General features: G+C 73.6%; 46 protein-coding genes (1 of these 46 running past the window's edge). 24 read left to right on the top strand and 22 right to left on the bottom strand.

Annotated elements, in window-relative coordinates; translation table 11 throughout:
• Positions 1–3,499 carry the 3' portion of an nSTAND1 domain-containing NTPase gene (locus LO763_RS29345; protein WP_304608772.1) on the top strand. The gene continues 317 nt to the left of window position 1, outside the view, so 3,499 of the gene's 3,816 nt are visible here — the last part of the coding sequence; its start codon lies off the left edge, out of view; the stop codon is at positions 3,497–3,499.
• A gap of 36 nt (positions 3,500–3,535) precedes the next feature.
• Here LO763_RS29345 and LO763_RS03735 read toward each other — a convergent pair whose 3' ends face one another.
• A complete protein-coding gene (locus tag LO763_RS03735) occupies positions 3,536–4,924 on the bottom strand; it encodes an NAD-dependent malic enzyme (protein WP_230600607.1) in 1,389 nt (462 codons plus the stop codon).
• Between the two features lie 254 nt (positions 4,925–5,178).
• Between LO763_RS03735 and hflX the strand changes: the two genes are divergently transcribed.
• Positions 5,179–6,576, top strand: coding sequence for a GTPase HflX (gene hflX, locus LO763_RS03740; protein WP_230600608.1), 1,398 nt, complete (start codon positions 5,179–5,181; stop codon positions 6,574–6,576).
• Positions 6,577–6,647: 71 nt separating this feature from the next.
• Positions 6,648–8,384 carry a hypothetical protein gene (locus tag LO763_RS03745; RefSeq protein WP_230600609.1) on the top strand — a complete coding sequence of 579 codons (1,737 nt, stop codon included), beginning with the start codon at positions 6,648–6,650 and terminating at the stop codon, positions 8,382–8,384.
• 39 nt (positions 8,385–8,423) lie between these two features.
• Here LO763_RS03745 and lexA read toward each other — a convergent pair whose 3' ends face one another.
• Positions 8,424–9,080: a transcriptional repressor LexA gene (gene lexA, locus LO763_RS03750; protein WP_230600610.1), complete on the bottom strand. Its 657-nt coding sequence runs from the start codon at positions 9,078–9,080 to the stop codon at positions 8,424–8,426.
• A gap of 391 nt (positions 9,081–9,471) precedes the next feature.
• On the opposite strand from lexA, the gene nrdR reads away from it, so the two are divergent.
• On the top strand, positions 9,472–9,936 hold the full coding sequence (gene nrdR, locus LO763_RS03755) for a transcriptional regulator NrdR (RefSeq protein ID WP_230600611.1): 465 nt from the start codon (positions 9,472–9,474) through the stop codon (positions 9,934–9,936).
• Between the two features lie 59 nt (positions 9,937–9,995).
• Positions 9,996–13,928: a vitamin B12-dependent ribonucleotide reductase gene (locus LO763_RS03760; RefSeq protein WP_230600612.1), complete on the top strand. Its 3,933-nt coding sequence runs from the start codon at positions 9,996–9,998 to the stop codon at positions 13,926–13,928.
• Between the two features lie 120 nt (positions 13,929–14,048).
• Here LO763_RS03760 and LO763_RS03765 read toward each other — a convergent pair whose 3' ends face one another.
• Entirely contained in the window at positions 14,049–15,605 is a 1,557-nt protein-coding gene (locus LO763_RS03765) for a CotH kinase family protein (RefSeq protein ID WP_230600613.1), read from the bottom strand.
• A gap of 159 nt (positions 15,606–15,764) precedes the next feature.
• Between LO763_RS03765 and LO763_RS03770 the strand changes: the two genes are divergently transcribed.
• Positions 15,765–16,355: a DUF4956 domain-containing protein gene (locus LO763_RS03770; protein WP_230600614.1), complete on the top strand. Its 591-nt coding sequence runs from the start codon at positions 15,765–15,767 to the stop codon at positions 16,353–16,355.
• Positions 16,356–16,364: 9 nt separating this feature from the next.
• Entirely contained in the window at positions 16,365–17,147 is a 783-nt protein-coding gene (locus tag LO763_RS03775) for a polyphosphate polymerase domain-containing protein (RefSeq protein WP_230600615.1), read from the top strand.
• Here LO763_RS03775 and LO763_RS03780 read toward each other — a convergent pair.
• From LO763_RS03780 to LO763_RS03790, 3 genes are all read right to left on the bottom strand, one after another.
• The gene (locus LO763_RS03780) at positions 17,126–17,851 is read right to left on the bottom strand and encodes a response regulator transcription factor (RefSeq protein WP_230600616.1); all 726 of its coding nucleotides are present in this window, start codon (positions 17,849–17,851) and stop codon (positions 17,126–17,128) included. The two genes, LO763_RS03775 and LO763_RS03780, sit on opposite strands and share 22 nt — an antisense overlap.
• An 89-nt stretch (positions 17,852–17,940) precedes the next feature.
• On the bottom strand, positions 17,941–18,525 hold the full coding sequence (locus tag LO763_RS03785; protein WP_230600617.1) for a DinB family protein: 585 nt from the start codon (positions 18,523–18,525) through the stop codon (positions 17,941–17,943).
• A gap of 29 nt (positions 18,526–18,554) precedes the next feature.
• The gene (locus LO763_RS03790; protein ID WP_230600618.1) at positions 18,555–18,863 is read right to left on the bottom strand and encodes a putative quinol monooxygenase; all 309 of its coding nucleotides are present in this window, start codon (positions 18,861–18,863) and stop codon (positions 18,555–18,557) included.
• A gap of 55 nt (positions 18,864–18,918) precedes the next feature.
• On the opposite strand from LO763_RS03790, the gene LO763_RS03795 reads away from it, so the two are divergent.
• On the top strand, positions 18,919–19,665 hold the full coding sequence (locus LO763_RS03795) for a class I SAM-dependent methyltransferase (RefSeq protein WP_230600619.1): 747 nt from the start codon (positions 18,919–18,921) through the stop codon (positions 19,663–19,665).
• A gap of 57 nt (positions 19,666–19,722) precedes the next feature.
• Here LO763_RS03795 and LO763_RS03800 read toward each other — a convergent pair whose 3' ends face one another.
• From LO763_RS03800 to trhA, 3 genes are all read right to left on the bottom strand, one after another.
• A complete protein-coding gene (locus tag LO763_RS03800; RefSeq protein ID WP_230600620.1) occupies positions 19,723–20,160 on the bottom strand; it encodes a DoxX family protein in 438 nt (145 codons plus the stop codon).
• Positions 20,161–20,269: 109 nt separating this feature from the next.
• The gene (locus tag LO763_RS03805) at positions 20,270–20,656 is read right to left on the bottom strand and encodes a DnaJ family domain-containing protein (protein WP_230600621.1); all 387 of its coding nucleotides are present in this window, start codon (positions 20,654–20,656) and stop codon (positions 20,270–20,272) included.
• A 46-nt stretch (positions 20,657–20,702) separates the two neighbouring features.
• Positions 20,703–21,362 (bottom strand): PAQR family membrane homeostasis protein TrhA, encoded by a 660-nt coding sequence (gene trhA, locus LO763_RS03810; protein WP_230600622.1) that lies wholly within the window; start codon positions 21,360–21,362, stop codon positions 20,703–20,705.
• Positions 21,363–21,478: 116 nt separating this feature from the next.
• Here trhA and LO763_RS03815 point away from each other — a divergent pair, with 116 nt between their 5' ends.
• Together LO763_RS03815 and LO763_RS03820 are read left to right on the top strand one after the other, a co-directional pair.
• Positions 21,479–22,684, top strand: a complete 1,206-nt coding sequence (locus LO763_RS03815) for a cation:proton antiporter (protein ID WP_230600623.1) — start codon at positions 21,479–21,481, stop codon at positions 22,682–22,684.
• Positions 22,685–22,762: 78 nt separating this feature from the next.
• Complete coding sequence (locus LO763_RS03820; protein WP_230600624.1) at positions 22,763–23,278, top strand: hypothetical protein; 516 nt, start codon at positions 22,763–22,765, stop codon at positions 23,276–23,278.
• Here the strand turns inward: LO763_RS03820 and LO763_RS03825 are convergent.
• Complete coding sequence (locus LO763_RS03825; RefSeq protein WP_230600625.1) at positions 23,208–24,347, bottom strand: glycosyltransferase; 1,140 nt, start codon at positions 24,345–24,347, stop codon at positions 23,208–23,210. The two genes, LO763_RS03820 and LO763_RS03825, sit on opposite strands and share 71 nt — an antisense overlap.
• A gap of 267 nt (positions 24,348–24,614) precedes the next feature.
• On the opposite strand from LO763_RS03825, the gene LO763_RS03830 reads away from it, so the two are divergent.
• On the top strand, positions 24,615–25,310 hold the full coding sequence (locus LO763_RS03830) for a DUF6319 family protein (protein WP_230600626.1): 696 nt from the start codon (positions 24,615–24,617) through the stop codon (positions 25,308–25,310).
• A 484-nt stretch (positions 25,311–25,794) separates the two neighbouring features.
• Here the strand turns inward: LO763_RS03830 and LO763_RS03835 are convergent, their stop codons facing one another.
• Positions 25,795–26,307: a LuxR family transcriptional regulator gene (locus LO763_RS03835; RefSeq protein WP_230600906.1), complete on the bottom strand. Its 513-nt coding sequence runs from the start codon at positions 26,305–26,307 to the stop codon at positions 25,795–25,797.
• On the bottom strand, positions 26,307–28,739 hold the full coding sequence (locus LO763_RS28685) for a LuxR C-terminal-related transcriptional regulator (RefSeq protein WP_255671656.1): 2,433 nt from the start codon (positions 28,737–28,739) through the stop codon (positions 26,307–26,309). Before LO763_RS28685 ends, LO763_RS03835 begins: the two co-directional genes overlap by 1 nt.
• A gap of 175 nt (positions 28,740–28,914) precedes the next feature.
• Between LO763_RS28685 and LO763_RS03845 the strand changes: the two genes are divergently transcribed.
• The 8 genes from LO763_RS03845 to LO763_RS03880 all read left to right on the top strand — a co-directional run bounded on the left by LO763_RS03845 (position 28,915) and on the right by LO763_RS03880 (position 39,235).
• Positions 28,915–30,405: a dynamin family protein gene (locus LO763_RS03845; RefSeq protein ID WP_230600627.1), complete on the top strand. Its 1,491-nt coding sequence runs from the start codon at positions 28,915–28,917 to the stop codon at positions 30,403–30,405.
• A gap of 35 nt (positions 30,406–30,440) precedes the next feature.
• Positions 30,441–31,019, top strand: coding sequence for a nucleotide exchange factor GrpE (locus LO763_RS29560; RefSeq protein WP_230600908.1), 579 nt, complete (start codon positions 30,441–30,443; stop codon positions 31,017–31,019).
• Positions 31,016–32,926 carry a dynamin family protein gene (locus LO763_RS03855; protein ID WP_230600628.1) on the top strand — a complete coding sequence of 637 codons (1,911 nt, stop codon included), beginning with the start codon at positions 31,016–31,018 and terminating at the stop codon, positions 32,924–32,926. The genes LO763_RS29560 and LO763_RS03855 overlap by 4 nt, the downstream gene beginning before the upstream one ends.
• Positions 32,919–33,407 carry a hypothetical protein gene (locus tag LO763_RS03860; RefSeq protein ID WP_230600629.1) on the top strand — a complete coding sequence of 163 codons (489 nt, stop codon included), beginning with the start codon at positions 32,919–32,921 and terminating at the stop codon, positions 33,405–33,407. The genes LO763_RS03855 and LO763_RS03860 overlap by 8 nt, the downstream gene beginning before the upstream one ends.
• 444 nt (positions 33,408–33,851) lie before the next feature.
• On the top strand, positions 33,852–35,117 hold the full coding sequence (locus LO763_RS03865) for a J domain-containing protein (RefSeq protein WP_230600630.1): 1,266 nt from the start codon (positions 33,852–33,854) through the stop codon (positions 35,115–35,117).
• An 85-nt stretch (positions 35,118–35,202) separates the two neighbouring features.
• Positions 35,203–36,588, top strand: coding sequence for an IucA/IucC family protein (locus LO763_RS03870; RefSeq protein ID WP_230600631.1), 1,386 nt, complete (start codon positions 35,203–35,205; stop codon positions 36,586–36,588).
• Entirely contained in the window at positions 36,585–38,111 is a 1,527-nt protein-coding gene (locus tag LO763_RS03875) for an IucA/IucC family protein (RefSeq protein ID WP_230600632.1), read from the top strand. The genes LO763_RS03870 and LO763_RS03875 overlap by 4 nt, the downstream gene beginning before the upstream one ends.
• Positions 38,108–39,235 (top strand): type III PLP-dependent enzyme domain-containing protein, encoded by a 1,128-nt coding sequence (locus tag LO763_RS03880; protein ID WP_230600633.1) that lies wholly within the window; start codon positions 38,108–38,110, stop codon positions 39,233–39,235. Before LO763_RS03875 ends, LO763_RS03880 begins: the two co-directional genes overlap by 4 nt.
• A gap of 1,296 nt (positions 39,236–40,531) precedes the next feature.
• Here the strand turns inward: LO763_RS03880 and LO763_RS03890 are convergent.
• Positions 40,532–41,005 carry a MarR family winged helix-turn-helix transcriptional regulator gene (locus LO763_RS03890; protein ID WP_230600909.1) on the bottom strand — a complete coding sequence of 158 codons (474 nt, stop codon included), beginning with the start codon at positions 41,003–41,005 and terminating at the stop codon, positions 40,532–40,534.
• Between the two features lie 59 nt (positions 41,006–41,064).
• Between LO763_RS03890 and LO763_RS28695 the strand changes: the two genes are divergently transcribed.
• Positions 41,065–41,442, top strand: a complete 378-nt coding sequence (locus LO763_RS28695) for a cupin domain-containing protein (RefSeq protein ID WP_255671657.1) — start codon at positions 41,065–41,067, stop codon at positions 41,440–41,442.
• 4 nt (positions 41,443–41,446) lie between these two features.
• On the opposite strand, the gene LO763_RS03905 is transcribed toward LO763_RS28695, so the two are convergent.
• Positions 41,447–42,874, bottom strand: coding sequence for a serine hydrolase domain-containing protein (locus LO763_RS03905; protein WP_230600634.1), 1,428 nt, complete (start codon positions 42,872–42,874; stop codon positions 41,447–41,449).
• A gap of 44 nt (positions 42,875–42,918) precedes the next feature.
• Between LO763_RS03905 and LO763_RS03910 the strand changes: the two genes are divergently transcribed.
• On the top strand, positions 42,919–43,719 hold the full coding sequence (locus tag LO763_RS03910) for an HAD family hydrolase (protein ID WP_230600635.1): 801 nt from the start codon (positions 42,919–42,921) through the stop codon (positions 43,717–43,719).
• 307 nt (positions 43,720–44,026) lie between these two features.
• Entirely contained in the window at positions 44,027–45,262 is a 1,236-nt protein-coding gene (locus tag LO763_RS03915; protein WP_230600636.1) for an epoxide hydrolase family protein, read from the top strand.
• A gap of 16 nt (positions 45,263–45,278) precedes the next feature.
• Here LO763_RS03915 and uppS read toward each other — a convergent pair whose 3' ends face one another.
• From uppS to LO763_RS03935, 4 genes are all read right to left on the bottom strand, one after another.
• Positions 45,279–46,043 (bottom strand): polyprenyl diphosphate synthase, encoded by a 765-nt coding sequence (gene uppS / locus LO763_RS03920; RefSeq protein ID WP_230600637.1) that lies wholly within the window; start codon positions 46,041–46,043, stop codon positions 45,279–45,281.
• A gap of 469 nt (positions 46,044–46,512) precedes the next feature.
• The gene (locus tag LO763_RS03925; RefSeq protein ID WP_230600638.1) at positions 46,513–47,259 is read right to left on the bottom strand and encodes a succinate dehydrogenase/fumarate reductase iron-sulfur subunit; all 747 of its coding nucleotides are present in this window, start codon (positions 47,257–47,259) and stop codon (positions 46,513–46,515) included.
• Positions 47,256–49,193 carry a fumarate reductase/succinate dehydrogenase flavoprotein subunit gene (locus LO763_RS03930; protein ID WP_230600639.1) on the bottom strand — a complete coding sequence of 646 codons (1,938 nt, stop codon included), beginning with the start codon at positions 49,191–49,193 and terminating at the stop codon, positions 47,256–47,258. The genes LO763_RS03925 and LO763_RS03930 overlap by 4 nt, the downstream gene beginning before the upstream one ends.
• Position 49,194: 1 nt before the next feature.
• The gene (locus LO763_RS03935) at positions 49,195–49,872 is read right to left on the bottom strand and encodes a succinate dehydrogenase cytochrome b subunit (protein WP_255671761.1); all 678 of its coding nucleotides are present in this window, start codon (positions 49,870–49,872) and stop codon (positions 49,195–49,197) included.
• Positions 49,873–50,009: 137 nt separating this feature from the next.
• On the opposite strand from LO763_RS03935, the gene LO763_RS03940 reads away from it, so the two are divergent.
• Entirely contained in the window at positions 50,010–50,936 is a 927-nt protein-coding gene (locus tag LO763_RS03940; protein WP_230600641.1) for a LysR family transcriptional regulator, read from the top strand.
• Between the two features lie 10 nt (positions 50,937–50,946).
• Here LO763_RS03940 and LO763_RS03945 read toward each other — a convergent pair whose 3' ends face one another.
• Complete coding sequence (locus tag LO763_RS03945; RefSeq protein WP_439650262.1) at positions 50,947–51,330, bottom strand: ankyrin repeat domain-containing protein; 384 nt, start codon at positions 51,328–51,330, stop codon at positions 50,947–50,949.
• A gap of 212 nt (positions 51,331–51,542) precedes the next feature.
• Here LO763_RS03945 and LO763_RS03950 point away from each other — a divergent pair, with 212 nt between their 5' ends.
• Positions 51,543–51,794, top strand: coding sequence for a hypothetical protein (locus tag LO763_RS03950; RefSeq protein ID WP_230600643.1), 252 nt, complete (start codon positions 51,543–51,545; stop codon positions 51,792–51,794).
• A gap of 60 nt (positions 51,795–51,854) precedes the next feature.
• Here the strand turns inward: LO763_RS03950 and LO763_RS03955 are convergent, their stop codons facing one another.
• The 3 genes from LO763_RS03955 to gcvP all read right to left on the bottom strand — a co-directional run bounded on the left by LO763_RS03955 (position 51,855) and on the right by gcvP (position 57,661).
• Complete coding sequence (locus LO763_RS03955; RefSeq protein WP_230600644.1) at positions 51,855–52,994, bottom strand: chorismate-binding protein; 1,140 nt, start codon at positions 52,992–52,994, stop codon at positions 51,855–51,857.
• A 61-nt stretch (positions 52,995–53,055) separates the two neighbouring features.
• Positions 53,056–54,720, bottom strand: coding sequence for a vWA domain-containing protein (locus tag LO763_RS03960; RefSeq protein ID WP_230600645.1), 1,665 nt, complete (start codon positions 54,718–54,720; stop codon positions 53,056–53,058).
• Positions 54,721–54,841: 121 nt separating this feature from the next.
• Positions 54,842–57,661, bottom strand: a complete 2,820-nt coding sequence (gene gcvP / locus LO763_RS03965) for an aminomethyl-transferring glycine dehydrogenase (RefSeq protein ID WP_230600646.1) — start codon at positions 57,659–57,661, stop codon at positions 54,842–54,844.
• Positions 57,662–57,671: the final 10 nt, after the last annotated feature.

Raw genomic sequence — 57,671 nt, forward strand, 5'->3', positions numbered from 1 at the left:
CGCCGCCGCCGAGCCCGCCGACCCCGCCGAGGGCCCCGACCCGCGCTGGCGGCGGGAGTCGCCCTACCGGGGCCTGTGGCCGTTCTCCGAGGACCAGTCCGCGGTCTTCTACGGCCGCTCCCGCCTCACCGCCGAGCTCACCGGCCACCTCGAGGCGTGCCTGAACGACACCGGCATGGCCGTCGTCACCGGGGCCTCCGGCGCCGGGAAGTCCTCCCTCGTCCGCGCTGGCCTCCTCCCCGCCGTCGCCAAGGGCCAGCTCCCCGTCGCCGGCTCCGAGGACTGGCCGGTCCTGACCACCACGCCCGGCTCGAACCCGCTCGAAGGCCTGGCCCGCCGCCTCGCCGACCTGACCGGCACCGACGCCGGGTCGATCCGGAACACCCTCGCCTCCCGCCCCGGCGAGGCCTACCTCTACGCCCGCCAGGCCGTCTTCGCCCACACCGACGGCATGGAACCCGACCGCCGCGACCGCGTCCGCGCCTCCGGCCGCCTCATCGTCGTCGTCGACCAGTTCGAAGAGCTCTTCACGCTCACCCGCGACGAGGCCGCCCGCGCCGCCTTCCTGGCCGCCCTCTTCGCGATCGCCTCCGGCGGCGACCGCCCGTCCGGCGTCGTCGTCATCGGCGTGCGCGGCGACTTCATCGACCGCTGCGCCGCCGTCCCCGCCCTGGTCCCGGTCCTGCGCCGCCACTCCTTCGTCGTCGGCCCGCCCGAACCCGAGGAGCTGCGCCAGGTCGTCACCGGCCCCGCCGCCGCCGCGGGGCTGCGCCTCGACGACGGCCTCGCCGACGACCTCCTCGCCGACCTCCGCAGCGCCTCCGGCGGCGGCGCCTACACCGCCGGGGCCCTCCCGCTGCTCTCGCAGACGATGCTGTCGCTGTGGCAGCGCCGCGACGGCGACCGGCTGCTCCGGTCCGCCTACAACGAGCTCGGCGGCGTCGGCCGCGCCATCGAGGCCGGAGCCGAACGGGTCTACCAGGGCCTGGACCCGAACCGGCGGGCGCTGGCCGCCGAGGTGTTCCGCCGGCTCACCGTCGTCGACCGCCACGGCGACGTCTCCCGCCGCCGCGCGAGCCGCTCCGCGCTCCTCGCCGCCCTGCCCGGCGCGGCCCCGGTCCTGGAGGCCTTCACCGCCGCGCGCCTGGTCGTCATGGTCGGCGACTCGGTCGAGATCGCCCACGACGTGCTGCTGCGCTCCTGGAAGCGCCTGGACGCCTGGCTCCAGGAGGACCGCGCGCACCGGGCCCTGCTCACCGAGGTCGCCGACGACGCCGCCCAATGGCTCGACCACGGCAAGGAGCCCTCCTTCCTCTACCAGGGGGCCAAACTCGAGGCCGCCGCCGCCACCCGCGCCTCCTGGCAGGCGAACCCGGACGCCTACCGGGAGTGGAACACCGGCGTCCAGGCGTTCCTCGACGCCGCCGAGCGGGCGGCGGCCCGCCGCGCCGCCGTCCGCCGCACGGCCGTCGCCGCCCTCGTCGCGCTGCTCGCGGTCGCCCTGACCGCCGCGGGCGTCGCGTTCGACCGGAACCGCGCCGCCGAGTCGGCCAACGCCGAGCTCACCGCCGAGCGCGACCGCCTCCTCGCCGAGGACCTCGCCCAGGCCAGCGCCGACAGCGCCGGACTCGACGGCGAACTCTCCCGGCTGCTCGCCGCGGCCGCCTGGCAGATCGACCCGAGCGGCGCCAACGCGACCGCGATGGTCCGCGCCCTCGACGACCCGGTCGCCTACACCGCCGAGCCGCACGTCGACGGCGCCGACCAGATCGCCTTCGACCCCGGCGGCGACCTGCTCGCCAGCACCGACGCCGCGGGCGAACTCGTCGTCTGGGACGTCGCCGGCCGCACCGAGGCGGCCCGCACCGACCAGTACCTGGTCGAGTCGCTCGCCTTCAGCCCCGACGGCGGCCGCCTCGCCGTCGACGTCGGCGACGACGTCCGGCTGCTCGACCCGGTCGACCTGACCGAGCGCGCGGCCCTCCCGGACCCCTCCACCGAGGCGACCGGCCTCGGCTACGGCCCCGAGGGCATCCTGGTCGCCGCCGGCGCCTCCCTCGTCGCCATCGACCCCGACACCGGGGACCAGGCCGAGGCCCCGGCCTGGGACCTCGGCGACGTCGACTCGGTCGCCTACAGCACCGAACTCGGCGCCTACCTCGTCCGCGACACGGAGGGCATCTGGGCCGGCGCCGGACTCGACGCGGCACCCGAGCTCATCTGGGCCGGTTCCGGGGACGGCCGGTTCAGCGCCGACGGCCGCTACCTCGTCGAATGGGAGGACGCCTCGGTCACGCTCGTCGACCTCGAGCTGGGGCTCCCGGTCCGCACCATGCAGGTGGGCGAGGCGATCGCCGACGCCGCCGTCGACACCGACGGCGGGACGATCGCGCTCGCGGCCGAGAGCGGCGTCCACTACGTCGACACCGCCGACATGGCCGAGGTCGCCGCCGTCGACACCGGCTACAGCGGCGCGCTCGACTTCGACTTCAGCGCCGACGGCACCCGGATCGCCCTCACCGGCCCCAGCGGCACCCAGGTGTGGAAGATCGACGGGAGCGGCCTCACCGAGCAGGTCTTCGACGCCCCCGACCGGCCCGGGCGCCTCGTGCGCCTCCACCCGGGCGGCGAGTCGGTCATGATCGTCGACGCGGGCGGCCACCGCCTGTTCGACCTCGCCACCGGCGAGGAGCTCCCCGTCCCGTGGGACCCCGAGGACTGGATCGCCCACGTCTCGTACAGCCCCGACGGCCGCTGGATCACCGTCATCGACGGCGAGAACCACTCCGACGAGGAGACCGCCGCCTTCGACCTCGACCCGCACGCCACCGTCTACGACGCCGAGACCGGCGAGGCGCACCTCGTGATCGAGCCCGTCAACGGCGAGACGGCCATGTTCGGCGAGGCCACCGTCGCCTACGCGCCCGACGGGTCGGCCGTCGCCGCCGTCGACGACCAGACCGTCCGCGTCTGGAGCCTCGCCGACGGCGCACTGGTCGACGAGGTCACCGGCGACTTCTCCCCGACCTCGACGCTCGCCTACAGCTTCGACGGCGAGCGCCTGGCCGTCCTCGGCGAGGCGGCGCCGATGGTGTGGGAGCCGGCCTCCGGCGAACTGCGCGCCATGGACGAGCCCGAGACCGAGGGCTTCGCGGACTTCGACTTCGCCAGCCCCGTCGCCTTCAGCTACAACGGCCGCTACGTGGTCGAGACCTCCCAGTCCGGCGGCTCGATCGACATCTGGGACGCGGGCACCGGTGCGCACCTGGTGTCCCACGACATGACCGCCGAAGACCTCGAGCAGCGCTACGTGGACGTGCGGGAGGCCGTGTACGGCCTCGACGCCGAGGGCACCCTCTACCGCCGGGACGTCGGGTACCTCGGCACCCCCTACGAGACCCTCTGCGCCCGCACCGACCGCGCCCTCACCGAGGAGGAGTGGGCCGCGTACCTGCCCGAGCTCGAGTACGGCTCGATCGAGGTGTGCCCCGAGGACTGAGTCCGGGGCGGGCCCCGCGGGGCCCGCCCCGGCCCTTCAGCGCATGACCTCCTTGACCGCCGCGGCCACCGCGGGGGCCACGTTCGGGTCGAAGACGCTTGGCACGATGTAGGTCGCGTTCACCTTCTCGGCGCCGACGCAGTCGGCGATGGCCGTCGCGGCCGCCACCGCGGCGTCGTCGTTCCAGTCCCGCGCCTGCGCGTCGAGCAGCCCCCGGAACACGCCCGGGAAGGCCAGCACGTTGTTGATCTGGTTCGGCTGGTCCGACCGGCCGGTCGCCACGATCGCCGCGTACCTGGCCGCCTCGGTCGGGCTGATCTCCGGGTCCGGGTTCGCCAGCGCGAACACGATCGGGTCCTTGGCCATCTTCGCCACGTCCGAGCCCTTGAGGATGTTCGGCGCGCTCACGCCGATGAACACGTCCGAGCCCTCGACCGCGCCCGACAGGTCGCCCGAGTAGTCCCGCTTGTTGAAGTGGCGCCCCAGCCACCGCCAGGTCTCGTTCTCGCACTCCATGGTCGAGTGCAGCGCCCCGTCCCGGTCCACCGGGATGATGTCGCCGATCCCGGCCTTCTCCAGCAGCCGCATGATCGCGGTCCCGGCCGCGCCGCAGCCGACCACCGTGGCCCGCACGTCCTGGAACTCCTTGCCCACCACGCGCAGCGCGTTCGTCAGCGCCGCGAGCACCACGATCGCGGTGCCGTGCTGGTCGTCGTGGAAGACCGGGATGTCGAGCCGCTCGCGCAGCCGCGCCTCGATCTCGAAGCACCGGGGCGCGGCGATGTCCTCGAGGTTGATGCCGCCGTAGGTCGGCGCGAGCGCCGCCACGATGTTCACGATCTCGTCGGTGTCCTGCGTGTCCAGGCACACCGGCCAGGCGTCGACGTCGGCGAACTTCTTGAACAGCGCCGCCTTGCCCTCCATGACCGGCATCGCGGCCGCGGGCCCGATGTTGCCCAGGCCGAGCACGGCCGAGCCGTCGGTGACCACGGCCACCGTGTTGCGCTTGATGGTCAGGCGCCGGGCGTCGTCGGGGTTCTCGGCGATCGCCATGCACACGCGGGCGACGCCGGGGGTGTAGGCCATCGAGAGGTCGTCGCGGTTGCGCAGCGGCACCTTCGGGCTGACCTCGATCTTGCCGCCCAGGTGCATGAGGAAGGTCCGGTCGGAGACCTTCTTCACATCGAAGTCCGGCATGGCGTCGAGGATCTGGGTGACCTGCTCGGCGTGCGAGGCGTCGGCGGTGTCGCAGGTGAGGTCGACGGTCATCCGCTTGCTGTCCGAGGAGACCACGTCGAGGGCGGTGACGATCGCACCGGCCTGCCCGACGACGGTGGCGAGGCGACCCGCCGCGCCCGGGTCGGCCGAGAGGGCCAGCCGGACCGTGATGGAGAACCCGGCGCTGGGAAGACGGGCTGCAGTCATGCCGCTCCTTTATGTGTGCACTTCGTCGTGGACGCGTTGTCGGATGTCTTGAATGATGCCACCGCCTCGCGACCTGCCGTCCCGGCCCTGTCCTGGGGATGTGCCCGCCACTGCCGCCTCCGCCGGGGGCGGCGAGGGCGGCAAGCGCTCGCACCGCGGCGGCCCCGCTTCGCGCAGGGCGAACGGGTCCGCGCGATATTCGTTCGCCGTCGCCTCCGGGGCGTGTCAAGCTTGAGGGGATGCACGAAGAGCACATGAACTTTCACGAGGACTATCCGTCCGACGCCCCTTCGACGGGCGAACTGGACCTGGAGGCGCGCCAGGCGCTGCGCCGCGTCTCCGGTCTGGCCTCCACCGAACTCGAGGACGTCACCGACGCCGAGTACCGGCGCCTGCGCCTGGAGCGCGTCGTCCTGGTCGGCGTCTGGACCGAGGGCTCGATCGAGGACGCCGAGAACTCCCTCGCCGAACTCGCCCAGCTGGCCGAGACGGCCGGCTCCGAGGTCGCCGACGGCCTGATCCAGCGCCGCTCCAAGCCCGACGCAGGGACCTTCATCGGCTCCGGCAAGGTCAAGGAGGTCAAGGAGACCGTCGAGGCCCTCGGGGCCGACACGGTCATCGCCGACGGCGAGCTGTCCCCGGGCCAGCTGATCGCCCTGGAGAAGGCCATCAACGTCAAGGTCATCGACCGCACCGCGCTGATCCTCGACATCTTCGCCCAGCACGCCAAGAGCGCCGAGGGCAAGGCCCAGGTCGAGCTCGCGCAGCTCCAGTACCTCCTGCCGCGCCTGCGCGGCTGGGGCGAGGCCATGAGCCGCCAGGGCGGCTCCAACGGCGGCGTGGGCCTGCGCGGCCCCGGTGAGACCAAGCTCGAGACCGACCGGCGCCGCATCCGCGCGAAGGTCGCCAAGCTCCGCCGCGAGCTCGCCAAGCTCACCGTCACCCGCGAGACCAAGCGCGACTCCCGCACCCGCAACCGGGTCCCCGGCGTGGCCATCGCCGGCTACACCAACGCGGGCAAGTCGAGCCTGCTCAACGCCCTCACCGGCGCGGGCATCCTCGTCCAGGACGCCCTGTTCGCGACCCTCGACACCTCCACGCGGCGCTCGCGCACCGCCGAGGGCCGGGAGTACACGGTCACCGACACGGTCGGGTTCGTGCGGCACCTGCCCCACCAGCTCGTCGAGGCCTTCCGCTCCACGCTCGAGGAGGTCGCCGAGGCCGACCTCATCGTCCACGTCCTCGACGGCTCCCACCCCGACCCGCTCGGCCAGGCCGAGGCGGTCCGCGAGGTGCTCGCCGAGGTCGGCGCCGACGAGGTCCCCGAGCTGATGGTGGTCAACAAGCTCGACGCGATCGAGCCCGACGACCTGCTCCAGCTGCGCTCGGACTGGCCCGACGCCGTGTTCGTCTCCGCCCGTTCGGGAGACGGCGTCGACAAGCTCCGCGCCGCCATCGAGCAGGCCCTCCCGCAGCCGGACACCACCCTCACCGTCTGCATCCCCTACGTGCGCGGCGACCTGGTCTCCCGCATGCGGTCCCGCGGCGAGGTCCTCGCCACCGAGCACCGCGGCGACGGCACCGTCATCACCGCGCGCGTCGACGAATCCCTCGCGGGGGAATTGCGAGCATTCGTCCTGGAAACTGATTGAATCGCCGTGGTCCTGAACATGTCTCACGGGGGTCCCTTCGCTGACCCGGCGTGTTCTGCGACACTGACGTGATGCGAGAGCGCCGTGTGGGTCGAGTGGCCCTGCCTGCGCGGCTCGTCGCCGGAGCGGCTGGTGCGGCCGTCCTGGTCACGGCCGCTCCCCCCGCCTACGCCCAGGACGAGGAGTCCGGCGGTGGGGAGGTGCTGTGCGAACTGCACGATCCTCGCCTCGCCGACCCCTCGGGCATCACGGCGGCCGACGGCGGCAATGGCTGGTGGATCGTCCCGAGCGGTGACAACCAGTCCGGGGGCATGGCGATCCTGCGCGTCGGCGAGGACTGCGCCGTCGACGAGGTCGAGTCGATGTTCATCGAGCACCAGCCGCTCGACCCGCAGGCGCTGGCGATCGACACCGACGGCTTCCTGTGGGCCGCAGACACCGGCGGCGCCGCCGAGCGCGACAGCATCTCGGTCACCCAGGCCACGGCCGGCGTCTCCACCGGCACCGCCATGTACCGCTTCGTCTTCCCCGACGGCCCCGAGGACGTCAACGCGTTCGTGATCGAACCGGACGTCGACGACCCGATCTTCTTCTCCGCCGCCGAAGGCGAGTCCACGGTCTACGTCCCGGCCGCCGAGAAGGCCGAGTACGACACCCCGATGGAGGCCGCCGGCACGGTCGCGCTCGCCGAGGGCGGCTCGGTCACCGGTGCCGCCGTCAACGCCGACTCCTCGAAGATCGTGCTGCGCACCGAGAACGCCGCCTACGAGTACACCGTGGAGGGCGGCGACGTCGTCGCGGCCGTCACCGGCACCGAACCGGTGGTCACGCCGCTCGCCGACGAGGGCACCGCGCAGGACATCGCCTACGACGCCGACGGGAACTTCAACACCCTCGCCTCGACCGACGGCGGCGACGGCACCGAGGGCGTCGTCACCGCCTACACCCCGGGCGCCCCCGCCGCCGAGGAGGAGGAGCCCGCGGCGGAGGGCGACGACGCCGCCCCCGCCGAAGAGGAGGGCCCGAGCCTCGTCGACCGCGTCCTCGACCTCGGCATCGGGACCATCGTCAACATCCTGGCCGTCATCGCGATCCTGGGCCTGCTGACGATGGTCGGCGGCATCATGGTCATCCGCAAGCACAAGAAGCGCGACCCCGACGACGAGGACGACGACGAAGTGGGCTTCGCCCGCGAGGAGTCCGGCTTCGGCGACGACGAGGGCTTCCCCGCCGAGGACCCCGTCGACCTCGGCCTCGACTCCGGACAGCCCGACCCCGACCTCGGCCAGGTGGCCCGCGGCGGCGTCTACGGCGGCGCCCGCCAGGAGCCCGCCGGGAACGTCTACGGCGCCAAGCAGGCCGAGCCCTCGGGCAACGTCTACGGCGGTGCCGCGCGGTCCGAGCCCTCAGGCAACGTCTACGGCGGCGCGGCCCGCTCCGATTCCCCGCCCCGCCCCACCCCGCCGGCTCCGCCCCGCCAGCAGCAGCCCGGCGGCTCGGTCTACGGCGGCGGCGCCCGCGAGGAACCCCAGTACGGGGCCTTCGAGAGCGGCGGCAACGGCAGCGTCTACGACGACGCCGGCCCCGGCCGGTCCTTCAGCGCCCGGTCCGAGCCCTCGGGCAACGTCTACGGCGCCGCGGCCCGCCCCGAACCGCCCGCCCAGCCGGGCGGGAACGTCTACGGCGCCAGGGGGTCGGCCCAGGGCTCGGTCTACGGCGCCGGAGCCGGCGAGCGGACCCCCGACGCCGACGAAGGCTACTGGGGCCCGTCCGACAGCGGCGGCTCCACCTACGGCCGAGGCCGCTGACGGATCCGCGCCGCCCCCCCGGGACGGCGCGGTGCCGATTCAGATCTTCCGGAGGACGGCCACGACGCGGCCGAGGATCTCGGCCTCCGAGGCGTCGATCGGGTCGTACAGCGCGTTGGCCGGGAGGAGCCACGGCTTGCCGTTCTTGCGCTTCCAGGTCTTCACCGTCGCCTCGCCGTCGATCATGGCGGCCACGATCTCGCCGTTGAGCGCGTCGGGCTGCTGGCGCACGACGACCCAGTCGCCGTCGGTGATGGCCGCCTCGACCATCGAGTCGCCCTTGACGCGCAGGAGGAAGTGCACGCCCTCGCCCACGAACTCGGCCGGCAGGGGCATGACGTCGTAGTCGCGCTCCTCGGCCAGGATCGGCTGCCCCGCGGCGATCTCGCCGACCATCGGGACGTAGCGGGGGCGCGGGTGCTGGGAGCAGGTCTGGACGCCGCCGGGGGTGGACTGCCGGACCCCGACCGCGCGCGGCCGGCCGGCCAGGCGGTTGAGGTAGCCCTTCCGCTCCAGCTGCTTCATCTGGTAGGCGACGGAGGAGGCCGAGGCGAGGCCGACTTCGGCGCCGATCTCTCGGACGCTGGGGGGGTACCCCTTGTTGTTGATGAACTCCTCGATGTACTCGAGGACTTGCTGCTGCCGACGCGTCAGCTTGCGCGTTTTCGGTCGGGCTGTGGTGGTCTCGCTGGCCACAGGAGGCTCCTGTAAGACAAATGGGACGGTATGTCTGATTCCGACAATGTAACTCAGCTGCGGTGTCAAGTCAAACATTCGTGCGATGTCGGCGTGTCGGCGCGCTGGTCGGAATGTGTTTTGCCCCAGGTTCACCCGCACGGGTGAACGAGAGGGCGGCGCCAGGTGGTTGACTGGAGCCCGTCCCCGAACTCCGACATGATCTTGGCACATCGTTCCGCGCTATCCTTGACACAAGATCTTGTGGTTTGTTGTATCGTCTTTCACTAGGTGTTGGGGTTGCTGCCGCGACCGGTGCCGCGGAGGGCAGACTGTCCCCCGACCGGAGGGGGCGCCGCTCCCCGGGAACGCCATTCCTCCAGGGACGACGGCCGAGAAGGAGACTCTAGCGATGCGATGCCCTTACTGTCGCCATCCCGACAGCCGCGTCGTCGACTCGCGCGAGGCCGAGGACGGCAAGATCATCCGCCGCCGCCGCGTCTGCCAGCAGTGCGAGAAGCGCTTCACCACCGTCGAGGAGTCCGTCCTCGCCGTCGTGAAACGAAGCGGCGCAACGGAACCCTTCAATCGCGGCAAGGTCGCCTCGGGCGTCCTCAAGGCCTGCCAGGGCCGCCCGGTCGACGCCGACGACGTCGCCAAGCTGGCCCAGGCCGTCGAGGACGAGATCCGGTCCAAAGGCGTGGCCGAGGTCCCCAGCAACGAGGTCGGCCTGGCCATCCTGGGGCCCTTGCGCGAACTCGACGAGGTCGCCTACCTGCGCTTCGCCAGCGTCTACCGCGGCTTCGAGTCCCTCGAGGACTTCGAGGCCGCCATCGCGCAGCTCCGCGAGGAGCACGCCGCCCGGGGCACCGGCTGACACCACCAGAACATCTGTACGATTCCCGCAGTCCAGGCATGAGGAGACAGGGGCGAGACATGCCGAAGGCCACCAGAGCCGCCGAGAAGACCGTTACCAAGACCAGCGCGAACAAGGGCCTCAAGGTGGAGCGCGTCTTCACTACGCCCGGGACGCACCCGTACGACGAGGTCGCGTGGGAGTCCCGCGACGTCGTCATGACCAACTGGCGCGACGGCTCGATCAACTTCGAGCAGCGCGGCGTCGAGTTCCCCTCCTTCTGGAGCCAGAACGCCACGCAGATCGTGACCTCGAAGTACTTCCGCGGCGCCGTCGGCACCCCGCAGCGCGAGACCGGCCTCAAGCAGGTCATCGACCGCGTCGTGCAGGCGTACCACAACGCGGGGGAGAAGTACGGCTACTTCGCCACCGCCGAGGACGCCCAGATCTTCGCCGACGAGCTCACCTGGCTCCTGCTCCACCAGTACTTCAGCTTCAACTCCCCGGTGTGGTTCAACGTGGGGACCGCCGCGCCCCAACAGGTTTCAGCGTGTCAGCCTTACGGCGCCCTGGTGAGCACCCCCGCCGGCCCGATCCCGATCGGCAAGCTCGTCGAGGACGAGATGATCGGGGCCAAGGTCTACGACGCCGAAGGCCTCACGCGGATCCTCGCGGTCAAGGCCAACGGCGTCAAGGACGTGCTGCGGCTCCACACCAAGTCCGGCCACGCGCTCGACGTCACCGCCGACCACCTGGTCTGGAAGGCCACCGGCGAGGGCACGGGTCGTTTCGTCGAGGCGGGGACGCTGCGGGAGAACGACCAGCTGGAATGGCACCGCTGGTACACCGAGGGCGAAGAGGAGTTCGTCCCCGCCGAGGTGTACGAGGCCGCGCTCGCCGGCTGGCTCCAGGCGGACGGCTTCGTCGGCCAGTACGCCGAGGGCACGAACCGGTCGCTCACCATCGAGGCCGTCACGGTCACCGAAGCCGAGCACGCATGGGTGCTCGAGGCCGTCGAAGCGGTCTTCCCCGGCGCGCATTACAAGGTCCGTGACGCGAAGACCCAGGACGAGCAGCTGGACTGCAAACGCATCCGCCTCTACGGCGAACACCTGCGGCCGTTCATAGAGCGGTGGGGACTGCTCACCCGCGGCGTCGACATGACCGTGCCCGAGCGCCTCTACACCGCGCCGCTGCCGGTCGTGAAGGCGTACCTGCGCAGCATCTTCCAGGCGGAGGGCTTCGTGTCGGCCCGCGAGCGCTCGACCATGGTCGGCTGCGCCATGATCAGCGAAGGCCTGATCCGGGGCATGCAGGAGCTGCTTCAGCGGTTCGCGATCTTCTCCCGCGTGACCCGCAAGTCCGAGCCGCGCGCGAACCGCCACGACACCTGGCACCTCGGCATCCAGAACGACGGCGACCGCGGCGTGTTCGCCACCGAGATCGGCTTCGTCTGCGAGCGCAAGCACGAGAAGCTCGTCGCGAGCTTCGACAAGCCCGGCCGCCCCGCCAACGGGATCAAGCGGCTCCAGATCGCCTGCATCGAGCACCTCGGTCCGCAAGAGGTCTACGACATCCAGACCGAGAGCGGCGAGTACCTGTCGCACAACCTGCGCGTCCACAACTGCTTCATCCTCAGCGTGGACGACACCATGGAGTCGATCCTGGACTGGTACAAGGAAGAGGGCATGATCTTCAAGGGCGGCTCCGGCGCCGGGATCAACCTCTCCAAGATCCGCGCCTCCGCCGAGCTCCTCTCCTCCGGCGGCAACGCCTCCGGCCCGATCAGCTTCATGCGCGGCGCCGACGCCTCGGCCGGCACCATCAAGTCCGGCGGCGCCACCCGCCGCGCCGCGAAGATGGTCGTCCTCGACGTCGACCACCCCGACATCGAGGCGTTCATCGACACCAAGGCCCGCGAGGAGGACAAGATCCGGGCCCTGCGCGACGCCGGGTTCGACGTCGACCTCGGCGGCGAGGACATGTTCTCGGTCCAGTACCAGAACGCCAACAACTCGGTCCGCGTCTCCGACGTCTTCATGAAGGCGGTCGAGGCCGGCACCGACTACCCGCTCACCGCCCGCCTCGACGGGAGCGAGATCGGCCGCCGCGACGCGGGCGGGGTCTTCCGCCGCATGGCGCAGGCCGCCTGGGAGTGCGCCGACCCGGGCATCCAGTACGACGACACGATCAACGACTGGCACACCAACCCGAACACGGACCGCATCCACGCGTCCAACCCCTGCTCGGAGTACATGAGCCTCGACGACTCGTCCTGCAACCTGGCGAGCCTGAACCTCATGAAGTTCCTCGGCGACGACGGCTCGTTCGACGTCGACCGGTTCGTCAAGACGGTGGAGTTCGTCATCACCGCCATGGAGATCTCGATCTCCTTCGCGGACTTCCCGACCGAGAAGATCGGCGAGACCACCCGCGACTACCGCCAGCTCGGCATCGGGTACTCGAACCTGGGCGCGCTGCTCATGACCTCGGGCCACGCCTACGACTCCGCGGAGGGCCGCGCCCTCGCCGCCGCGATCACCGCGCTCATGACCGGCGTGTCCTACCGCCGCTCGGCCGAGATCGCCGGGGCCGTCGGCCCCTACGCCGGCTACGAGGCCAACGCCGAGCCGCACCGGCGGGTCATGGCCAAGCACGCCGCCGCCGCGGACGCCGTCGCCGTCTTCGGCGACGTCGACGCCACGGTCCTGGAGGCCGCCAAGGCCGAGTGGGCCCGCGGCAACGAGCTCGGCGCCGTCGACGGCTGGCGCAACGCGCAGGCCTCGGTGCTGGCGCCGACCGGCACCATCTCCTTCATGATGGACTGCGACACCACGGGCATCGAGCCCGACCTCGCGCTCGTCAAGCACAAGAAGCTCGTCGGCGGCGGCTCCATGGAGATCGTCAACCAGTCGGTCCCGGCCGCGCTCCGCAACCTCGGCTACGGCGAGGACGAGCGCAAGGAGATCGTCGACTTCATCGCCGAGCACGGTCACGTCGTCGGCGCCCCGCACCTGTCCGAGGACCACTACCCGGTGTTCGACTGCGCCATGGGCGAGCGGGCCATCTCCCCGATGGGCCACGTGCACATGATGGCCGCGGTGCAGCCGTTCCTGTCCGGGGCGATCTCCAAGACGGTCAACGTCCCCGAGTCGGCCACTGTGGAGGACATCGAGGAGGTCTACTTCCAGGGCTGGAAGCTCGGCCTCAAGGCCCTCGCGATCTACCGCGACAACTGCAAGGTCGGCCAGCCGCTCTCGGCGAAGAAGAAGGACGTCGAGCAGGCCGTCGAGGCGGCCGTGGAGCAGGCGATCGAGACCGTGGCGGCCCACGGCCCGGTCCGCCGGAAGCTCCCGAAGAAGCGCCCGAGCCAGACCATCTCGTTCACCGTGGGCGGCGCCGAGGGGTACATGACCTCCTCATCCTACCCGGACGACGGCCTCGGCGAGGTCTTCCTCAAGATGTCGAAGCAGGGCTCGACCCTCGCGGGCGTCATGGACGCGCTGTCGGTGTCGATCTCGATCGCCCTCCAGTACGGGGTGCCGCTGGAGAAGTACGTCGAGAAGTTCACCAACATGCGCTTCGAGCCGGCGGGCATGACCGACGACCCGGACATCCGGATGGCCTCCTCGGTGGTGGACTACATCTTCCGGCGCCTGGCCCTGGACTACCTGCCGTACGAGGAGCGGGCGGCGATCGGGGTCCTGACGACCGCCGAGCGGACCGCCGAGCTCAACGGCGAGGACCCCGCCAAGCTCTCCCAGCCGGAGGTCGACCTGGAGGCGCTGCGCGGTTCGGCTCCCGTGGAGGACGCGTCCGAGGCGGAGGAGATCGCCGAGGCGGTCGCGGAGCGTGTCCAGGCCGAGTCGAAGCGGTCGCGTTCGGACCTGCTCAACTCGGCGCAGGCCCGCAGCGACGACGCGCCGCTGTGCATGAACTGCGGGACGAAGATGCGCCCGGCCGGCTCGTGCTACGCCTGCGAGGGCTGCGGCGCGACCAGCGGTTGCAGCTGATCCGCACGTAGGGGAGGGGGGGGGGGGGGGGGGGGGGGGGGGGGGGGCGGCCGGGGGGGGGGGGGGGGGGGGGGGGGGCGCCGGGCCCCGGGGGGGGGGTGGCGGGGCCCCGGGTGGGTGTCAGGTCGCGGTGCAGGTGACGTCTGGTGTGGTGGCGGGGCCTGCGGCGATGAAGCCCCAGGCGTCGATGGTCTGGCCGGCGGCTATGGCGGCGTTCCAGCCGACGTCGGTGGCGGTGACGGTGGCGGCGGTGGTGGTGACGGTGGCGTTCCAGTGGCTGCTGATGGTCTGTCCGGCGGGCCAGGTCCAGGTGAGGGTCCAGCCGTTGAGGGCGGTGGTGCCGGCGGTGATGGCGAGGTTGCCCTGCCAGCCGCTCCCCCAGTCGCCGGTGACGGTGAGGTGGGCGGTGCAGTCGTCGGTGGCGGGGGGCGGGTCGTCGGGTCCGTCGGGGTCGGCGGGGCCGGTGCGGGGGTCGATGTCCTGGGTGAAGACGCGTTGGATCTGGGCGCGGTCCTGGTCGATGCTGGTGTCGGGGATGAGGTCGGAGGCGTAGAGGGGTGCGGTGAGTTCGTCGAGGAGGGTCTGGGCGAGGCCGGATTCGTAGAGTTCGGCCTTGAGGTCGTGGAAGGTCTGCTCGTAGAGGGTGCGGAAGGCGGGTACGGCGAGGGCGCGTTCGACGCAGGGGCAGCCCCAGGTGGTGCGCTGGTCGGTGTCGATGTCGCCGGGGGTGGGGTCGGGGGGTGCGGGGAGGATGCCGAAGGAGAGGTTGTGGTCCCAGGGGACGATGGTCATCTTGCCGGTGTCGGGGCTCCAGCGGAAGAAGCCGTTCTGGCCGGGGCCGTCGATGTCGTCCCAGTTGAGGATGAGGTCTTGGACGGCGAGGTAGGTGGCGAAGGTCTGGGTGTCGATGCGGGTGTCGAGTTCGGCGGCGAACTGGGCGTCGGTGGCGTTGTTGAGCCAGTCGAGGAAGTCGAAGAGGGGTTGCCAGTTGTCCTCGTCGCCGCCGGTGGGTTCCCAGGCGCCGTCGTAGTCGTCGGGGTCGGTGCCGAGGTAGGCGAAGTCGAGGTCCCATTTCTTCTTGTAGAGGGTGCCGCCGTCTTTGGTGCCGTCGGGGGCGGGGAACTGCTCGTGGTCGAAGGTCTTGTCGAGTTCTTGGATGACGAGGCGGAGTTCGGGTGCGCCGCCGTTGACGCTGAAGGCGGCGGGGACGTGCCTGGTGGTGTTGAGTCCGGTGTGTTCGAGGAGGCGGAGGGCGAGGGCTTCGTTGAGGGAGGTGGGGGTGTAGTTGGTGCGGACGATGAAGCGTTTGTAGCCGTCGAGGTCTTGTTCGGTGTACTTGTCGAGGCGGATGAGCCAGGGCAGGGTGGTGGGGTCTGAATCGGGGTTGACGCCCCAGAGGCTGGAGTTGCCTTTGAGTTTGACGCCGGATCCGGGGAAGGCGCGGCCGTCGATGGTGACGTCGGCTTCGATCCATTCCTTGTCGCCGGTGTCGAGGTAGGTCTGGACCATGGCGGTGAAGTCGTCGGGGTCGATGGTGAATTGGAAGTCGTGGATCTGTGCGGCGTTCCAGACGGGGCTGCCTTGTGGTGGTTGGGCGGTGGCGGGGGTGGCGGTGATGCCGAGCGCGAGTGCCAGGGTGGTCGCGATGGCGGCGAGGGTGCGTTGGAGTGGTCGCATGGGTGGTGCCTCCTCGGTGGTGGCGGGGTTTCGTGCTTTTTGGATGGGGGGACGGTAGCAATCGGGTCTGTGGAAACCCTATGGAAACGCTTGCCGGTTCATAGGGTCCACATAGCCGTTTCACTCGGTCTTCATAGGTTCGCGTTTTAGCATTGGTGTATGAATGCGATCGGATGGACGGGGCTGGCGGCGGATCTGGCGCTGATCAGCGCCTTGGTCTTCGGGGTGTACTACCGCAGGCACCGCAGGTGGCACATGGTGGTCCCCTATATCGGCCTGAACGTCGGGGTGTTCGCGGTGGTGACGGCGCTGCTGGGCGCGGAGATCGGCGTGGGCGTGGGCTTCGGCCTGTTCGGCGTGCTCTCGATCATCCGGTTGCGGTCGTCCGAGATCAGTCACGGGGACGTCTGCTACTACTTCTCGGCGCTCTCCATTGGACTGGTGTGCGCGGTGCCGCTCGCGTCGGCGTGGACCGGGCCGGCGCTGGGGCTGCTGGTGGTGGGTGTGATGGCGGTGATCGACCAGCCGTTCCTGCATCGGCGCCACCGCCAGGAGCGGGTGGTGCTGGAGCGGGTCTTCGCCACGCGCGAGGAGCTGGAGGCGCGGTTGACGGACCTGCTGGGCGCGGAGGCGATCCTGCGGGTCGAGACGGTGGAGACCGACCTGGTGCGCGATGCGCAGACGGTGGAGGTCGCCTACCGGGTCTCGGCGGCCCGGGCGCAGCAGCGCCGTCCGGTGCTGGCGCGGTAGGGGCGGGGCATGGAAGCGGCGTTGTCGCCGATCGGGCTGGCCGAGCTGCTGGCCGTGGCCGAGTTGCAGACGCGGGTGGACCGCAAGTACCTGGTCGAGTGCGCGGATCTGGGCCCGCTGCTGCACGATCCGCGCGGTGAGCTGGCGGTGCTGGAGATCGATCGGCGGCGCCGGTTCCAGTACGAGTCGGTGTACTTCGACGCGCCGGACCTGCCGAGTTATCTGGGTGCGGCGCGGTCGCGGCGGCGCGGGTTCAAGGTGCGCACGCGCACGTACCTGGATTCGGGCCAGTGCATGCTGGAGATCAAGACGAAGGCGGGCGAGGCGACGGTCAAGCGCCGGTTCGACTACCCGGTGGCCGACCGGCGGCGGATCACCGCGGACGGGTGCCTGTGGATCGAGGACTCGGGCGAGGTGCCGGTGTCGGCGTTCGCGCTGGAGCCGGTGCTGGTGACGCGGTATGTGCGGGTGACGCTGCTGCACCGGCCCAGCGGGGCGCGGATGACGTGCGACACGGGGTTGCGGTTCGAGGACTTCGCGGGCCGTTCGGGGGTCTTGGGTCCGGAGCTGGCGGTGGTGGAGGTGAAGAGTCCGGGCCGGACGGTGCCGTTGGACCGTCGCCTGTGGAAGGCGGGGTACCGGCCGTGCCCGATCAGCAAGTACGGGACGGGGATGGCGTTCCTGCGTCCGGAGCTGCCGGCGAACAAGTGGAACCGGACGCTGCGGCGCCATTTCGGGTGGCGGCCCGGGCGTGCGGCCGCGGCGCCGGTTCAGTCCGCTTTGAGGACGTAGCCGACGCCGCGGACGGTGTGGATCATCGGGGCGTCGCCGTGGCCGATCTTGCGGCGCAGGTAGGAGATGTAGAGCTCGACGATGCTGGCGCGGCCGCCGAAGTCGTAGCTCCAGACCTGGTGGAGGATCTGGCGTTTGCTCAGGACGCGGCGGGGGTTGCGCATGAGGTAGCGCAGGAGGCGGAACTCGGTGTCGGTGAGGGTGACGCTGACGCCGCTGCGGTTGACCTCGCGGGTCTCCTCGTCGAGTTCGAGGTCGCCGACGACGAGTTTGGCGGGAGCGCTCCCGGTGGGTGCGGTGCGGCGGCGCAGGCGTTTGAGGCGGAGCATGACCTCTTCGAGGTTGAAGGGTTTGGCGACGTAGTCGTCGGCGCCGACGGCGAGGCAGCCGATGCGGCGGCGCTCGCCGTCCTCTGCGGCGAGGACGAGGACGGGGGTCTCGGGGAACTCCGAGTGCATGCGGGCGAGCAGGACGAGGCCGTCGACGTCGGGCATGGCCAGTTCGGTGACCACGAGGTGGGGCCGCTGGGCGCGCAGGTGGGCCAGGGCGGTGGCGCCGTCGTCGGCGGGTATGGCGTGCCAGCCTTCGAGGCGGAACGCCAGGGTGAGCAGTCCGCGGACGTTGGGGTCCGGGTCGGCTGTGAGGATCCTAGTGAGGGTGGAGTCAGAACCGCTCAGCCGTGGTGTTTTCAGGTTGAACTCCACGTGAACATTCTAAACCAGACATACCCGGTGCATCTATGTGCGTCGATATGTTTTCGGGGCCCCGGCGCTGCCGCCGGGGCCGGGCGCATTCAGGCGTCGGCGGCCCGGCGGGCGGCCTGTTCGACCTTGTCGCGGTAGGCGGCCCACCACTCGGCGCCGCCTTCGGGGAGGTTGTCGTTGCCCGCGCGCAGGCCCGCGGCGCCGTCGATGGTCTCGCGGACGATGTCGGCGTGCCCGGCGTGGCGGTTGAGCTCGGCGATCATGTGGACGAGGATCTGGTGGAGCGTGACGTCGGCGCGCTCGTCGGGCCACCACGGGACGCGGCCGGGCGATGCCAGGTCGAGCGCGGCGATGGTGTCGTCGGCGTGGGCCCAGACGCGGGCGTAGAGGTCGAGGACGGACGCGGTGGTCTCCTCGGGGGCGGCCCACATGTCGGCGTTGGGCTCGGCGTCGGGGTCGAACCAGGGCTGGGGGTCGGGGAAGGGCCGGTCGAAGACGGACCCGAAGTAGTCGGCGCCGACGCAGGCGAGGTGCTTGACCAGGCCGAGGAGGTTGGTGCCGGTGGGGGTCAGGGGGCGGCGCAGGTCGTACTCCCCCAGGCCTTCGAGTTTCCACAGGACGGCTTCGCGGGCGCTGGTGAGGTACTGGTGCAGGTGGGTCTTCGGGTCGGTCATGGGTGCGAGTGTGCCATCGGGGTGCGACATCACAGGGCTGCGGGGCTGGAGGTGAAGACCTGGACGTCGGCGGGAGCGCCGCGGTGGGCGTCGAGGGCGGCCGAGAGCGCGACGTGGTGGGGCGCGGCGAGGTGGGCGCGGAGGGCGTCCATGTCGGTCCAGGCCTCGACGCACACGAACGCGTCGGGGTCGTCGATGCTCTGCCAGAACCGGTAGTCGAGGCAGCCGGCGTCGTGTTCGAGGGTGGCGGCCCGGAGGGCGCGCAGGCCCTCGCGGTAGGCGTCGCGGTGGTCGGGGTGGGAGCGCAGGTACGCGTGGACGGTGATCACGGGGTCCACGGTAGCGGGGTAAACCGGTTGCCCGCGGGAACGGGCGCCGTTAGCGTGGCGGGCGATGACTGAACATGACGGGCCGGCGCGGTACGGCCATCTGGACTGCAACTCCCCCATCGCCGCGTGGCGCTTCGAGCGCCACGTCGAGGAGTGCGCGGCGGCGTCGCCGGGCACCATCGTGGACATCGGGTGCGGCTGGGGCGAGCTGCTCCAGCGCATCACCGAGCGCGTCCCGGGGGCGCGGGCGTACGGGATCGACTCCGACGTGGCGCTGCTGGAGCGCGGCCGGGCCGGGGCGGCCCGGCGGGGCCTCGACTCGCGGCTGGAGTTCGTGGAGTACCAGGGCCGGGACTGGTCGGAGCCGGCGGACCTGGTGATCTCGATCGGCGCGGCGCACGCGTTCGGTACCGCCGCCGAGGCGCTGCGGGAGCTGTACGGGCTGGTGCGGCCCGGTGGGCGGCTGCTGTTCGGGGACGGGGTGTGGAACCGGGTCCCCGACGAGGCCGAGCTGGCCGCCATGTGGCCGGGGACGACGCTCCAGGACTGGCTGTCGCTGCCGGACCTGGTGGACGAGGCCGTGGCGATCGGGCTGCGGCCGCTGCGCGTGGAGGCGGTCGAGCAGTCGGAGTGGGACGACTTCGAGTCGCAGTTCCTGGCCGACAAGGAGGTGTGGCTGCTGGCCAACTCGGGCCATCCGAAGGCCGCCGAGGTCCGCGAGCAGGCCGATGCGCACCGCGACTGGTGGCTGCGCGGGCACCGCGGCCTGATGGGGTTCGCTTATCTGACGCTGGGCCGCCCGGTCGGGTAGCCGCAGCGAGCCGCAAGGCCCCGCGCCCAAAGGGCGCGGGGCCTTGCGCGGTGGGGGTCAGAGGGCGGCCAGGACGCACAGGGCGATGAACAGGACCTGTTCGGCGGTGCGGATGCCGATGGGGGTGGCGGGCTTCCCGGCCAGGGGGATGCCGCGGCGGGCGGCGGAGTGGTTCGCCGGGTACATCGCGACCAGGAGCGCGGCGAGGCAGAGGGCGGCGGCGGGCGCGGTGGCGGGGACGAGGAGGCCTGCGGCGCCGGCGATCTCGAGGACGCCGGTGAGGGCCACGAGCGCGGCGGGCGCGGGCAGGCTCGGCGGGACCATGCGGGTCATGTCGTGGCGGAACTCGGGGTGGAAGTGGACGGCGCCGGTGACCAGGAACATGGCGGCCAGGCCGATGCGCAGGCTCGTCTGCCAGTCGAGGGTCTCGGCGCCGAGGAAGCCGATGAGGCGGGCGAGGAGGGCGGCGGCGGTGAGGGTGATGATGGGTGCCATGGTGCGGGCCTTTCGGGCCGGGGGATCCCGGGCATAGGTCTTGACATTGTCAAGTTCATGATGCCGCACGCGTCTTGACACCGTCAAGACGGGGGTGGGGAAGGCCGCCTCAGGCGCGGCGCTCGCGCCAGGCGGCGACCTCGCCGTCGACGTCGCGCAGGCCGAACCGCAGCGGCGGGCCCTCGACCGGGCCGATCAGGGCCTTCTTGATGCGCGCGTTCAGCGCCTCGACCGCCGATCGCACGGCCGCCTCGTCCCCGAGCCGGTCGAGCGCCGCGGGCAGCTCCTCGACCTCGCGGGCCAGGCGCAGCCCCGGCGGCAGGGCGTCCAGGCCCATGTTCTCGCGGGCGGCCTGCTGGTGCAGCCACCAGTCCTCGGCCAGGGGGCGCCCGATGCCCGGCAGGGGCTTGCCCGCCCCGGGCAGGTCCTTGAACTCGCCGCGGGCCTCGGCCTCGCGGATCTGGCGGTCGACGCCGCGCAGCTGCTTGTCGCTCATGGGACCTCCTTGCCCGGGAACACCGGCTCCGGTCCCATGCTAGCGGTCAGGCCGCGGCGTGGACCACCAGTGCGACGGCGGTGAACTGGACGGCGTAGGCGGCCAGGGTGAAGGCGTGGAAGACCTCGTGGAACCCGAACCACTGCACCGAGGGGTTGGGGCGCTTGAGGGCGTAGACGAGGCCGCCGACGGTGTAGAGCACGCCGCCGGTGATGATCAGGACGGTGGCCGGGACGCCGGCGCCGGCGATGAGCTGGGGCATGACGAACACCGCGGCCCAGCCCAGGACGATGTACAGCGGCGTGTACAGCCAGCGCGGGGCCCCGATCCACAGGGTGCGGAAGGCGATGCCGGCGGCCGCGCCGGTCCACACGACCGCCAGGAGGGCGGTGCGGGCCGCCCCTTCGAGGGCCAGGACCGCGACGGGCGTGTAGGTGCCGGCGATGATGAGGTAGATGTTGGCGTGGTCGAGGCGCTTGAGGCGCACGGTCGCCCGCGGCGACAGGCGGGTGCGGTGGTAGAGCGCCGAGACGCCGAACAGGGCGGCCGAGGCGGCGACGTACACGGCCGTGGCCGCTCGCGCCGCGGGCGTGGGCGCGGTGGCCACCAGGAGGAGGCCGGCGAGGATCGCGGCGGGGAAGGCCCCGAGGTGGAGCCAGCCGCGCAGGCGGGGGCGGGGGTCGGTGATCGCGGGTGCCAGTGCCATGATGCGAGCCTACGTCCGGCGGTTACCGACCGGTAGTGTCGCTGGTCCCCCGGTCGGGGGTGGGCTTAGGCCCCGAAACGACCCGCCGGGGGCGGTGCGGCCGTTACGCTCCCGCCGTGGACACGGTGATCGGCCTCGACCTGACGGTGCAGGTGGTGGTGCTGGCGCTGGCCGCCGTCCTGGCGCCGCTGCTGGTGGACCGGCTGGAGCGGTGGGTGCGGCTGCCGAGCGTGGTCCTGGAGATCGTCCTGGGCATCCTCATCGGACCGCAGGTGCTCGGCCTGGTCGGCACCGGCGCGCTGCTGGAGACCCTCTCCCAGCTGGGCATGGCGATGCTGTTCTTCCTGGCCGGGTACGAGATCGACTTTCGGGCCGTGCGCGGGCGCCCGATCGCCCTGGCGGGCCTGGGCTGGGCGGTCTCGTTCGCGCTCGCGGCCGGCGCCCTGGCCCTGGCCGGCGCGGGGGCGGCGGTCATGATCATGGCGATCGGCGTGTGCTCGACGGCCCTGGGCACGACCCTGCCGATCGCGCGCGACGCGGGGCTGCTGGCCGGACCGGTCGGCCCCCACCTGATGGCCGTGGGCGCCGTCGGCGAGTTCGCGCCCATCGCGCTGCTGGCGCTGCTGTACTCCGAAGGGCAGCACTCGGGGCGCACGACGCTGGCGATCGCCCTGGCCGGTCTCGCGATCGCCGCGGCCGCGCTCGGGTCGCTGCGCCGCTCCGAGCGCGTCTCCCGGCTCCTGTCGGCCACCCTGGGCACCAGCGCCCAGCTGGCGGTGCGCCTGTCGATGCTCGTGCTGCTGGCGTCGGTGCTGCTGGCGGCCGAGATCGGCGTCGACATCGCCCTGGGGGCGTTCGCGGCCGGGGTGTGCATGCACGTGCTCCTGAACGCGCTGAGCGAACGCGAGGAGGCCCTCGTCCAGTCCAAACTCGACGGGATCGGGTTCGGGGCGGTCGTCCCGTTGTTCTTCGTCTACACCGGGGTCGCCTTCGACCTCGACGCGCTGGTGTCCTCCCCGGTGGCGCTGGCGCTCATCCCGGTGTTCCTGGCCGCGTTCGCGCTGGTGCGCGGCGCGGTCACGTTCGCGGTCGCCGCGAGGGCCCTGGAGCGGGCCCCGCGCAAGGCGCTGGCGGCCTTCGCGGCCACCGAGCTGCCGATCGTCGTCATCGCCGCCGGAACGGCCGCCGAGCGGGGCCTGGTCGCCGAGTCGGTGGCCGCGGCGATGGTCGGGGCCGCGATGCTCTCGGTCCTGATCTTCCCGCTGGTGGGGCTGCGCTGGGCCGGGAAGGATACCGCGGCCGTGGCAGCCACGCCGGTCTGAGGTCAGCGCACCGGCGTAGCGGCGAATACGTTCCCGCGTCGATGCGCGGGCGCGGGCGCGGCGGCCAGGCTCGAGGGCATGAGAAAGCTCCGCCGCCCCGCCTACCGGGCCCTCGTCATCACCCACGTCGCCGCGTCGGTCGGCTGGCTCGGCCTGAGCCTGAGCCTGCTGGTCCTGGGCGTGTGGGCCCTCACCACCGCCGATCCCGCCTCGCAGTTCGCGGCCGTCACCGCCGCCGCGCGGCTCGCCGGGACCCTCGCCGTCCCGATCGGCGCCCTCGCCCTGGCCACCGGCGTGTGGCTCATGCTCGGCACCCGCTGGTCGATCGCCTACACGTGGGTGCTCGTCAAGCTCGCGGCCACCGCGGTCACCTTCGCGCTCACCGTGGTCCTGCTGCGCCCGGGCCTGGCCGCGGCCGCCGCCGGCCTGGACCCGCGGCACCTCCAGGTGATCGACGCGCAGATCATCGCCGGGCCCGTCGTCTCCTCGGCGGTGTACCTGGGGGCGACGGTCCTCTCCTACGTCAAACCGTGGGGGCGGCGAGGCGCGCGCGTGCCGGCCCCAGCGCCAGTGCCCGCTCGTAGTGGCCGATGAGCGCGTCCCCTTCGGACTCCCAGGTGCGGTGCTCGACCTTGCGGCGGCCCCGCCCGCCCCACTGCCGCAGCAGCTCGGGGCGGGCGGCGAGCGCGCGGACGGTCCCGGCCAGCGCCGGGCCGTCCCCGGGCGGGAAGTGGGTGCCGTCGACGCCGGGGTCGACCAGCTCGGCCGCGCCGCCGGCGTCGACGGCGACCACCGGGACGCCGGAGGCGTGGGCCTCCTGGATGGTCTGCCCGAACGTCTCGAACGGGCCGGTGTGCGCGAACAGGTCCAAGGAGGCGTACAGGCGCGAGAGGTCCTCGCCGTGGAGGGCGCCGAGGAAGGCCGCGCGCGGCAGCAGCCGCTCCAGGGCCCGGCGGCGGGGGCCGTCCCCGGCGATCACCAGGCGCACGCCCGGTTCGGCGGCCAGGTCGGCGAGCCAGTGCAGCTGCTTCTCGCGGGCCAGGCGCCCGACGTAGCCGACCAGGAGCGCCCCGTCGGGGGCGAGCGCGTCGTGCAGGGCCCGGTCGCGAAAGCGCGGGTGGAACCGGTCGGTGTCGACCCCGTGGGGCAGGACGGCGACGTCGCCGATGCCCTGGGCGGCCAGGGCGCGGGCGGTGCACGCGGACAGGGCGAGGTTGACGCGGGCGCGGGAGTGGATCGAGCGCAGCCGGTGCCACACGAGCCGCTCGAACGCGGTCAGGTGGTAGGCGCGGGTGTAGGCGGGCAGGTCGGTCTGCCAGACCGCGACGGTGGGCACGGCGCGGCGCTCGGCCCAGGCCGCGGCCCGGGCGGTGTACCCGAAGGGGCTGGCGAGGTGGACGACGTCGGGCCGGTGGGCGTCGAGGGCCTCGTCCAGGGCCCGGGTGGCGAGCCCGGCCCGGAAGCCGCGGTAGGCGGGGACGCGCACGGAGGGGACGTGGACGACGGGCCAGTCGAAGGCCGGGCGGGGGCCGGGCCCGGGGGCGGGGGCGATGACGACCGGTTCGATCCCGCGCGCGGCCAGGTGCGCCGCGGCCCGCGCGACGGAGCGGGCGACGCCGTTGACCTGCGGCGGGAACGATTCGGTGACCAGTGCGACTCTCATGACCGGAGCGTAAAGGCGCAGGTGGGCGCCGCGGGGAATGCGACATGGCGGGGGTTTGAACCGCAGCCGATATTCCGCGGCCGGGCGGGGCCGCCGGTGACGCTGCGCAGGGCGGTGCTCGGCGAGGCGGGCGACTTCGCGTCGGGGCAGTGTCGTACCCGGGGTGTAGGTATTGGAGGATGCACGCACCGGCCGCTGTCGGCGCGAGCCCAGCGGCCCGCGCGAGGGCGGGCCGAGAGCCTCAGCGATCATGTGAAGGAGCTCCCGATGTCACTGTCGAGTGCCGACATCGCCCATTTGGAAGCGGTGCTGGCGCAAGGGAAGAAACCCAAGGTGGTGTTCACCGACGCCGCCGGGCAGGTCGCCGGCAGGTCGGGCAAGGTCGTCGCCCTCGACCCCGCGGGTGTCGACGACTTCGTCACGGTCGCGTTCGGATCCGACGAACTGCCCTTCTCCGCCGCCGAACTGCGCCTGCCCGCGCCCGGGGAGGGCGCCCGCCGCGCCCCCCGCCAGCGCGCGGCCGCGCCCGCCGCCCCGACCGGGCCCGGTCTGCTCCCCGACGAGCCCGAGGCCGAGCCCGCACCCAAGCCCAAGCCCGTCACCGCGAGTGAGAGGAAACCCGTGAGCGCACCCGAGGTGCCCCAGCAGGCCGAACCGGCCCCGGTCAAGAAGAAGGCCGCCCGGCCCCGCGCCGCCGCCAAGGCGCCGGAGCTGACCGTCACGCTGACCTACGAGGACGGCGAGTGGTCCGTCGCCGCCGCCCGCGGGGCGCGGACGGTCGTCAAGGGCGCCAAGGTCGCCCACACCGCGGCGCTGTCGATGTGCCAGTCGGCCGGCTCGGACGAGGTCACCGCGGTCGTGTCCGAGGTGGTCGAGAAGATCCGCTCCGAGGCCGCCGACGAGGCCGCGCGGCTGCGCCGCCAGCTCGAGGAGGCCGAGGCGCGCCTGGCGGAACTGGACTAGCGGGCGCCGGCGAGCCCCGGCGAGTCGATGTCCGCGTCCGTCGGTTCGTCGCCGGGCGGCCTTGCGAGTACCGGTGCGGTGTTCGCAGGGCCGGCGATGCGGGCCAGGTCGGCCGCCGCGCGGCGGCCGGTCCGGGCGGGCCGGACAGCGGCCGCCAGGGATTCGCCGACATCCTTCAGGGCCCAGGGCCCGGTGGTTCACGGGGCGGCGCGCACACGGGTGCGCGCCGCCCCGCCGCCGTATCCGGGGCCGGGCGGGCGCGACCGGGCGTGTCGATGCGGTGCCGCGCCGGTCCGGCAATAGGGCTGCCTTGCAGCGCAGAGTGCGGGCGGCGGGACGTTGCCCCCTGGGGCTGGGTGGCGCCGGCTCGCGGCCGCCGCGGTCTCGCCGCGCTCGCCCCGTCCCCGGGGCCGGGGTGTGTGGGTGCCGCGGACCCCTTTGCACCAAGGCGGCTCGGGGGTGCGCGGCGGTTCTCGGCCGAGGGTCAGTCGCGGGCGTGCTTGATGTAGATCATGACCGCTTCACGCGTGGTCTTGACCCCGAGCGATTGGCGGGCCGCGGCGATGCGCCGGTTGGCCGTGCGCAGCGACACGAACTCGGCCTCGGCCGCCGCCGCGATCGTCGATCCCGCCGCCAGGCGCCCCAGCAGCGCCCGCTGCTCGGCGTCCAGGTCGAGCCCGTCGGCGGCCTCGGCCTTCCCCGGGGTGAGCCCCAGCGGGCCGACCCGGCGCAGGTCCGCGGCCAGCGCGAGCGCCAGCGCCCCGGTGGCGACCGCGACGATCCCCGCCCCCCGGGCCGCGGCCAGGACCGCCTGCGAGGCGGTGTGGTCGTCCCCGACCTGCCCGTGGCACACCAGGCGCCGCTCGGCCAGGTCCCAGGCCGGCTCCAGCAGCGCGAAGCCGCGGTGGGCCGACCAGCCCGCGGCCGCGCAGCGGCGCACGATCGCGTCCGCGTCGGGTCCGGCCCCGACCACGTGCAGCGGCACCTGCTCGCCCATCACGCCTCACTGCCTTCGCTGATCGCCGCTTCCAGGAGCACGGCCGCCTCGGTGCGGGTCTTGGCCCCGAGTTTGCGCATGCCCGAGCGGATATGGGTCTCCACGGTCTCGGCGGTGATGCCGAGGATCTCGGCGATCCGCCGTGACGGGTGCCCGGCGGCCACGTGCCGCAGGACCTCGCTCTCGCGGTCGGTCAGGCCTCCGCCGCCGCGCGCCGAGCGCCGGTCGCGGCGCACGTCGTGCTTGCGCAGGCCCCGGCGGGCCCGCCCGGCCAGGACGATGAGGCCGTGCTCGTCGGCGATGCGCTCGGCCGCCTCCAGGGCCGCGACGGAGGCCCGCGGGTCGCCGGAGTGGACGGCCAGGGCCAGCAGGCAGCGGACCTGCTCGCGGGCGGCCAGGCCGTCCCAGGCGGTCGCGGCCTGCGCGAAGGGGCCCGGGGCGGCCTGGTCCCACGCGGTGAGGGTCGTCGCGACCGGCGCCGGCCAGGGCGCGGCGTCGGCCGCGACCGGGTCGGTGCCGGTGTCGTAGGCGATCCACCGGCCGGTGATGTGCGCGAGCCCGCCGACCAGGCCGGGCCGGGCCGGGGGCGCTTCGGGGCCGGGCTGGCCGTCGAGCCAGGCGGTCTCGTGCTCGAGCCAGGCGACCAGGCCGTCGAGGGCCGCGGGCGCGTCGTGGAGGCGGGCCAGGCGGGCCCGGGCCGCCCCGAGGGCGCCGGTGTCGGCTTCGGCCAGGGCGATCGCGGCGTCGATGAGGGTGTCGGCGACGGCCGGGAGGGCGTGGTCGGCGAGGGACTGGGCGGCGGCGATCACGTTGTCCAGGCCGGTGCCGGACAGGACCAGGCACCAGGCGGCCGCGGCGAGGAACCGGGTCTGCCACGAGTAGGCGCCCGCGGCGCCGGCCCGGTCGGCGGCCTCGTGGGCGACGGCCTCGGCCTCGACCAGGCGGGCGGCGTCGGCCAGGGCGATCACGCGGGACCAGGCGCACCAGAACGCGGTGGTCGTGTCGCCGGCGTCGCGGGCGAGGGCCTCGGCGAGGGCGAGCGCGTCGGGGTCGTCCCCGGCGAGGGCCGCGGCCAGCCCGGGGTGGTCGATGAACGGGTGGGCGGCGGTGATCGCCGCGGCCAGGGCCGGGCGTTCGTCGCCGCCGGCGCACAGCAGCCGCAGCTGGTCGGTCTCGGGCCCGGCCGGGGCCGCGTCGAGGGCCTCGCGGGCGCGGGCGCTCTCGCCGACGGCCAGGAGCGCCCAGGCGCGGGCGAGGACGGCGGCGCCCTCGTCGTCGGGGGCGCGGTCGAGGACGGTGAGGGCGGCGCGGGCGCGCCCGGCCTCGAGGGCGGCGCGGGCGGCGGCGACGGCATGGGCGGGGTCGAGTTCGGCCGCCAGCAGCAGCGCTTCGGCCTTCGCCTGGGGGGCGGCGCCGTCGGCGGCGGCCAGGGCCGCGGCCAGGGCGCGGTCGGTGAGTCCGGCGGCGTGGGCGTGGCGGGCCGATTCGACGCCGGCGGTGGCCTCGGCGAGGTGCTCGTGCATGGACCGGCGGGCGTCGGTCTCCAGGATGCCCGCGGCGATCTCGGCCATCCAGGGGCTGGCGGGGCGCAGGTGGGCGCCGTCGGCGACGGCGAGGCCGGCGTCGGTGAGGACCTGGGCGCCCTCGCCGAGGAGGCTGGGGTGGGCGGGGCGCCCGAGCAGGCCGAGGGCGGCCAGCGCGGTGCGGCCGGCGCGGGGCAGGTCGGCGATGGCCGCGGCGGCGGCGGAGGCCGGGTCGCCGGGGTCGTCGAGGTCGAGTTCGTCGGCCTCGCGGTGGGCGGCCCGTTTGACCAGGGCGGTGAGGGCGAGGGGGTTGCCGCCGGCGCGGGCGTTGAGGGCGGCGGCGCGGGCGGGGGCGAGCGCGGGGGCGGCCTCGGCCGCGAGCTGGAGCGCTTCAGCGTCGGTCAGGGGCCCGACCTCGATGACGACAGCGGCCTCCAGGAGGCGGGCGAGGGCCTCGGGTTGGAGCCGGTTGGGGGTGCGCAGGGCGGCGGCGACCGGCAGGCGCCGGGCCAGCAGCGGGAGGGCCGCGAGGGTCGCGGCGTCGCACCACTGGAGGTCGTCGATGACGAGCAGGCCGCCGCGGGTGCGCGAGTAGACGGCCTCGGCCAGCAGCGGGAGGTCGTCGGCGGGCATGCGGGCGCGGGTGGCGCGTTCGAGGGCGAGCGCGGGGGCGCCCGAGAGGGTCGCCAGTCCCCCGCCGGCGTGCACGGGGCGCTTGGAGGCGCGGGCGAGCCGCTCCAGCAGTCGCGTGCGCCCGCACCCGGGGGGGCCGGTCACGACCACCAGTCCCGGTCCGGCCAGTGCGCCCGCCATGGCGCGCAGCGCGTCGTCGCGGTCGCCGGGGATCCCGGCAGGGGGCGCGGCGGGACGGGACCGGGCCAGTCCGGGGGTGGTCGGCGGGGCGGCCAAGGGAGCTCCTTACGCTGTGGCACGAATGGGGGAGGCGGTCGGTCGGGTGCGGTTTGTATCGTCGTGTTGTCGACGGTCGCGCCGACGCCTCTCATGATATTGCGGAAGCTTCGATGCCGCAGGACCGGCGTCGGCGGCCGGGGTGCCGAGGCGATGGAGAGGGCGGACGCGGTTCATGGTGGCAGGGCAACTCACCACGAGTGTGGCGGGCATGTGCGAGGAGCTGGCCGGCAAGGTCAGCGCCGCCTCTCGCCCCGTGGTCGAGGAGGTGGCCTCCCGGCTCGGGCAGCCGCTGCGCGTGGCCGTGGCCGGGCGCCTCAAGGCCGGGAAGTCGACGCTCGTGAACGCGTTGATCGGCCGCCGCGTGGCCCCCACCGCGGCCGGGGAGTGCACCCGGGTGGTCACCCAGTTCCGGTACGGCCCGGCCGACCGGGTCGACGTGGTCGCCCGCAACGGCGTCAAGCACGCGGTGCCGCTGGACGCATCGGGCATGATCCCGACCACGCTGCCGATCCCGGCCGACGAGGCCGCGATGATCGACGTGCAGCTGTCCTCGGACCGGCTGCGGGACCTCACGGTGGTCGACACGCCCGGTCTCCAGTCGGTCAACACCGACATCTCCGAGGCCGCCCGCGAGATGCTGTTCGCCGCCCCGATCGCCGAGGACGTCGACGACGACTCCAAGGCCGCGGTCGAGTCGGCCGAGGCGATCATCTACGTGTTCACCCAGCAGGTGCGGGCCGACGACGTGGAGGCCCTGGAGGCGTTCGCGAAGGCCTCGCAGCAGCTGTCGAGTTCGCCGATGAACGCGCTGGGCCTGTACAACAAGGCCGACAAGCTCGCCCCGGGCCCGGGGCAGGACCCGTGGCCGGTGGCCGGGCCCATCGCCGGGGACCAGGCCGCGGTGCTGCGCCGCGCCGTGTGCGACGTGGTGCCGGTGGTGGGGCTGCTGGCCGAGACGGCCGAGGCGGGCCTGCTGACGGCGGCCGACTGCGAGGCGCTGCGCACGCTCGCCGGGCTCGACGAGGCGAAGCGGGCGCTCATGCTCGCTTCGGCGGGCCTGTTCCTGTCGACCGAGGGCCCGGTGGACCAGGCGCAGCGCCAGCGCCTGCTCGAGCGCCTCGACCTGTACGGCATCCACTTCGCCATCGCGCACCTGGACGCGAACCCGCATCTGGCGACCGGGGAGCTAGTGCGGCTGCTGTTCGCCGCCTCCGGGTTCCCGCGCCTGCGCACCACCCTGCACCAGATCTTCGGGGTCCGCGCCGACGTCATCAAGGCCGGGTGGGCGCTGGGGCGCCTGGACGCGGCCGCCGCCTCCGGGCCGGCGGCCGACCGGGACCTGCTGCGGGGCGCGGTCGAGTCGATCGTGGCCCGCCCCGAATACCACCGCCTGCCGCTGCTGGAGGCCGCCGCGCAGGTCACCACCGGGCAGGTGGCGCTGCCGGAGGCCATGGAGGCCGAGGTGGCGCGCCTGGCGCTGACCGACGACGCCGGTGTCGTCCTGGGCCTGCCCGGGGAGGCGCGGCCGCAGTTGCGGCGCGCCGCGATCGAGGCGGCCGCGCGCTGGCGGGCCTTCGCCAACGGGGGCGCCACCCCGGCCCAGGCGCGGGTGGCGAACGTGGTGCATCGTGGGTTCCATCTGCTGGCGCAGCGCCTCGGATGAGGGCCGCCGTCGTGAACGACCGAATGGAGAGCACAGTGACGAATCGACTCGGCGGTCCGCTGGTCGGGGCCCTGGCGGGCCTCGCCGCCGCGGGCCTGGGCGCGGTGTTCCTCACCGCAGGCGGGTTCGATGCGCGCACCCTGGCCGTCGCGGCCGCCTCGGTCCTGGTCACCGCCGTCGTCGCCGTCCTGGCCGGGCGGTCGATCGCGCCGAAGGCCGCGGAAGGCCCGCAGGCCCCCCTGCTGGTGCCCGCGCCCGCGGCGGGGACGGGGAACATCCCGGTCGGGCAGCTCGCCGAGCCCGCCCGCACCGCCCAGAGCACGGCCGACCGCACCGTCCTGGTCGAGGCGTGCATCTGGATGCGCGACCGCGCCACCTCCCCGGCGCTGGCCCAGCACCTCGACGGCGCGTTCGCGAAGGTCGGCGTCGCCCAGGTGGACGCGACCGGGCAGCGGTTCGACCCGGCCGTCCACGAGGCCGGGTCGGTCATCGCCGCGACCAACCCCGCCGAGGACGGCATCATCGCCCGCACCGAGACGCCCGGCTACCTCGACCGGGGCCGGCTGCTGCGCCACCCGATCGTGACCGTCTTCCGCGGCCAGGTGCGGGCATGACCGACACCGCCGCCCCCGCCCAGAGCCAGGCCCCGGCCAAGAAGGCCGCGGCGAAGCCGAACCCGGCCCAGCAGATCCACAAGCTGTGCGCCAAGGCCGCCAAGGCCGGGAACGCGTCCTTGCGGACCGTCGACGCCAAGGCCGCGGCCGAGGTCGACGAGGTGGCCCGCTGGCAGCCCGACAAGCCCGTGGCCGTCGTCGTCGGCGAGACCAAGCGCGGCAAGTCGTCGCTGGTGAACGCCCTGCTGGGGATGCCCGGTCTGTCGCCGGTGGACGCGCAGGTCGCCACGACCGCGTATCTGGAGTTCGCCTACGCCGAGCAGGCGTCGGTGCGCGCCTGGCAGCCGGGCGCGGCCGACCCGATGCTGCTGGGCGTGGGCGACCTGCGCAACTGGGCGACCCGCCTGGGCACCATGCCCCCCGGTATGGTCCCGCCCCGGCGCATGCTCGTGGGCCACCCCTCGGCGCTGCTCAAGCACATGTCCGTGGTGGACACGCCCGGGACCGGCGGCCTGGACCCCGACCACGCCCAGATCGCGCTCGAGGCGGTCGCCCGCGCGACGTGCCTGATCATGGTCACCGACGCGTCCAGCCCGATGGCCAAGACCGAGCTGGACTTCCTCAGCGAGGCGTCCAAGCGGGTCAACTTCGTGATCTTCGCGCTGACCAAGACCGACACCTACCCGGGGTGGCGCACGGTCATGGAGGAGAACCGGTCGCTGATCGAGGCGCACGCGCCCCGGTTCCGCCACGCCCCGATCTACCCGGTCTCGGCGATGCTCGCCGAGCACGCCCTGGCCTCGCAGGGCCCGACCCGGCAGGCCCTGGCGAAGGAGTCGGGGATCGGGAAGATGCAGCGGGCCCTGGTGAAGGTGGCGACGGCCGGGAAGGCCCTGGTGGCGGCGAACGTGGTGCGCGCGGTGCGCACCGAGTTCCAGCGCCTGGCCGCCTCGGCGGCCGAGGACATGAAGGCCTACGACCCCGATCCTGAGGCCGCCAACCGGCTGAAGGAGGAGAAGAAGCAGGCCCTGGCGCTGCGGCGCACCGAGACGAAGAAGGCGAACCTGGCGTTGCGCGTGGAGACCCAGCGCGCGAAGATCGAGGTGCAGGGCCGGTTGCGCCAGCATCTCCAGGAGCTGGAGGAGGCCCTGCTCGACGAGGTCGAGAAGGCCAACAAGGCCGCGTTGGAGTCGCTGCCCCAGCGCGTGGACATCGCGTTGCAGGGCATCGCGGCGCGGCTGTCGGGCGAGCTGCACCAGCGGTTCGTGCTCCTGGCCGAGCGCGTCCTGCGGCAGGTGTTCAACGACGACGAGCTGCGGGGGGCGACCAGTTCGATCTCCGCGGGCCTGCGCACGGCCGCCTCGGGGCGGGCCCGGCGCGACGCGTCCTCGGACGGGGCGCTGCTGATGGCCTCCTCGGCCGGTGTGGCGATGATGGCCGGGCGGGCGGTGACGATGGGCGCGGGCGCGATCGGCCTGGGCGCGCTGGGCGGCATCGGCGCGGTGGCCCTGTCGGCCTCGGGGGTCGGCGTGGGTCTGGCGGCGGCGGCGTTCCTGCTGTACCGGCGGAAGATCCAGGGCAACCGGCAGGCCGCGAAGCAGTGGATCCAGCGGATCGTCGCCGAGGCGCGGGCGAACCTGAACGAGGAGATCAGCTTCCGGTTCACCGAGGTCGAGTTCGTGTTCAACTCCACGCTCGACGACGCCCTGGAGCGGCGCGCGGCCGAGTTCGACGCGCGCATCTCGGCGGCCGAGAACGCCCAGAAGGCCGACCAGGCCGCCCGCGCGAAGAAGCAGGCCGCGCTCAAGCAGCGCCGCGACTCCATGGCCTCCAAGGTCAAACAGCTCGACGAGGTGCTGGCCAAGGCCCGCACGCTCGTTCCCGGCGAGGAGGTAGCCGATGGATGAGTACGACGACCCGTTCGATCCCGAGGCGGGCGGCCCTGATTTCGACGGCGCCGACTTCGAGGACGCGGACGCCCCCGGTTTGGACGCGTTCGACGACGGCGAGGTTCCCGGCGAGGACGATCTCGACGCGTTCGCCTTCGACGACGACCCCGGGCTCGACGACGACGACGACTTGGACGGCGGGTTCGGTGTCGACGCCGAGTACGAGGAGGCGCCGGAGGAGGCGGCCGGGGACGAGGCGGCGTACGCGGCGACCTATGAGGACCTGCTGCTGGACGAGGCCGACAATCCGCCGAGCTTCCCGCCGGAGCTGGACCTGGACGTGCCCGAGCCGGTCGACGGCTACCCGTGGGTCGATGTGGACGCGCTGGGGACGGCCGAGGCCGAGCCGTGGGTGAACGCCGTCGAGACCTCCGAGTACGCCATCGCCGACATCGACGATCCGGCCGCGCAGGCCCTGTCGCGGTTCTGGCAGTCCTGACCCGGCGCGCGGGCCGGCCCCGGCACGCCGCCTGCGCGCCGCCATCCCGGCGGTCGCCCCGGGCCCCATTGGACCGGGTATCGACAATGGTGGATGGCAAACGTGCGCACTGTCCGATGTCGCCATCCGACCGGGCGCCCCGCCAATGCGGGCGGTCGCGCCCGGCCCTCGCGAACGCCGCCCCGGCATCATTGGCGGTCAAGGGAACCCGCAGGCCGGGACGGATGCCGTAGGCCGCTGCCGCGCCCCGAGGAGACTCCACAATGGCGCCGTCGGCGCCGAGTGGGGCGCTCCGGCGCCGCCGCCGGAGCGAAAAAGTCGGACCTGACGACACCGAAAGGGGCGAACCGGCGGTAGATTGGCTGCATTACCGTCGAGACCGACGCCCGATTCCCCCTCGCCGGGCACCGGCCCGTCCCCGTACAACCGACCGGGAGCCGCGTGGTGAACGAACCCGACCACTACCGCGTCCTCGGGGTGAGCCCGCAGGCACCCAGATCCGAGATCCAGGCCGCCTACCGCCGCCGCCTTCGCGACACCCATCCCGACCGCGGCGGCGACCAAGCCGAGTTCCACCTCGTCCAGAACGCCTGGGAGACCCTCTCCCACCCCGGCCTGCGCCGCGAATACGACCTCCTGCGCTTCGGGCGCCGCGCCGCCCGCCGCTACGGCAAGGCCGCCGCCCGGCCCGCGCACCGCAAAGTCCGCGGCTGGAACGTCGCCCCGCCCGAGGAGCCCAAGGCCGCGTCCTTCTCCACCGAAGGCGCCCTCGTCGCCGTCCCCTGGCACGCCCGCCTGCGCCGCGCCCGGCCCGTCCAGCGGCCCTCCGCGTGGATCGCCGCCGCCGTGGCCGCCGCCGCCTACGCCCTGTGGGCCCTCGCCGGCATCGCGTTCTGCACCGCGGCCCTGTCGGCGGACGCGTCCCTGTTCCTGCGCGCCCTGTCGATCCCGGCCGCCCTCGCAGTGGTCATGATCGTGTTCGTCCAGACCAGCCGGGCCCTGCGCTCGCGCCCGGCCCGCTCCCCCTCCCCGCCCACCGGGCGGCTGGTGCTGGCGTTCCTGTTCGCCGCCGCCTCGGTATGGCTGGCCGGACCGGGCACCGCCTGGGGCTGGTACCTGGGCGTCTTCGTCCTGGCCGGCGCCGGCGGGGCGTGGACGGTCCGCCGGCTGCGGTGGACGCTCGCCCTGCGCTCCTCCGTGGGCGCCGCACTGCGCCAGTTCAACGCGTTCGGCCCCGCCGGGACCCGGCCCCGCGCCGACCGCCCCACCGGGAAGCTCCTGCGGGAGGTCCTGACCAACCTGCCCGCCGCGCGCCTGTTCGTCGCCCTCCCCGCCACCGAGGGCACCCGCGTGCCGCACGCGATCGTCTCCGGCGACCGGATCGCGCTGCTGTGCGCACCGGTCGGCCGCGACGGCGCCGACGTCGACTCGGTGAACCTCCCCGAGGCCGTCAAGGCCCTGGACGCGGCGCTGCCGGACGCGCACGTGCAGGGCTGGGTGCTGTGGCCGACCCTCCCCGAGACCGCCCGCGCCGGCGAGACCGCGGCGGTCCACGACGTCGCCGTCGCCCAGGCCGCGGCCGACATCGGCCTGTGGCTGGCCGCCGGCGGCGCGGTCTACGACCTCCAGGTCCTCCAGTCCCTGCGGATGCGCCTGGCCGCGATCCCCGGGCCCCGCACCGACGACCGGTCGCCGGCCGTCCGCGCCTGAGCGCTCCTGCAGCGCAAGGTAACCGCACGGTCCGTGAGCAATCGCACGCTCCACACCGGCCTGGTTCGCCAGTACAGTGCAGGCCATGGACTCCGCCCCCGCCGCCGTGCCGCACGCCCTCGCGGCCCGCGCCGACGCGATCGTCGCCGACCGCCTCAAGGCCGCGGCGGCGATCGAACCCCTCCCGGGGCGCCCCGCAGGCACCACCGCGGCCGCACTGGCCCGCTCCCTCAGCGCCGGATCGGCCCACGCCGACCGGTTCGCCGCCGAGATCGCCGCCGCGGTCCGCGGCACCGCCCTCGCCCTCCACGCCGCCCGCCCCCACCCCGCGAACCTGTGGGCCGCCGCCGCCGCGGCCCACCCCGACCCGTCGGTGTGGTTCGAGCAGGCCGTGCTCCTGGGGCACCCGACGCATCCGCTGGCGCGCTCCCGGGGCGCCCTCACCGACGACGAGATCCGCGCCTACGCCCCCGAACACGCGCCGCGGTTCGACCTGGGGCTGTTCGACATGCCGCGGCTCGACGCCGACGCGCCCTGGGAGGCGTTCGACATGGCGGCCACCGACCTCCCGGTGCACCCCTGGCAGGCCGCCCGCCACCGCCTGCCCGCACCGGCGCGCACCTGGCCGAACGCGGCCCCGCTGATGAGCCTGCGCACGATGTCGATCGGCGGCGTCCACGTCAAGACCGCGGTGGACCTGCAACTGACCTCGGCGGTCCGCCACGTCTCCGCCGCCGCCGCCCACAACGCCACGGTGATCACCAGACACCTGGGCGCGCCCGCCGCCCGCGCCGCGATCACGCTCCTGCCCGAATGCGCGGCCATCGCCCGCACCGAGGCGGGCGCGCCGCTGCCGCACCTGGCCGCGATCGTCCGCCGCGCCCCGCACGCCTACGGCCACCCCCGCGCCGTGCCGCTGGCCGCGCTCGCCGAGCCGTGCCCGGCCACGGGCCGACCGATCGCCGCGGCCCTCGCCGGCGACCGCCTCGACACCTGGTGGCAGGCCCTGGTACCGGTGGTGCTGGCGCCGCTGCGGCTGTTCGCGACCACCGGCGTTGCCCTCGAGGCACACGGGCAGAACACCCTCGCCTCCTTCACCGGCGACCGGCCCACGGCCCTGGTCTACCGCGACTTCGGCGGCATCCGCGTCCCCGCCCAGGACTGGCCCCACCTCATCGGCGACCTCCCCGAGCCCGACCCCCGCGCCCGGTCGACCAAGCTCCTCGCCGCGCTCTTCCCCACGACGCTGACCGCCCTGGTGGACGCGCTTGCGACCTGGACCGGGACCGACCCCGGCCAGTGGTGGGCCGCGGTCGCCGACGCCGTCCGCGCCATGGCACTGCCCGCCCCGGTCCAGGCCGCGGTCCTGCGCGACCCGTGGCCGGTCAAGGCCACCACCGCCATGCGCCTGGCCGACGACCCGGTCGCCGACCTCTGGGCCGCGGTCGACAACCCGCTGGCGGCGGCGTGAACGCCACCGGACCGAGCCTGTCCGCGCAGCTCACGGCCGCCGCCTGGCGCGAAGACCTGGGCGGCGCCCGCACCAGGCCCGCCCCGGCCCCCGAAGGCGCCTTCAACCAGCTCGCGCCCGGCCCCGGCGCCGACGAGGACCCCGTCAAGACCCTGGAGACGATCCTCGGCGCGGCCGTCCCCGAGCACCTCGCCGCCGAACTCGAATCCGCCCGCACCGCACTCGCCTACGCCCGCGCCCGCGCGACCGAACGCCACCGCCACCTCGCCGCCCTCGCCGCCCGCGCCGGCGCCCCCACCCTCGCCCGCCTCATCGCCGGCGGCACCCGCGACGTCGACGGCACCGCCCGGCTCCTGGAGACCCTCGCGACCGACGGCCACCAGCTGCACCCGTGCGCCCGCACCCGCCTCGGCTGGACCCGCACCGACCTGGAGCGGTACGACCTGGAGACGCCCCGGCCCATCGGCGTGCGCCTCATCGCCGACCGCGGCGGCGTCCTCTCGCGCTCAGGACAGGACTTCCGGACCCATCCGATGCTCGCCGGACTCGACCTGCCCGACCCCGTCCTGCCCGTCCACCCCTGGCAGCTCGAGCACCGGATCCTCCCCGAGTACGGGCACCTGTTCGCCACCGGGCGGCTGCGCCTGCTGGAGGCGACCGTCCCGGCCTGGCCGACCGCCGCGATCCGCACCCTCGCCGGGCACCGCGCCCCCGGCGCCCTCAAACTCGCCCTGGGCATCCACATCACCTCCACCCGCCGCGACATCTCCCCCCACACCGCCCGCCTCGCACCGCTCCTCAGCGCCCTCCTGGGCGACCTGCCCGGACCGCCCCACGCGTTCGCGACCGACACCGCCGGCGCCTGGCTCGACGGCGCACGGGACCTGACCGCCATCGCCCGCTCACCGCTGCGCGAGGCGACCCCGGCCGGCACCGTGTGCGTCCCGGCGACCGCGCTCACCGCGACCTCACCGGTCACCGGCGCGAGCCTGGCGGCCGAGTACGCCGACTGGTCCGGCGACCCCGATGCCTGGCTCCGCGACTACGCCGCCCTCTTCACCGTCCCGGTGCTCACCAAGGCCGCCATGGGCATCGGCCTCGAAGCCCACCTCCAGAACAGCCTCGTCGCCATGCGCGGCCCCGCCCCCCACACGCCGATCACCCGCGACCTCGGCGGCGCCCGCCTCCACACCCCCAGCCTCCCCTTCGACCTCACACTGCCCCCCGACAGCCCGGTCAACGCCCCCAGCATGGACCAGGTCCGGTCCAAAGCGGCCTACACGCTGTTCCAGAACCACCTCGCGGCCATCGCCGCCGCCCTGGAGCGCGACTGCGGCACCGACACGGCCGCATTCTGGGCCGACCTGGCCGACCGCATCGCCGACCTCGACCTGCCCGCGGCCGACCGCGACGCCTACCTCGCCCCCGCCATGCCCACCAAGGCGCTGCTGACCATGCGCCTGCACCCCGGCCGCGAGATCGAGACCCTCGTGGACAACCCCCTCGCCCGGAGCCGCCCATGACCCCCCTCCCCGCCGCCGTGGCCGACGCCGTCCGGGCCCTCCCGTCCCCCGCCTCCGCCTGGATCTACGACCCCCGCGCCTTCGCCACCCGCCTCCACCGCCTCCGCCAGGCCCTGCCCGGCCGCACCATCCTCTACGCCATGAAGGCCTGCGCCAACCCCGCCGTCCTGGAGACCGCCGCCCACCTCGCCGACGGCATCGAATGCGCCTCCGGCGGCGAACTCCGCACCGCACGCGCCGCCGGAGCGACCCGCCTGGCCTTCTCCGGCCCCGCCAAGACCACCGCCGACCTCACCGAAGCCGCCACCGCCGCCCCGCCCGCATGGGTCCACGCCGAAAGCACCCGCGACCTCGACGGCCTCGCCGCGGCCGGGCACACCGGACCGGTCGCCCTGCGCGTCAACCGCGGCCCGGCCCTGCCCGGCACCCACCAGATGACCGGCGCGCCCACCCCCTTCGGCCTCGACGAGCAGGCCGTCCCCACCGCCGTCCGCCACGCCCTCGCCCTCGGCCTGGACCTGGCCGGATTCCACCTCCACGCCGTCTCCAACTGCCTCGACGCCGACGCCTACGCCGCCCACGTCCGCACCGCCCTCACCTGGTCCCGGCACGCCGCCGACCACTTCGACCTGCGCTACGTCAACGTCGGCGGCGGCCTCGGCGCCGACCCCCGCGGCCACGCCATCGACCTCGACGCCCTCGCCACCGCCCTCACCGGCCTCGACACCGCCGGCACCGAACTCGTCTTCGAACCCGGCCGCTACCTCGCCGCCCCCGCCGGCTGGTACACCGCCGAGATCCTCGACCTCAAAACCGTACGAGGCCAAGCCTTCGCACTCGTCCGCGGCGGCACCCACCACTTCCGCCTCCCCGCCGCCTGGGGCTACTCCCACCCCTTCCACCTCGTCCCCGGCCCGCGCACCGGCCCCGCCTGGACCGACGTCGACCTCCGCGTCTGCGGCGAACTGTGCACCCCCCGCGACATCCTCAACACCGGCCAGCGCCTCGACCGCGTCGCCGTCGGCGACCGCCTCGTCTTCCCCGACGCCGGCGCCTACGGCTGGGAGATCTCCCACGACCGCTTCCTGGACCACCCCGCACCCCGGTCGATCGTCATCGGCTGATCGGCGGAGTCGCGCCGCGACGCGACCGTTTACGATGAAGGGCCTGACGTGAGCGCACCCGTCCGTCCCGACGCGGCGCCCGACAGCCTCGATCCCTCATTGAGGAGTCCGAATGCCCAACCGGCGTCATGCCCGGCGGACCCACCGAGACGCGGCGAAACTCGCCACCGCCGGCAACCACCAAGGCGCGCTGGCCGTCTACGCCAGCGCCGCCGCCGAATACCGCGGCTGCCTGGCCGTCCACCCCGGCGACGCGGCCACCCGCGCCGACTTCGCCGAACTGCTCGCCGACCGCGCCCGCTCGCACACCGCCGTCGGCGAGGCCGGCGAGGCCTACGCCGCCCAACGCGAACGCGTCGCCATCGTCACCGCCCTCGAGACCGACCCCCGCCAACGCTCACTCGCCCGCCTCGACCTCGCCGAGGCCGCCGCCCGCGTCGGCCGCTACTTCACCGCCGCCACCGAAGCCGACGCGGCGGTGAGCCTGCTCGACGAGACCGACCCCACCGACCCCCACAGCCCCGGCTTCGCCGACCTCGCCGCCGCCCTGGCCCGCGCCGCCCGCCTCTTCCACCGGGCCGCCGACCCCGACCTCGCCGTCGGCGCCGCCGACCAGGCCGCCCGCATGCTCATCGCCGTCGACCGCGAAGGCGAGCTCCTGCGCGACAGCCTCCGCCTGGCCGCCGGCCTCCACGCCGCCGCCGGCCGCACCGCCCTCGCCCGCGGCGCCGCCGACCTGCTGGCCAAGCGCTTCCCCGACGTCGAACCGGTCGCGGCCAACGCGCCGCTGACCCTGCGCGCCGCCCTCCAGGCCGCCGTCCGCATGGGCGCCTTCGCCGACCCCGCCCTGATCGACCGGCTCTGCCCCGACCCGGCCGGACGGTCGGCGGCGCTGACGATCTCCTCGCGCTGCGACCTCGGGTTCGCCGCCGTGGCCCTGCACGCCGCCGAACCGGCCGTGGACGTCTTCGCGCGCACCCGCCCGCACCCGGGCCTGGCCTGGCGCATCGCCACCGAGGTCCACTACCTGCTGATCGCCGCCGACCGCCAGGCCGAGCGCAACCTCCACCTGAACTTCCGCGACCACGGCCCGGCCTGGCTCGCGACGCTGCTGGCGCTGACGGTGACCGGCGAGCGGGGCCCGATCATGGCCGACCTGGCGACGGCGCTGGCGGACCTGTGCGACCGCCTCCACACGCGCCACGCCGCCGCCGACCACGAGCCGCTCATCATCGCCGCGACCCGGTTCGTCAAGGCCCACACCGACCCGCTGCGGGGCCGCTTAGCGCCGGGGCGTCACGAGGCCCTGCCGAACCAGCCGGGGGCGTCGAGGCGGAACAGCGCACCGGGGGCGAGCGCGCGCAGGTCCTCGCGGAGGGCGTCGAGCCGGTCGTCGCCGATCTCCCGCGCCCAGCGGTCCTGGACGGCGTCGAAGGCCCGCGCCGACAACGCGAGGACCTCGGTGCCGCGGGCGGTCAGGCGCACGGTCTTGGCGCGGGCGTCGCGGGGGTCGGCGGCGCGTTCGAGGTAGCCCTGGCGTTCGAGGGCGGTGATGGTCTTGCCCGCGGCCTGCTTGGTGACGCCCAGGCGGGCGGCGAGCTCGACGGCGGTGGTGCCGCCGGTGCCGATGGCCTGGAAGACGAAGCCGTGCATGGGCCGCAGGTCGGCGTGGCCGTGGTCGGCGAGGACGGCGTGGGTCTCGTCGATGACGGCGCGGAAGGCCGCGAACAGGAGCAGCGGCAGTTCGTATCCGGGGCCCCGCTCACCCATGATAGACAACCTGGTTTACTATATAGGCAACCACGTTGACCATCCTAGGAGACGCACCCATGCACACCATCCGCAGCACCGACACCCGACGCACCCAGACCCCCGGCGCCACCATGACCACCCTCGCCTCCCCCACCCTCGGCAACGCCGCCAACCCCCTCTGGAAAGTCCAAGCCCCCGCCGGACACCCCGGACCACACCACTGCATCGACACCCAACAGACCTGGACCCTCCTCCACGGCACCGCCACCATCACCACCGACGACCAGACCACCCACCTCACCGCAGGCGACACCATCGTCATCCCCGCCCACACCCCGCGCCGACTCACCCCCGGCCCCGACACCGGCTTCACCGCCATCGTCACCGGCCCCGCCCCCATGCACGCCTACACCCCCGACGACCCCACCCCCATCCCCCTCCCCTGGGCCGCCTGAACCACTACCCCACCCGCGGCACCGAACGCCGACCCGTATGCAGAAAACGCGCCCGACCCGCACCATCGGCATCGAGGAACTCCATCAACGCACCCGCAGCGCCATCCGGACCCACCGCCGCGAACAGATCCCCCGACACACGCCGAATCTCCTCAGTGAACGACTCCGGAACCAGACCCGCCCGCTCCATCATCGACCGCGACTCCCCCAACGGCGTGAACGACCGCTCCACCCGACCCTCCACCACCGACACCGCGACCCGCTCGATCCCGAGCGCATACACACCGGCATACCGCTCCACACCGGCCAACGACTCGGCCCGGCCCAGCAACACCGGAGCCGGGCCGGGCACCACCCCCGCAGCCGCCTCCACCCACGGCTCCACCAGATCCCGCATCACACCCGCAAGACCACCGTCATTGACCAGCACGGCGACCACCATCCGATGAGCGGGCACCAGCACCAGCGACGACTCGAACCCGATCGCCCCACCACCATGCCGCACCACCGCACCCCCATCCACGACCTCCCACCCCAACCCCACCGCCCGCGACCCCCCGAACCCCGGCAGCACCGGACCCGCCTCACGCATCGCCCTCGCCGACGCCGCCGAAAGCACCCGCGCCCCCTCCGGCCCCAGACCGTCGCCCACATGCATACGACCGAACGCGCACAACGCCCGCGCCGACATCGCCAACCGGTTCCCCGCCGCCGGATTCGACTCGTGCATGGTCGCCCACACCGGCAACGGCCGCTTCCCCCCGCCACCGCCCACATGCCCGACCGCCGCATTGAAGCCCAACGCCCCATCCGCGTCGAAGGCGATCTCCTCGACCCCCAGCGGATCCGCCAACCGGGCCCGCAGCACCGCCGCGAACGACGCCCCCCGCTTCACCTCCACCAACCGCCCCAGGACCGCCATGCCCGCACTGCAATAGGAGTACCGCGACCCCGGCTCCTCATACTGCGCCGCCCGCGGCACCCAGTCCTCGACCAACCGCTGCAACGCGTCATCACCACGGGTGGTCGCCATCCACAGATCACCCTCGAAACCCCCCGTGTGCGTCAGCAGATGACGAACCGTGATCCGGGCGCTCGCCGCCGCATCCGCAGTGCGAAACCCCGGCAGATGATCCACCACCGGATCATCGAGACCCACCAGGCCCTCATCGACCAACTGCATCACCAGCGTCGCCGTCCACACCTTCGTGATCGACTGGATCTGGAACACCGCATCCACCGTCACGGGCACCCCGGTCCGCACGTTCACCACCCCCGCCACCGCCTCGGCCGTCTCCTCGCCGATCGCGACCGCGACCGACGCCCCCGCGACACCGTGCCGCAACACCACCCCCGCGAGATGCTCGCGGAGATCGGCGCGGACGCGATCGATCGAGACCATGGACGACTCCCATACGACGAGGGCGAACACCTGCCGGAAGTCTAGACGCGAGAGCACACCGATAAAGTCCCCTCATGACGGCCCCTCGCGTGATCGCCACCGATCTCGACGGCACCCTCCTCGGCCCCCGGGGCGCCCTCACCGACCGCACCCGCACCGCCCTCCGCGCCGCACGCGCGCAAGGCGTCGCCCTCGTCGCCGTCACCGCCCGGCCGCCGCGGGTCTTCCAGGAGTGGACCGCACTCGCAGCCGCCCTCGACACCGCCATCTGCGCCAACGGCGCCATGGTCTACGACCCCGCCGGGCAGGCCGTCACCGCCTCCCGGACACTGCCGGCCGAGACGGCCGCCATGGCCGCCAAGGCACTGCGCACCGCACTGCCCTCGCTCCGGTTCGCCGTCGAGACCGGCTTCGAGGTCGTCGCCGAGACCGGGTACGCCAAGGTCGACTCGGTGGGCGACCGGCGGACCTTCCGCGACTCGCTCACCGAGGCCTTGGCGGCCGCCCCGCAGGTGGTAAAACTGCTGGCCCATGTGGACGGCGGCGAGGCCGACCTGCTCCTGGCGGCGGCCCGCGGCCTGGACCTGGCCGGGGTGGACCTGTCGCACTCCGGCGGCGCGGGACTGCTGGAGATCGGCCCGGCCGGGGTGACCAAGGCCGGGACGCTCGCAGCGTGGTGCGCCGGGCGCGGCATCGGCCCCGAAGCGGTGGTCGCGTTCGGCGACGCCCCGAACGACGTGCCGATGCTGGCATGGGCGGGCCGGTCCTTCGCCGTCGCGAACGCCCACCCCGAGGCCGCCGCGGCCGCGACCGACCGGTGCGGCTCCAACTTGGACGACGGCGTCGCCGCCGCCGTCGAAGCGCTGCTGCGCTGAGCGTCCGCCCCTCGACTGAGCGGCCGGACGGCCCCCGCGCCGCCGGGCCGAGGCGCCCGAACACGGCTGCCGCCAGGGCTTTTCTTTTCGGTGAGCGCACGGGCGAAGCCCGTGCTCGTGTGATGCGACGACCGATGTCCTGGAATCACAAAGAGGCCTTCTGCCTCGGACTCGATATATCTTGTAACTAATCTCGGAGCGGGGGCGCGTGACGGCCGCGCGCTTCACAGGCGGCCGCCGGGGCGGCGCCGCCCCGGGGAGCACGCTCTACCGTCGGAGTCGCCGCCTACCCGAAAGGGACCACGCCATGACCGCGCCGCACGACTTCCCCCTGGAGCCCACGCCCGTCCACGTGCCCGACGAGGTCCTCGACGACCTGCGCGCCCGCCTCGCCTCCACCCGCCCGCCGCTGGACGAGGGCAACGAGGACTGGTCCTACGGCGTCCCGGCCGGCTACGTGCGCGAACTGACGGCCTACTGGCGGGACGGCTACGACTGGCGCCGGGCCGAGGCCGCCATCAACGCCTACGAGCAGTACCAGGTGGTCGTCGACGGCGTCCCGGTGCACTTCATGCGCCGGCCCGGCCGCGGCCCCCGCCCGGTCCCGCTGATCCTCACCCACGGCTGGCCGTGGACGTTCTGGCACTGGTCGAAGGTCGTCGACCCCCTCGCCGACCCCGCCGCGTTCGGCGGCGACCCCGCCGACGCGTTCGACGTCATCGTGCCGTCCCTGCCCGGCTTCGGCTTCCCCGGCCCGCTCACCGGCTTCCCGGACGTCAACTTCTGGAAGGTCGCCGACCTCTGGCACACCCTCATGACCCGGACCCTGGGGTACGGGAAGTACGCCGCCGGAGGCTGCGACATCGGCGGGATCGTCTCCAGCCAGCTCGGCCACAAGTACGCCGGCGAGCTGTACGGGATCCACATCGGCTCGGGGCTGCCGCTCGACTTCTTCAACGGCCCCCGCGCCTGGGACTTCGCCCGGAACCGGCCGCTGACCGACGACCAGAGCGAGGCGGTCCGCGCCCGCATCGCGGCGATGGACCGCCGCTGGGCGCCGCACCTGGCCGTGCACATGCTCGACGGCGCCACACTGGCCCACGGGTTGAGCGACTCTCCCGCGGGGCTGCTGGCCTGGCTGCTGGAGCGCTGGAACGCCTGGAGCGACAACGGCGGCGACGTCGAGTCCGTCTTCACCAGGGACGACCTGCTCACCCACGCCACGATCTACTGGGCCAACAACGCCATCGCCACCTCGATGCGCTACTACGCCAACGCCAACCGCTACCCCTGGACGCCCGCTCATGACCGCGCGCCGGTCGTGGAGGCCCCGGTCGGCCTCACGTTCGTCGCGTACGAGAACCCGCCCGGCGTCGACACCGCCGCCGAGCGCGTCCGGGCGTTCGCGACCGGCCCGCAGGCCGCCTGGTTCAACCACGTCAACGTCAACGCCCACGACCGCGGCGGCCACTTCATCCCCTGGGAGCACCCCGACGCCTGGGTGGACGACCTGCGCCGCACCTTCCGCGGCCGCCGGCCCTGAGGCGCGGGCCGCGCCGTCAGCGGGCGCGGCGGCGGGCGTAGTCGCGCAGGGCGCGCAGGAAGTCGACGTGGCGGAACCCCGGCCAGTACACGTCGCAGAAGTACAGCTCCGCGCCCGCCGACTGCCACAGCAGGAAGCTGGAGAGCCGCCGCTCCCCCGAGGTGCGGATGATGAGGTCGGCCGCGGGCAGCTCCGGGGTGTACCGGTGCGCCCCGATGTCCGCCGCGGTCAACCGCTCGGCGAGGCCGTCGATCGTGCCGCCCTGCGCGGCCTCCTGCTCCAGGAGCGTGCGGACCGCGTCCACGATCTCGGTCTGCCCGTCGTAGCCGATGGCGATCGTCAGGTGCCCGCCGTCGCGGCCCGCGGTCGCGTCCACGGCGGCCTTGAGCGCCTCGGCCGTCGAGTCGGGGAGGTGGTCGAGCTGCCCGGCGATGTGGAGGCGCCACCGGTTGCCCGGCAGCATGAGCCGGTCGGCGATGATCGCCTCGATCATCTCCATGAGGTGGGCGACCTCGCCGCCGTCGCGCTTCCGGAGGTTGTCGACCGAGGCCACGTAGACGGTGACGTGGTCGATGCCGATCGGCGCGCACCAGCCCAGGAGGTCGTCGAGGTGCTCGGCGCCGTACCGGTGCCCGATCCCGGCGTCGGCGAACCCCCGGCTGCGGGCCCAGCGCCGGTTCCCGTCCATGGCGACCGCGACATGCCGCGGCAGCAGGTCGGGAACGAGCTTGCGCTGCAAGCGTTTCGCGTAGAGCCGGTACAGGAGTCGGGGTGCGCGCATGCCGACGAGCCTAACCCGTCCCCGGCCCGGTCCGCTTCGGTCCGGGCCGCTGACCTACAGGTTCGCGGCCGCGTAGTGCTCCATCGCCTCGCGTGCGCCTCGCTCGTTCCTCGCCGTCGGCGCGCCTCCGACGGTGGAAGCCGACGCCGAGTCAGCCGCAAGGTCCGCAAAGAGAGACGCGGGTCACCGTCAAGCGGCGCGACTATGCGGCACCCGGTTCGTTGTTTACATGGGGCGGCATTGACCCACTCACGTGGGGCGAAATCCCCCCGGTATCTCCCCGCTCACGCGGGGCAGCAGAATGCGAGGCCCCCGGACACGTGTCCGGGGGCCTCTTGCTCCCCGCGCCAGCGGGGATGAGCCGTACGGCAACCTGTTCGAGATGTTCGAGCGCATGTGCTCCCTGCGTCAGCGGGGATCGGGCGGCGAAAGGCCCCCGGCGAAGCCGGGGGCCTTTTCTCACGACTCGCTACGCCGCGCGGGCGGCGGCCTTGCGGAAGTCCCGGTTCAGCTGGCCGATGACGTCCAGGCCGATCTCCTTGGGGCACGCGGCCGCGCATTCGCCGACGTTGGTGCACCCGCCGAAGCCGGCCTCGTCGTGGGCGGCGACCATGCCGAGCACGCGCGTGGCCCGCTCGGGCTGCCCCTGCGGGGTCAGGCCCAGGTGGGCGACCTTGGCGCCCATGAAGAGCATCCCCGACCCGTTCGGGCAGGCGGCGACGCAGGCGCCGCAGCCGATGCACGCCGCGGCCGCGAAGGCCGCGTCGGCGTCCTGCTTCGGGATCGGCACGGCGTGCGCGTCCGGTGCGGTCCCGGTCGGCGCGGAGATGTACCCGCCGGCCTGGATGATCTGGTCGAACGCGCTCCGGTCGACCACGAGGTCCTTGACGACCGGGAACGCCCCGGCCCGCCACGGCTCGATGTCGATCTGGTCGCCGTCGCGGAATTTGCGCATGTGCAGCTGGCAGGTCGTGGTCGCGGCCTGCGGGCCGTGCGGCTGCCCGTCGATGACGAGCGAGCAGGCCCCGCAGATGCCCTCGCGGCAGTCGTGGTCGAACGCGACCGGGTCGCCGCCTTCGGCGATGAGGCGCTCGTTGAGCACGTCGAGCATCTCCAGGAACGACGCGTCCTCGGAGACCTCGTCGATCTCGTAGGACACCATCTCGCCCTTGGTGGCGGCGTCGGGCTGGCGCCAGATTCGCAGGGACAGCTTCACTTGTAGCTCCGTTGGGTGGGCTTGACGTACTCGAACTCGAGGGCTTCCTTGTGGAGGACGGGCTCCTCGCCCCCGTACTCCCACGCGGCGACGTACGAGAACCGCTCGTCGTCGCGCCTGGCCTCGCCGTCCTCGGTCTGGGACTCGGCGCGGAAGTGGCCGCCGCACGACTCGGTGCGGTGCAGGGCGTCGATGCACATGAGCTCGCCCAGCTCGAAGAAGTCGGCGACGCGGCCGGCCTTCTCCAGCTGCTGGTTGAGCTCCTCGGCCTTCCCGGTGACCTTGACGCGCTTGTAGAACTCGTCCTTGAGGTCGCGGATGAGCCCGATGGCCTTGCGCAGGCCCTCGTCGGTGCGCTCCATGCCGCAGTACTCCCACATGATCTTGCCGAGTTCGCGGTGGAAGGAGTCCACGGTGCGGTCGCCGTCGTTGTTCAGGAAGAACGCGATGCGGTCCTCGACCTCCCGGCGGGCGGCCACGACGGCCTCGTGGTCCTCGTCCAGGGCTTCGAAGGGCCCGTCCGCGAGGTAGTCCGAGATCGTGTTCGGCAGGACGAAGTACCCGTCCGACAGGCCCTGCATGAGCGCCGAGGCGCCCAGGCGGTTCGCGCCGTGGTCGGAGAAGTTGGCCTCGCCGGTGACGAACAGGCCCGGGATGTTCGACGACAGGTCGTAGTCGACCCACAGGCCGCCCATCGTGTAGTGCACGGCCGGGTAGATGCGCATCGGGCGCTCGTACGGGTTCTCGCCGGTGATCCGCTCGTACATGTCGAACAGGTTGCCGTAGCGGGCCTCGACGGCCTTCTTGCCGAGGCGCTTGATCGCGTCGGCGAAGTCGAGGTAGACGCCGAGTCCGCCCGGGCCCACGCCGTGCCCTTCGTCGCAGGCGACCTTCGCGGCGCGCGAGGCGATGTCGCGGGGCACGAGGTTGCCGAAGGCGGGGTAGCGGCGCTCGAGGTAGTAGTCGCGCTCGGCCTCGGGGATGTCGGCGGGGTGGCGGTCGTCGCCGCGCTTGGCGGGCACCCACACGCGCCCGTCGTTGCGCAGCGACTCGGACATGAGCGTGAGCTTCGACTGGTGGTCGCCGGACTGCGGGATGCAGGTCGGGTGGATCTGCGTGTAGCAGGGGTTGGCGAAGTACGCGCCCTTGCGGTGGGCCCGCCAGGAGGCGGTCACGTTGCAGCCCTTGGCGTTGGTCGACAGGAAGAACACGTTGCCGTAGCCGCCGGTGGCCAGGACCACCGCGTCGGCCAGCTCGGTCGAGATCTCGCCGGTGACCAGGTCGCGCACGATGATGCCGCGGGCCTTGCCGTCGACGATGACCAGCTCGAGCATCTCGTGGCGGGTGTGCAGGTCGACCGTCCCGGCCGCGACCTGCCGCTGGAGCGCCTGGTAGGCGCCGAGCAGGAGCTGCTGGCCGGTCTGGCCGCGGGCGTAGAACGTCCGCGAGACCTGGGCGCCGCCGAAGGAGCGGTTGTCGAGCAGGCCGCCGTACTCGCGGGCGAAGGGCACGCCCTGGGCCACGCACTGGTCGATGATCTCGGTGGAGACCTCGGCGAGGCGGTGCACGTTGGACTCGCGGGAGCGGAAGTCGCCGCCCTTGACGGTGTCGTAGAACAGGCGGTGCACGCTGTCGCCGTCGTTGCGGTAGTTCTTGGCGGCGTTGATGCCGCCCTGGGCGGCGATCGAGTGGGCGCGGCGGGCCGAGTCCTGGAAGCAGTAGTTCGCGACCCGGTAGCCGAGCTCGCCGAGGGTGGCGGCGGCGCTGGCGCCGGCCAGGCCGGTGCCGACGACGATGACGCGGAGCTTGCGGCGGTTGGCGGGGTTGACCAGGCGCCCGGAGAAGCGGCGCTGCTCCCAGCGTTCGGCGATGGGGCCCTCGGGGGCCTTGGTGTCCGCGACGGGGTCGCCTTCGCGGTAGTAGTCAGTGCTCATGTCAGCTCACCAGTCCGAAAGTGACGGCCAGGGGCACGATCGCGAACCCGGCCACGACGACGACGGCGACGGCCAGACTGATCGCCTGGGTCCGCTTGCGCCATTTGGTGTTGGGCCCGGCGATGGTCTGGACCGCGGACCAGATGCCGTGCCGCAGGTGGAAGCCCAGGGCGACGAGGGCCAGGAGGTAGAAGACGGTGACCGGCCAGCGGTCGGGGTCGAACGCGGCGACCACGGCGCCGTAGGCGTCGTGGATGTCCTTGACGGGGTTGACCGTCCGCCAGGTGAGGTCCAGCAGGTGCCAGACGACGAAGAGGACGATGACGACCGCGCCCCAGCGCATGGTGGCGACGGCGTGGCGCGACTCGCCCCTGGCGGGCTTCTTGGAGGCGTAGCGGACGGGGCGGGCGTGGAGGGCGCGGCGGGTGAGCACGACGGCCGACCAGATGTGGACGGCGACGGCGGCGATCAGGCCGATGCGCATGATCCACAGGAGGCTCTCGTGGGGCAGCAGGGGCTCGCCGAAGGACCGCAGCCCGGCGGCGTAGGCGTTCATCTCCTCGCGGCCTTCGAAGACGTGGAGGTTCCCGGCCATGTGGGCGATGATGAACAGGACCAGGAGGACGCCGGAGACGGCCATCGCGATCTTGAGGCCGATGTTGGAACGCCACGGCTTCATGGGCCCTCGGGCGGGTTTGGCGGGCGGCGCGGCGGTGCGCGATTGCAGATCCGTAGACACGTCCAGAGGTTAGACGCGACGGGCGTCACGGGTCCAATTCATGGTCGAGCCCTGTTCCATGCCGATAGGTTATGAACATGCGTCCGCAGCAGTTGCAAGCCTTCCTCGCTGTCGCGAAAAACCGACATTTCACTCATGCGGCCGAAGAACTCGGTGTGACACAACCGTCATTGAGCAAGCAGATCCAGACGCTCGAGGCGGAGCTGGGGGCGCCGCTGCTGACGCGCTCGCGGGGCCGGATCGAGCTGACCGACGCCGGGCAGACCCTGCTGCCGCACGCGAGGCGCATCACCGCCGCCCACGCCGCCGCGCGCGCCGACATCGACGACGTGCTGGCCGTGCGCACCGGGCACCTGCGCCTGGGCGCGACCCCGAGCCTGTGCTCGTGGCTCATCGCGCCGCTGCTGACGCGGTACCTGGAGGCGCACCCGGGGGTGACGGTGACGCTCACCGAGGACGGCTCGGGGCCGCTCACCGAGCGGCTGAGCGCCGGGGACCTGGACCTGGCGTTCACCATCGGCGACAAGGCCGACGCGACCGGCCTGACGGTGCGCCCGCTCCTGGCCGAGGCGCTCGTGGTGGCCTCGGCGGCGCACCTGCCGCCGCTGACGCGCCAGGCCTACATCGGGTTGTCGCAGCTGCGGGAGCAGGCGTTCGTGCTGCCCGCGCACGGCTACGACCTGAGGGACCTGACGATCACGACGTGCGAGGCGGCGGGGTTCACGCCCCGCACGGGGGTGGACGGGGGCGCGACGGACGCGGTGGCCTCGCTCGTGGAGGCCGGGCTGGGCATCGCGCTGCTGCCGGCGATGATCGCCGCCGGGCGGCCGGGGCTGCGGGCGACGCCGCTGGCGCCGCCGGGCGCCAGCCGCACCATCGTGCTGGCGGTGCGGCGGGACGCGCCGTCGACGAAGGCGGCGGGCGCGTTCGCGGCATGCCTGGAGGCGCACCTGACCGACCTGCACGCCTGGGGCCGCCTGCCCGAGGGGATGCGGTCGGTCTGAGCCGGGCGGCCTACGCGTCGGTCCTGAAGGTCCCGCGGTCGAACATGGCGGCGATCTGGCGCGCCGAGGGCGTGCCGGAGTCGGGGTCGGCGCCGTGCTCGAGGAGGACGGCCGCGACGTCCCCGTAGTCCTTGAAGACCGCGCCGGCCAGGGGCGACTGGTCGCGGTCGTTGCGCTTGTCCACATCGGCCCCGGCTTCGACGAGGGCGCGGACCGTGGGGGCGTGGCCGTGGTAGGCGGCCAGCATCAGCAGGGAGTCCCCCGATCCGTTCACCAGGTCGACCGGCAGGCCGGTCGCCACGAAGCGGAGCAGCCGCTCGGTCTCCCCGGCGCGGGCCAGGTCGAAGGCGGCCTCGGCAATTTCGCGGAATTCCTCGTCATCGCTCACGCACACCAGCTTGACACACCCGCTCGGCCCCGGTGGGGGATCGCGCCAGGGCTCCGCTGTGGACCGCTGCGGCCGGGGTTCACCCGGGCAGGTGTCGGGCCGGGTATTGACACGGCTGCACCGGGGTGGGAAAGATTGATGCGGGCCCGCGGCCGAAGCGCTGACACGAATCGCCGAGGGGCCCTTATCGGTGGGACAAGAACGGTGAGGACTCGGGCATGAGCGAGCCGAAAATCCTAGGGCAGTTCCAATTGGAGCATCGCACCATCCAAGTGAGCGGCGACGACGGGAGCGCGGGCACGGTGTGGCTCCAGCGGGTCCATCCCGATCCGCCCATGGCGCTCGGCTGCGTGGTCGAGCTCGACTCCTCGACGCCGCGGCTGCGGCTGTACCGGGCCGAGTGGCCCGACGACCTCAGGGAGCGGGCCAAGGAGCAGACGGTCGCGATCTGGCGGGCCTCGCGCGAATGAGGCGCTGTCGTTGATCCGACAGTTCGATGTAGAGCGGTTTCCAGGATGCCGCGGGGGCGTTCAGGAGACGAGGGCGCGGGCGACGGCCGCGGCCTTCGCGTCGGCTTCGGCGACTTCGGCCTCGGGGTCGGACCGCCAGGTGATGCCGCCCCCGGCCCACAGGTGGGCCCGCGTCGCGTCGAGGGCGAGGGTCCTGATGGTCACCCCCAGGCGCACCGCGCCCGCCCGCGCGAACCCGAACGCGCCCATGGCGGGGCCCCTGCCGACCGGTTCGAGGCCGCCGACGAGGTCGAGCATCGCCAGTTTCGGGGTGCCGGTGACCGACCCGGGCGGGCACGTCGCCCGCAGCAGGTCCGCCAGGCCGGTGCCGGGCGCGAGTTCGGCGGTGACCGTGGACTCGGCCTGCCACAGGTCGGCCCAGCGCTGCAACCGGAACAGGCCCTCGACGGCCACGGTGCCGGGGACGGCGACCCGGGCGAGGTCGTTGCGGCCGAGGTCGACGATCATGACGTGCTCGGCGCGCTCCTTGACCGAGGAGAGCAGCCCGGTGCGGCCCTCGGGGGTCGCGGGCGCGGTGCCCTTGATGGGGCGGGTGGCCGCCCGGCTCCCGTCGACGGTGAGGAAGCACTCGGGGGAGCCGGAGGCGACCAGCCAGTCCTCACCGGACAGGACGCCGCCCCAGGACGCGCCGGGGACGCCCGCGACGGCGGCGGCCGCGGCGGCGGGGTCGCCGGTCCACGGGGCGCTGCGGTGGCCCACGACGTTGGCGACGTAGACCTGGCCGCGGCCGATGGCCTCCTGGACGGCGACGACCGCCTTGGCGTGGTCGGCGCCGGTCCACGACCGCCGCCACTCGGGGCCGAGGGCGAAGGGGCCGGGGGCGCGGCGTTCGCGGCGGGGCCCGTGCGCGTAGGCGACCAGGGCGAGGTCGGGGACGGCCGGGACCGGACTGGCGGCGCCGGTCGCGCCGCCGATCATGGCCGCGCCGGCCGCGGCCGAGACCAGGAGCGCGACGCCGCACGGTTCGCCGTCGCCGTCGCCGTGGACGGCGGCGTGCCGGTCGCAGAAGGCCGCGGCGAGGTCGGCGGGGTCGCCGCCGTCGCCCACGCGCCATTCGAGCCGGTCGACCTCGACCAGGCGGTCGCGGCAGGCGGACGGGGCTCCCGCGGGGGACGCGGGGACGCCTCGGAAACTCGGCATGGGTCAAGTGTCGCCCAGGCGGGCCCGGCGCCCTGCGCCGAGTGGCCCACCTCACCGCTCCTCAGGCGCCGATGTCGGCGAGGACCCCGCCCTCGGCGGGCGCCTCGATGTAGGCGCCGCCGGTGGCCTCGGCCAGCAGCGCCAGGTTGTCGGCGTTGGCCGCGCCGAACCCGACGGTGTAGGCCTTGACCGGGCCGTCCGCCGAGGACAGCGCCGTGGCCGTCTCCTCGACCGTGGGCGCGCTCGCGGTGTCCTCCCCCGAGTTGGTCAGCACCACCACGACGTTGAGGGCGCCGTCGGCGGCGTGCTCGTTCATGTACTGGTAGGCCGCGACCAGGGAGTCGTAGAGCGGCGATCCGCCTTCGTAGGTGTCGTTCGCGGAGATCGCGTACAGGTCGTCGGTCAGCTGGCCGCGGTTCTCGTCGGACATCTCGGCGAGGTCGGTGACCGGGCGCCAGGGCCCGTCCTCGCCCGCGCCGACGCCGTACTCCCACAGCCCGGCCCGGTAGGTCGACTCCATGTCCTCGACCATGTCGACGGCCATGCGGATCGTGGCGTCGGCGGCGGTCACGTCGGCGCCGCCGTAGGTGACGGTCTCCTCGGCCGCGGCGCTCGACCGGTCGACCAGGAACAGGAGGTTGAGGTCCTGGCGGCCCGACTGCCACGAGCGGGTCGCCAGGCCGACCGCCTCGGGGGTGGTCTGGGCCAGCGCCGCCGCGGGGTCCTCGACCGGTTGCAGGTCGGCGTCGGTGAAGTCGGAGGAGGCCAGGAACTCGCCGAACCGCTCGGCGATCCCCGCGTCCGACTCGGAGACCCATCCCGCGCCGCCCAGGACCATGTAGGAGGCCACCGCGCTCACGGCCGTGCCCGAGGGCGTCACCGGCACGAGCGGGTCCTCCAGGCCGGCAGTGGCGTTGAAGTCCTCGACCTGGTAGTCCAGGGCCGTGAGCACCTTCGCGGGGTCCGGGGCCTCGGCGTAGGCGCTGAGCTGCTCGGCGATGTCGTCGGTCATCGTCCCGGACTCGACCGCCGCCGAGTAGGCGGCCATGGCGTCCTCGGCGAACCCCCCGGCGCCGTCCGAGGTCGCGTTCAGCATCGACACCAGGCCCTCGGTGGAGGTGCGGGGGTTGGCCGCGCCCAGGGTCAGCGTCCCGTCCGAGACGCGGGCGAGCACGTCGGTCCACGCCGGCGGCTGGCCCCCCAGCCAGCCCAGCTCCGTCGCGGTCGACTCGGCGACGGCCAGGACCGACGAGGCCTGGCCCAGCACCACCGGGTCGGCGCTGGCGTAGCCGGCGGAGGCCTCGTTCGAGGCGACCGAGGAGGCCCACGCCTGCGCGTCGGGCACCCACGCGATCGGCCGCTTGCCGAACGACTTCGCGTCCCAGGTGCCGGCGGTGATCCCCCGCGAGGCGTCGGCCGCGGCGACCTCGGTGACCGCGACGCCCACGCACCGGCCGTCGACCTCCGGCTGCGTCGCCTCCCACTCCTGGGCGGCGTCCTCGACCGAGGAGAAGACGCCGGGGGCCGTCGCCACGGTCACCCGGAACACCTCGCCGGAGCAGCCCGACCGCAGGAGCGTCATGAATCCCCATGTCAGGCCCGAGGCGACGAGCACGCACACCAGCGTGATCACGATCCAGGGGGCCACCGGCAGCTTGGAGCCGCCCTTCTTGCGCCGCCGACCTGTCCGGTGCGACTTCACCGCACGCGCAGTACCGAAAACCATGAGCTCACTCCTGGGGGGATCGTCGGCAGCCAGTGTAGAGCCAGCACGCCTGAGCGAATTTACGGCTCACGCGCATCGCGGCGGCCGGCCCCGCCCGGGACCGGCCGCCGCGGCCGCGCGGCTACTCCCCGAACGCCTCGATCGGCGGGCAGGTGCACGCGAGGTTGCGGTCGCCCCACGCGTTGTCGATGCGGCCCACCGGCGGCCAGTACTTCGCGGTGCTCACCCCGGCGGGGTGGGCCGCCTGGGTCCGGGAGTAGGCCCGGTCCCACTCGTCGGCGGTGGCGGCCGCGGCGGTGTGCGGGGCGCCCCGCAGCGCCGAGGCCTCGACGGCGACCTCGCCGGCGGCGACGGCCTCGATCTCGGCGCGGATGCCGATCATGGCCTCGCAGAACCGGTCGAGCTCGGCGAGGTCCTCGGACTCGGTGGGCTCGACCATGAGCGTCCCGGCCACGGGGAAGGACATCGTGGGGGCGTGGAAGCCGTAGTCGATGAGCCGCTTGGCGACGTCCTCGACGGTCACGCCCGAGCGCTTGGTGAGCTCGCGCAGGTCGAGGATGCACTCGTGGGCGACCAGGCCGTGCTCGCCGGCGTACAGCACCGGGTAGTGCTCCCCCAGGCGCGCGGCGACGTAGTTGGCGGCCAGGACCGCCGAGGCGGTCGCCGCGGTCACGCCCTCGGGGCCCATCATGCGCAGGTACATCCACGGGATCTGGAGGATCCCGGCCGAGCCCCACCGGGCCTGCGAGACCGGGCCGACCGGGCCGGCGGCCTCGAGCGGGTCGGAGGGCAGGAACGGCGCCAGGTGCTCGGCGACGGCGACCGGGCCCACGCCGGGCCCGCCGCCGCCGTGCGGGATGCAGAAGGTCTTGTGCAGGTTCAGGTGCGACACGTCGGCGCCGAAGCGGCCCGGCTTGGCCCAGCCCAGGAGGGCGTTGAGGTTGGCGCCGTCGACGTAGACCTGCCCGCCCGCGTCGTGGACGCGGGCGCAGACCTCGACGATGGTCGACTCGTACACCCCGTGCGTGGAGGGGTAGGTGACCATGAGGGCCGCGAGGCGGTCGGCGTGGGCGCCGATCTTGGCGTCCAGGTCGTCCAGGTCGACGTTGCCGGCCTCGTCGCAGGCGACGACGACCACGCGCATCCCGGCGAGGACGGCGGAGGCGGCGTTGGTGCCGTGGGCGCTGGCGGGGATGAGGCACACGTCGCGCCCGGCCTGGCCGCGGTCGGCCTGCCAGGCGCGGATGGCCAGGAGCCCGGCGAGCTCGCCCTGGGAGCCGGCGTTGGGCTGGACGGAGACGGCCGCGTAGCCGCACACGTCGGCGAGCCAGCCTTCGAGCTGGTCGATGAGGGCCCGCCAGCCCTCGGTCTGGTCGGCGGGGGCGAGGGGGTGGACGTCGGCGAACTCGGGCCAGGAGATGGGCTCCATCTCGGCGGCGGCGTTGAGCTTCATGGTGCACGACCCGAGCGGGATCATGCCGCGGTCGAGGCCGTAGTCGACGTCGGCGAGGCGCTTGAGGTAGCGCATCATCGCGGTCTCGGAGTGGTGGGCGGTGAAGACCGGGTGGGTCAGGTAGGCGCTCTCGCGGCGCAGGGCCGCGGGCAGGGCCGCTTCGACCGGGTCGTGGAGGCTCGCCCCGAAGGCCTCGCAGACGACGCGCAGGTCGGCCTCGGCGGTGGTCTCGTCGCAGGCGGCGGCGACGGTGTCGGCGTCGACGCGGCGCAGGTTGACGCCGCGCTCGGCGGCCGCGGCGACGACCGCGTCGGCCCGGCCGGGCACGCGGGCGGTGACGGTGTCGAACAGGGGCGCCTCGCCGGTGTCGATGCCGGCGGCGTCCAGGGAGGCGCGCAGGCGCGCGGCCTGGGCGGCGGTGCGCTCGGCGATGGCCCGCAGGCCCTCGGGGCCGTGCCAGACGGCGTAGGAGGCGGCGATGACGGCGGGCAGGACCTGGGCGGTGCAGATGTTGCTGGTGGCCTTCTCGCGGCGGATGTGCTGCTCGCGGGCCTGGAGGGCGAGGCGCAGGGCGGGCTGTCCCGCCGCGTCGCGGGAGACGCCGACCAGGCGGCCCGGCAGCTGGCGCTGGAGGGCGTCGCGCACGGCCATGTAGCCGGCGTGGGGGCCGCCGAAGCCCATGGGCATGCCGAGGCGCTGCGTGGAGCCGACGGCGATGTCGGCGCCGAACTCGCCGGGGGCGGTCAGGACCGCGAGGGCGAGGAGGTCGGCGGCGACGGTGACCGCGGCGCCCTTGGCGCGGGCGGCCTCCGCGGTGGCCGTCCAGTCGATGAGGACGCCGTCGGCGCCGGGGTACTGGAGGAGGACGCCGAAGGCGCCGTCGGGGACCTGCGCGGGGTCGGCGAGGTCGGCGACGACGAGGTCGATGCCGACCGGTTCGGCCCGCGTCCGCAGGACCGCGAGGGTCTGGGGCAGGACGCGGCGGTCGACGGCGAAGACGTTCCCGGCGTCCCGTTTCGCCGCCCGGCGGGCCAGGAGCATGGCCTCGGCGGCGGCGGTGGCCTCGTCGAGGAGGCTCGCGCCGGCGACGGGCAGGCCGGTGAGGTCGGCGACCATGGTCTGGAAGTTCAGGAGCGCTTCGAGGCGCCCTTGGCTGATCTCGGCCTGGTAGGGCGTGTACGCGGTGTACCAGGAGGGGTTCTCCAGGACGTTGCGGCGGATCACGGCCGGGGTGTGGGTGCCGTAGTAGCCCAGGCCGATCATGGACCGCTTGGCCCGGTTCCGCGCGGCGAGGGCGGCGAGCTCGGCCTGGGCCTCGGTCTCGGAGACCGCGGCGGGGAGCGCGAGGCCGTCGCGGGAGCGGATGAGCGCGGGCATGCAGGCGTCCATGAGCGCCTCGAGGCTGGGGTGGCCCACGGCCTTGAGCATGGCGTCCTGGTCGGCGGCGCTGGTCCCGATGTGTCGGTCGGCGAAGGAACGGTCGGTCATGGGGTCTCCG

This window comes from Glycomyces amatae, from assembly GCF_020991375.1.
GTDB lineage: Bacteria > Actinomycetota > Actinomycetes > Mycobacteriales > Micromonosporaceae > Glycomyces > Glycomyces amatae.

Bases quoted from the DNA above. Each gene is read 5' to 3' on its own strand.
- nrdR (WP_230600611.1), top strand. From the start codon at position 9,472: ATGCGATGCCCTTACTGTCGCCATCCCGACAGCCGCGTCGTCGACTCG.
- LO763_RS03860 (WP_230600629.1), top strand. From the start codon at position 32,919: ATGGATGAGTACGACGACCCGTTCGATCCCGAGGCGGGCGGCCCTGAT.
- LO763_RS03835 (WP_230600906.1), bottom strand. From the start codon at position 26,307: ATGGGCGAGCAGGTGCCGCTGCACGTGGTCGGGGCCGGACCCGACGCG.
- LO763_RS03785 (WP_230600617.1), bottom strand. From the start codon at position 18,525: ATGACCGACCCGAAGACCCACCTGCACCAGTACCTCACCAGCGCCCGC.
- LO763_RS03795 (WP_230600619.1), top strand. From the start codon at position 18,919: ATGACTGAACATGACGGGCCGGCGCGGTACGGCCATCTGGACTGCAAC.
- LO763_RS03805 (WP_230600621.1), bottom strand. From the start codon at position 20,656: ATGAGCGACAAGCAGCTGCGCGGCGTCGACCGCCAGATCCGCGAGGCC.
- LO763_RS03880 (WP_230600633.1), top strand. From the start codon at position 38,108: ATGACCCCCCTCCCCGCCGCCGTGGCCGACGCCGTCCGGGCCCTCCCG.
- LO763_RS03930 (WP_230600639.1), bottom strand. From the start codon at position 49,193: ATGAGCACTGACTACTACCGCGAAGGCGACCCCGTCGCGGACACCAAG.
- trhA (WP_230600622.1), bottom strand. From the start codon at position 21,362: ATGGCACTGGCACCCGCGATCACCGACCCCCGCCCCCGCCTGCGCGGC.
- LO763_RS03935 (WP_255671761.1), bottom strand. From the start codon at position 49,872: ATGAAGCCGTGGCGTTCCAACATCGGCCTCAAGATCGCGATGGCCGTC.
- LO763_RS28695 (WP_255671657.1), top strand. From the start codon at position 41,065: ATGCACACCATCCGCAGCACCGACACCCGACGCACCCAGACCCCCGGC.
- LO763_RS03800 (WP_230600620.1), bottom strand. From the start codon at position 20,160: ATGGCACCCATCATCACCCTCACCGCCGCCGCCCTCCTCGCCCGCCTC.
- LO763_RS03825 (WP_230600625.1), bottom strand. From the start codon at position 24,347: ATGAGAGTCGCACTGGTCACCGAATCGTTCCCGCCGCAGGTCAACGGC.
- LO763_RS03820 (WP_230600624.1), top strand. From the start codon at position 22,763: ATGAGAAAGCTCCGCCGCCCCGCCTACCGGGCCCTCGTCATCACCCAC.
- LO763_RS03960 (WP_230600645.1), bottom strand. From the start codon at position 54,720: ATGGTTTTCGGTACTGCGCGTGCGGTGAAGTCGCACCGGACAGGTCGG.
- gcvP (WP_230600646.1), bottom strand. From the start codon at position 57,661: ATGACCGACCGTTCCTTCGCCGACCGACACATCGGGACCAGCGCCGCC.
- LO763_RS03955 (WP_230600644.1), bottom strand. From the start codon at position 52,994: ATGCCGAGTTTCCGAGGCGTCCCCGCGTCCCCCGCGGGAGCCCCGTCC.
- LO763_RS03910 (WP_230600635.1), top strand. From the start codon at position 42,919: ATGACGGCCCCTCGCGTGATCGCCACCGATCTCGACGGCACCCTCCTC.
- LO763_RS03735 (WP_230600607.1), bottom strand. From the start codon at position 4,924: ATGACTGCAGCCCGTCTTCCCAGCGCCGGGTTCTCCATCACGGTCCGG.
- LO763_RS03940 (WP_230600641.1), top strand. From the start codon at position 50,010: ATGCGTCCGCAGCAGTTGCAAGCCTTCCTCGCTGTCGCGAAAAACCGA.
- LO763_RS03870 (WP_230600631.1), top strand. From the start codon at position 35,203: ATGGACTCCGCCCCCGCCGCCGTGCCGCACGCCCTCGCGGCCCGCGCC.
- uppS (WP_230600637.1), bottom strand. From the start codon at position 46,043: ATGCGCGCACCCCGACTCCTGTACCGGCTCTACGCGAAACGCTTGCAG.
- LO763_RS03775 (WP_230600615.1), top strand. From the start codon at position 16,365: ATGGAAGCGGCGTTGTCGCCGATCGGGCTGGCCGAGCTGCTGGCCGTG.
- LO763_RS03745 (WP_230600609.1), top strand. From the start codon at position 6,648: ATGCGAGAGCGCCGTGTGGGTCGAGTGGCCCTGCCTGCGCGGCTCGTC.
- LO763_RS03845 (WP_230600627.1), top strand. From the start codon at position 28,915: ATGGTGGCAGGGCAACTCACCACGAGTGTGGCGGGCATGTGCGAGGAG.
- LO763_RS03765 (WP_230600613.1), bottom strand. From the start codon at position 15,605: ATGCGACCACTCCAACGCACCCTCGCCGCCATCGCGACCACCCTGGCA.
- LO763_RS03830 (WP_230600626.1), top strand. From the start codon at position 24,615: ATGTCACTGTCGAGTGCCGACATCGCCCATTTGGAAGCGGTGCTGGCG.
- LO763_RS03855 (WP_230600628.1), top strand. From the start codon at position 31,016: ATGACCGACACCGCCGCCCCCGCCCAGAGCCAGGCCCCGGCCAAGAAG.
- LO763_RS03770 (WP_230600614.1), top strand. From the start codon at position 15,765: ATGAATGCGATCGGATGGACGGGGCTGGCGGCGGATCTGGCGCTGATC.
- LO763_RS03950 (WP_230600643.1), top strand. From the start codon at position 51,543: ATGAGCGAGCCGAAAATCCTAGGGCAGTTCCAATTGGAGCATCGCACC.
- LO763_RS03890 (WP_230600909.1), bottom strand. From the start codon at position 41,005: ATGGGTGAGCGGGGCCCCGGATACGAACTGCCGCTGCTCCTGTTCGCG.
- LO763_RS03915 (WP_230600636.1), top strand. From the start codon at position 44,027: ATGACCGCGCCGCACGACTTCCCCCTGGAGCCCACGCCCGTCCACGTG.
- LO763_RS03760 (WP_230600612.1), top strand. From the start codon at position 9,996: ATGCCGAAGGCCACCAGAGCCGCCGAGAAGACCGTTACCAAGACCAGC.
- hflX (WP_230600608.1), top strand. From the start codon at position 5,179: ATGAACTTTCACGAGGACTATCCGTCCGACGCCCCTTCGACGGGCGAA.